This window comes from Agarivorans albus (assembly GCF_019670105.1).
Lineage (GTDB): Bacteria > Pseudomonadota > Gammaproteobacteria > Enterobacterales > Celerinatantimonadaceae > Agarivorans > Agarivorans albus.
The window spans coordinates 898,874-956,544 of sequence record NZ_AP023032.1 but is presented as its reverse complement, the minus strand read 5'-3'; the positions used below and the strand labels follow the sequence as shown (position 1 = coordinate 956,544).

The window sequence follows — 57,671 nt, the reverse complement described above, 5'->3', positions numbered from 1 at the left end:
AAAATTACCTAACAACAAAAATGCTATCCGTTCTCGGTAAAAAATGGGTAATACTTCATCCCATGCGTAATCATGATGATCAGCATTAAAGAAGCCGAGTTTGATTAACGAGGCCCATTGTTCATAGACTGGTGTTAATCGAGGATCATAAAAAGAGACTTCCCCTCGAAGTAATTGCTGGTGAAAGCTAAGGTCGTTTATTCTCAGGTTTAAATGATCAAACCAAGCTGCGGCTGGCCAATAGTTTTTGGTACCAATACCAATGGGGGTAATACCAGCTTGTTTAAGCTGTTCGCATTGACGAACAAAATCTTCCCAAAAACGTTGCGGGCCACCATGTTTATCGATAAGTGATTTTCGATAAAAAATACCCCAGTGATAATAAGCAAAAGGCAAGGCATATACCTGCCCTTCTTCACTCACTCCACTTTGTAAATGGGCAAAACTATCAGCAAGTTTTAACTCTTGCCAAAGATGATTAATTGGCCTTATCAGGCCCTTACGAGAAAACTGAAACAAGCGTTCAGAAGCTTGCCAGTGCAGCACATCGGGTGAGTTTTCTCCCCCTTTAAGCCACTTATCGATCTCGCTTTTATAGTCTTCATCACTGCGAATAATCGTTTGAATATGAATGCCAGTTTCTTGAGTAAAGGCCTCAAATACAAAATGAAAACTATCGCGTTGCTTGGGTGTTAACAGTAAAGACACTCTAAGCGGCTGGGCAACACAACTTAAACTTAAAGAGACAATTAGCAAGACTAGCCATTTGAGCGACATAAGGTTCCTTCACTATTCGTTTGCTAACCCTCTGGCTAGGTGTAGTTATAGTGTAGTCTCAAATAGAAAATCTCGCGTTAGCGAGTCCCAGCCAATAAGTGACAAAAAAGCCAATAAAAACAAAAGCCAGTAGCTTTGTGAGCGATTAGGTATACTTAACTCAGCCTCAATCAGCGTGTTTTAAGAACCAATGACATTTAACCAACTGCCTCTCAACCCTAACTTACTTAAAAACCTTAGCGCTTTGGGCTATCAACAAGCTAGCGAGATTCAACAGCAAGCCATCCCTCTAGCGTTGGCTGGCCATGATTTAATGGCCTGTGCCCAAACCGGCACCGGCAAAACCGCAGCGTTTTGCTTGCCTATTTTGCAAGCCCTTAGCCAGCAAAAGCGTACTCACCATATCCAAGCCTTAATCATCACACCTACTCGTGAGTTGGCTCAGCAAGTGCACCAAAACCTAGAAAATTACGCTAAAGGCTGCGAGTTTAATTGTGCATTGGTGTATGGAGGTGTGAGTATAGAAAAGCAGCAATTAGCTCTTAAGCAAGCCTGCAACATAGTGGTGGCGACTCCTGGCCGAATTTTAGATCACCTAAAGCGTGGCTCCTGTGACTTAAAGCACTTACAACATTTGGTATTAGACGAAGCCGATCGCATGCTCGACCTTGGCTTTAAAGATGAATTAAGAGCCCTATTCAAGTACTTACCACAGCTGCGCCAAACCATGCTGTTCTCAGCTACGTTAGATGAGAGTATTTACCGCTTTGCTAAACCTTGGTTAAACCAAGCCAAACAACTAGATATTGCCAAAGCTCATAGCAAGGCAGTAAAAATAGAAGAACGCGTTTACAACGTGGACCAAGATAAAAAAGCCGCATTGCTTTGCCAATTAGCTAAAAAAGCCAGTTGGCAGCAAGCCTTGGTATTTTGCCGCACCAAACAAGGCGTGGATAAACTGGTTAAACAGCTAATTCAACAAGGTATAAGTGCCGCAGCTTTACATGGAGACTTAAGCCAAGCCGCCCGCGAACAAAATTTAGTTAAATTTAAGGCTTCCGAAATACGCCTCTTAGTCGCAACTGATGTAGCGGCTCGGGGGATAGATATCGAAAATATGCCCTGTGTTATCAACCTAGAGCTACCTTACAAAAACGAAGACTATACCCACCGCATTGGCCGTACTGGTCGCGCTGGGCAAAGCGGCATTGCCATCACATTGTTGAGTGTTGACGACGAACACTTACTGCATGACTTAGAAGCCCAACTCGACCGCCGATTACCTCAGCAATGGTATCCTGGCTTTGAGCCCGATTTAAGCCAGCCCGCACCCTCTAACAAACGTAATTCGCGCTCAGTGCAAAAACGTAAAGCCCGACAACGCGCTTTAGGCAATAACAAGCGACACAAATAATTCATCGATAAACATTGCCTAATTGCCAACAATGGGCAAGGATCCAGTATTACTTAAATCGGAGCAAAACATGTCTACTTCAGAAACAAATCTATCAGCCTTTAGCCAAGCAGTAATTGCTGCAGGGGAGCTTTGGGTGCTTAGCGCCGATGATGAATTTGTAGTGGTGGATTCCATCGAATTTGAAGCCACCGACGTAATGCCGCTATTTTCTAAACAAGCAAATGCGCAAGCTTTATGTATTGAAGATTGGGCGAGCTATCAGCCAGTAGCCGTTAAACTTGAAGAGTTTTTTGAAGAATGGTTACCAAGCCTTGATGAAGACAAAGTATTGGTGGCCATAGACTTAGATGAAAACTTAGTAGGCGAAGAAATCGAAGCATTTACTTTGGCCAAACAACTGGCCGCAGACGACGCCTAAGCACAAACAAAAACGCCGCTCTGCAGTGGCGTTTTCTTTTTATTGCTAGGCACTTAGCTGAGCTAGCTTAGCTGTCTCACCATTAATCGTATTTAAGAAAATGAGCTGAAATCCGTTAAATACGAAGCCAACTGTTTTTGCTCATGATACTCGTCTATTCTGCGCCGAGTACGCGAACTATTTTTGGCTTTTTTAGCGTGTTTAATCTGAGCGGCTTTGTCTTCGTCTTCCCACTCATCAATATCATCAAATCTTGAAAATCTCATCGCTGGCAACCTAATTTAACTAAAAATATAACAGGCTATATTGCGCGACAAAAAGTTAGCTAAGCTGAGCTTTTTTCGCCATTTAAATGTGCTAAAAAAACCTACTTTCGTCAATCTATTTCACAGCTAGTAAAAACCATACAAAAAAATAACCATTAACAAACAATAGCTTAAAGTAAAAATGCGTTATTCCCCTACCGAGTAAAACTTTCTTATCGTTACCATAAATATTCTTTGTTTCAACGTAAGCGAACTTACTGACATTATCGCGCGGCTTTGGATAAAGCACTGTCTATTAATCGTGTTTGTAGGTACGCCATGTTAAACAATTCTGCACACCAGCCCAGCTCAGGGATCCTTAGCCCATTGTTAGGCTTGGGCTTATTTGCGGTAGCCTCAGGCTACCTCATGAGCCTATTACCACTGGCATTAACAGCCTTAGCGCTTCCACTGTCGTTAAGTGCATGGTTGGCCAGTGCGTATTACACAGGTTTGTTACTCGGCGCCTTACAAGCGCAACGCTTAATCGCAGCTATTGGCCATCGGATGGCCTTCATCCTTTGTTTGTTAGCATTGCTCACCACAGTTTTATTGATGTTCTTGCTTCGCTATGCGAGCGCTTGGCTAGCCCTGCGCCTAGTGGCTGGTGTGGCAACCGCAGGTATTTTTGTGGTGGTTGAATCTTGGCTTTTACTCGTGGATGACGACAAACAACGAGCCGCTCGCTTAGGTATTTACATGCTGACTCTTTATGCTGGCAGCGCCGTTGGTCAGTTGTTAATTGAGCCAATCGGAACCGCGGGCTTAGTGCCCTTTTTAAGCATTGCGACTCTGCTGGCTTTAGCTATTTTGGCGCCTCTGTTTGCGCGCACTGCCAAACCCCATCCGGTTTTACATAGCGCTGTGTCTATCAAGGAGCTTTCAAGCTTAAGTAAGCCAGCTTTTATCGGCTGCATTGTATCCGGTTTGGTGCTGGGCCCAATCTACGGGCTAATGCCCAGCTATTTAAGTAGCTCAACTCAGTGGAGCAACAAGGTAGGAGTGTTAATGGCAAGCTTAGTGCTTGGTGGAATGTTGGTACAGCCCTTAAGTAGCTATTTATCGGCACGATTAAACAAAACCTTGCTACAAGCTTTCGCAGCAGCCATAGGTGTACTAGCAGCTTTGGCAATAGCCATGGCTAACTCCTGGTTAGCCTTGTCAGTAAGCTTATTTGTATTAGGAGCGGCGGCATTTTCTATTTACCCAATCGCGATATCTCAAGCTTGTGTAAATGTGCCAGCGGAGAAAATTGTCGCCATCACCGAATTAATGCTAATTAGCTATAGCATCGGCTCGATAAGCGGCCCATTGCTGGCAGAATCCGCTCAAAGCTTGGCGCTTAAACTGCCCTTATATATCGCGTTAGTCTTGGCTAGTACCAGCATGTATATGTTGATTGTGGCCAGCAAAGAAAAAACTGGCCGAGGCCACCTTCCACCTACACTTGGGGTTTGAATTTAACGGTAGTCCTGAGCGCAGTAGAGCTGGCCACTACCTGCCTCTTCATCAAGTAAAACCGGGACCAAAGCGCCCGGTAATACTGAATCTGGATGATTTGGCGCTTGCTCTCCGCCTAAGTCGGTCTGCAACCAACCAGGATCCATTAAGTTCATTAATACACCGCTGCCAGCTAAGCTGGGCAGCATGTCGCGCACATAACGATCTAAGGCAGCTTTAGAACAGCTATAAGCCATAAGCTGAGGTTGGTCGGCAATGCCAGAGGTAACATTAACTATACGTCCCTCACCTTGCTGCTTCATTTGCGGTAAAAAGGCGTCACATAAACTTGCTGGTGCAATGCAATTTACTTGAAAACTTAAGGCATAATCTGAGGCAGGAACCACGGCGTCATCTCGCCAAGGCGTCATAATTGCGGCATTGTTATATAACACCGTCAAAGATTGATGAGTTAATTGATTAACTTGACTCACTAAACTGGCTACAGCTTGGTTATCAGACAGCTCGGCTTCTACCGCAACCGCGAAGCCTTGCAGGCGGGTAATCTCATCTACCACTTTTTGCGATGCGCTCAAACTTCGACTGTGCACAATCACTTTGGCACCTTTAGCGGCTAATGCTTTGGCAATGCGTAAACCCACACCTCGACTTGCCCCAGTCACTAAGGCCCATTTACCTGCTACTTGCATACTTTGCCCACCCTTAAATACTTTGAAATCAATTCACTCTAACAATGCTTAATCTTACCCTTAGTGAAGAGCAATCCAGTTTTCAGTCTGAGTTAAATTGGCAAAAATTGAAGTACTTCAAAAGAGAGTGAAACCGAATGAAACAATGAGATAGTAACTCGCAAAATAAACCAACAAGTACCGCGTTAACTCACAGAAAAAATCAGCCAAATAAGGCCCTAATGCTGATAAACAAAACCACCATAAAGGTATTTTGTCGCTTCTGCGCCTAACACCAATACTTGGTCTCCAGGCTCTAAGGGGCAATTCTCAAGTAAACGAGCAAAGCTTAACCAAATAGCTGCTGACCCAAGATTACCGAATAGTTTTGCATCATTAATGATTTGTTCTTTTGGATAGTTAAGTGCTTTGCTCAGTAGTTTATCGATATGACCATTGGCTTGATGCGGCAAAATGTAACGAAAGTCACTAAGTTGATAACCCCGTGACAGCACTGCCTCTAAGCCTAACTCAAATAACTGTGAGCCAGTTTCCTTCACCTGAGTAATATTATGATGAAAGCGCGCCATATTGCCCTCACCAACAGTATTAGCCCCAGCATCTAAGTAAAAGCCAGGGGCTTTGTTATGCCCAATTTGCCCTAGGTAAATATCTTTAATTAATCGCTCTGGCTGGCTAGCAGGGCCAACAATAACCCCACCACAACCATCTCCCATTTGCACAAAATTCACTAACTGTTGCTGATCGACAAATTGCTTATCTAAATCGAAATACACCGAGCCCGTTTCACTGCCCACAATAGCTACTGGCGCTTGGTCTGCGGCGCATAACGCGCTAGCTAGCTGCAAACCATTGGCAAAACCGGTACAAGCTTGGCGAAGCTCGGCATAAGCGCCGTGGTATGCCAACTCATCGGCCAACCATGCTGCATTGGGCGGAACTTGGGTGTGCGGCGTACAGGTATGGCTTAACAAATACCCTAGTTGCTCAACCTGCAAATCCGCCTGCTGCAAGCACTGTTGTAGCACCTGCTTTGCCATATCCACGCCAGTTGGTAAAGCTTGACTGCGTGGCTGGGCAAAACTGCGGCTTAAAAAGCGCCGCTCCACCCCTAAACGTTTGGCAATAATTTTGGCTTTACGTGCCATGCGCCAACCACATTGCTCCGCCATGTAGCCTAACAACTGTTCATTAGCGACTGGCTGATGTGGCACAAACCAGTTAGCAGCCAATAAGTTTAATGAATGGCTTGCAAATTTTACTGCCATTTTAGCTCCAATCTTTTTTCTAGCTTATCCAAATCAACGCCTATAATTTCAAACTGATCGGCTTGCTGTTTGAGCAGCTGCATTAACGCACCAAGCACCCTCAAACGCTCTTCTGCCATGTCACTCACACTTGCCCCAAGATGCTGAGCAAAGTGCTTGCTCACATACACATGCTTGGCTTCGTCTTTTTTAATTAAGCCGCACAGCAGCGAAAAAGGATGACGACTGCCGATGCTGCCACGCTCAATCAACTGCATGAGCTGGGTTACACAGGCATCTAAACTGGCAATTCGCACAAACTGCTGCTGTAAGCTTAAACTGCGGCCTAAGCCAGCATAAAATCGCTGGGCGGTACGGCGAACCTTATGCTGTTCTGCAAGCTCCGGCAGTTGAGAAAATACCATTTGTAGCGCTTCGTCATGCCACGCTTCATCGGCTTCTACTTCATTTAAGGCTAATACTGAATCGGCGCATTGTTGCTGGCTAAATTGCAATGCTTGCTGCTGAAACACCAGCTGGGCTGATTGTTCGCCACACAACAATAGCGGCATAAGTATCGCGAGCGCCTCGGTATGTGCTGAAGAAAACTCTAATGGTAAGCCTGCATATTGCTTGCTCCAACTGGCAATAGGGTGTTGCAAGTTTAAGCTCGGAGTCGCTAGCTTGGCGGCAAAACAATTGCCCATAGCATGTCGTTTCATGGCTGCCCTCCTAGCTCTGCTGACAAACGGCTTTTAGCATGAGGTAAACACAAAGGCAGTATCAATAAGTCCACCAACAAGGCTAATAACAGGGTAAGCGCTGAGAGCAAACCCATTTGCTGAATAGGCAAAAAATCAGATAGATAAGCTAGGGCGAAACCAACTGTTAGCGCCCCAGAAGTGAGCAATAAAGCGGGAGTAATGCTAGCCATACCTTGCTGCAGCTGGGCGCCACCACGCACCGGATCAACCTTAAGTAATATGTGCAAACTATCATCAACAATAATGCCTAGCATCATGCCCATTACCACCGCACTGCCTAAGCTTAAGTGTTGGCCAAATAGTTGCCATAGAGCAAATACCCATAATAGCGGAATGGCGTTAGCCAGCAATGCTAGCAGCATTAGATACCCACTGCGTTTTAACACTAGCACCACCAAGGCCACTAACAAGAAAGCAAGGCTAAAAGACAGCAACATCGCTTGGCCATTAGCTTGGTTAAACTTAGCAAAAATGAGGTTGCTGCTATAAGCGGGTGATAATTGGATTTGCTCGGCAGCCGCCCACTGTGCCACTCGTTGCTCAAACTCAATAAGCTGGCGATTGCTTAATGGCTGTAACCATACCGTGAGTAACTCTGCCTGTTTAGCTAAATCAAGCCCACTTTGCTGCACCGTAGACATACTCATAATTGCTGTTGGGTCTTGTGCAAACCAATCTAACCAATCATGTTTGCTGTTTACTTGGCGAACTTCGGCTTGCTGATTTAAGTAGCCTAGCAATCGGCTTAATGGCTCTGAACGAGCCAAGGGATCATCGCTTTGTTCGTTAAGCTGATAACGCACACTATGTAAACCTAAAAACTGTTGCTGCAGTTTATCTCTGCTCAAAGAAAAAGCATTATCGGCTTTAAAGTAGTTCAAAGGATCATCATCAAAGCGCAGCTGACTTACCGCCCACCCCGCCACTAAGCTCACAACAAGTGCGGCCAGCAAAATAACGCGTCGATACTTAAGCAAAAGAGAAAAGTTAACTAATTTAGCGGGTTGTTTTGTGTTTATATTTTTTGAACATGTAATGCCTTTTAGCCACCAAGGCAGCAGGGAGCAACAGGCCAAGCCATTAACTAACACTGAAAATGCCACCATTAAGCCAAAATCTGCAATTGGTGGTGAAGGGCTTAGATTCAATAATAAGAAACCTGCAGCGGTGGTTAACGCCCCCCAAAGCAAAGGTGAGAACTTGTGCTCTAAAGCGCCCAATATAGCCTGATAGCTATCATTGCTCACTACTAGCTGCTCTCGCCATGCAAAATATAAATGGCTGCAATAGGCCATGATGAGACTAATGATAACCAAGGGAATAAAAGCACTAATTGCCGCCAATTTTAAACCCAACCAACCACTTAGCCCCAAAGTAAGCAGCAAGCTAAAAAAGGCGCAGCTGGCCATGGCAGCTAACCACCGCAGATTGCGAATAACCAAAGTAAATAGCAAGGCAAAACTGATGATCAGCGCTGGAGCAAACCAACTCAAATCATGCTTCAATACCTTAAGATATTGCTGACTTAGCGCTAGTTCTCCAGCATATTGATAAGAGACGCCTTCAGCTGCAAACTCTTGCAGCACAGTATCAAGCTGCGAGAAAAGCTCTGGTACAAGCTTCGCCTGTTCAGCAATATTCGGCGCTACATTTAGGCTAAGCAATACACTTAAACCATCTTCACTAACTAGCTGTTTTGCTAGTGTGGGAGGTAAGGCCGATTGCAAGGCTAAATCGGTAGTTGGGCTAACAGTTTCGACTCCCTCAAGCAGCAATAACTGCTGACTAATACTCTGGAGCAAAGCGAGTTGATTTGGGCTGGTCCAGCTTTGAGAGCCGATGAACAAAACCTGAAGATTAGCATCAGCACCAAACTGCTGTTCAAATATACTTAGAGCAACAAGCTCTGGATCATTCTTAGAGAAATAGGCTTGAATGCTGGGTTGCAAGTTGAGTTTGGGTAAGCCCATTAAGGCAACAATTAGCAGCAACAGCCAGCCAAATTTCACCCAAGCATGTTGCATGCTTAGGATAAACATTGAGGCCTTGGTTTGTTGCATAGTCCGCCTTTATATTAACTAAAAAATACTGCCTTTTTAACTAGACCAAGCAACACGCAATTTATTTTCAATAAAAATGAATCAGTTACAAAAAAATCTATTCCCAGCGCGCGTCTTGCTCAGACATTTCAAACGCTATCGCCTCTCCTTTGGCCGTTAATTGCAGCACCGCCTTGGGAGAGCCATCGCTATTTAGTTCAAGCAAACCAATGCCGGAGGCATTAAGTAAGCGCTCACCACGTGCAGCATTTTCTGGTCGATGAGGCACAATGCGCATTCGTCTGCGACGAGTAAACCAATTAAGTGGTGAGCGAGGTGAATATAGCCAGCGATTAATCCGATCTAGGGTATTAAGCAAGCCTTCAGGAAATTGGTTTTTTATGCCACTGCTAGTGATTTGCCAAATATCGGGACCACCTTCTCTGCCACGCAGTTGAATTTGATAAGCAAAAGAGTAATGCACATCACCAGACAAAATCACAAAGTGCTGTGGCGTTTTAGGGTGGCGAAATAAATTTAATAACGCGTTTGCCGAACCTGGATGCGCCATCCAGTTTTCTGCATCCACCAGCAGTGGTTTTCCTGCCAAGGTAAAAAGACGCTGAATCACTTCAATAAGCTTTACCCCAAACATCGGTGCAGGGGAAACTAATATAACGGCATCTAGCCCAATCAATTGCTGCTGTAAATCGGTAAGGGCTTCCCAATCCATCAAACCCGACGGTGAATTAAGGTTACGCTCCGAGCGCCAGCGGTGAGTTCTAGTATCCAACACTAGTAACTTAGGTTCAGTATCCCAATGGTAATGCCACTGTGGGTAGCTAAGTAGCGTATCGATCAGCGCTATATGTTGCTGACCACCGGGAGTCAACAAGCTCGCTTGTAGTTCGCCTAGCAACTTCGCTGAAAAGTTGTCTGGTGCATTGCCCCAGCCTTGGCATAGAAAGTAGGCCACTAAAGCATTGCCAATAATACGTTTAGAAAATGGATGACCGTAGGCACTTTGCTCCCAAGCTGCGGTTAAATTCCAATCGTCGGTGACATCATGGTCATCAAACATCATTGCGCAAGGCAAATGCGCCATTAAGCGCTGCACTTTAGCTAAACCCGCAACAAAGCCATCAAGGGTTTCGCGCTGCTTAACAAACTCGTCCAGTTGCTCAAAACTTAATGAGTCTGGCGGGCTCATATCCAGTTTCGACCAAGCGCTGGGTGACCACACTAACAAGTACATGGCAAGCATTTCGGCTAAAGAGATTAAATGATTGTTAGCATGATCAGAGGTGAAAATAGGTTTCTTTACCGCGCTAAATAAGGCTTTATTGGCTGCCAGTTCTACTCCCTCTTTAGGCAATAGCTCTTGGCGAGACAAATAATGCCCTTGAGCATGAAGCTGTTCACTAGCGGCTAGTTTACTGTCTTGAAAAGGCTCATTCGCCAAACCTAAACGGGCAACTAACTGGTGAATAGCGACTAGCATGGGAGTAGCAACGTCGTCGGCATATACTTGATCGCCACTTAGCATTAGCAAACTTGGCCAGTTATCTAACTCTTGTTCCGCTAGCCAAGCATCTGCTCTTACCAAACCATCGCCACTAGCAAAGTGCGGTTTACGGCATGAGCCATGTAGCATTTGCTTTACCTTATTAGGAACCACAAAGCCTGGTAAATTGTGCGGTGGATACACCAATTCAGGTGCCCAATCTCGCCACGTTAAAGGCTCCGATTCACCAGCTTTAATAAGACCTAAATCGTAGCTAACCCAAGTATCGACGGGCAAAGCCGATTTAAGCTCTAGATCTATTAAGTAATAATAAAGATGCTCACCAGCACAAATGCATTGGCTAGTTTGCATGATTTGCTGATGATCAAACAACTGTGGCGGCTTGCCCTTCGCTTGCAAGGTAAGTTGTAGTTCTACAGCTTGCGAGGTGGCAATCCACATGCTCAGCTTAGTAGTGCTGATTTGTCTTAAGATTGGGCCGACTAATACCAGTGCTAAATTTTCTTCACTCATATCAAAAGTATACAAGCGCTTAGAGAAAAGACCATTACGCTTTATTTAGATATTTTATTGGTTTCCAAGTGAGCATATTAAGGCTAGCTTTAAAACCAACAAGGAAAACAAGTTTTGAGGCATTATGGCAGCGTATTTGTTGGGACAAGTTAACATTAAAGACCCTACTCTTTGGCAACAATATGTTAAGGCTGTGGGCGAGTCGTTAACTCCTTATAAAGCCAAGGTATTGCTACGCGGTCAATGGCATAAGCAACTGGTGGGTTCTAGCCAATTTGAGCAAAGCGTGGTGATCGAATTTGGTAGTGGTGAACAACTAGAGAGTTGGTTCCACTCGCCGACTTATCAATCGCTTGTACCTCTGCGCGATAAGGCCGCAGAGGTACATATTAGTAGTTACAGTAACTAAGGTTTAGGCAAACATATCCGACAGTGAAGCTATGTCATTAGACTTTTTAGCCAGCTCACTACTACTGGTTTTAAGTTCACTCGCATGATGTTTTGTTTCTTGACTGAGTTGGCTAATCTTAGCCACATTTTCCGAAATATTGGCACTCACCACAGACTGTTGCTCGGCAGCCACTGATATGGTGGTAGATACGTCATGCACTTCATTCATCATGTTAGAAATGTCAGCTACTAATTCTGAACTACGACTTGCGGTTAGTAAGCACTGCTCAGCTTGGCCACTACTCTGCGTCATTCTGTCTTCCCAAGATGCTAAGCTATTTTGCATTTTATCCACCGATTGCTCGATTAAACTTGTGGCTTGATGGGTGCGATTAGAGAGCGCTCTCACTTCATCGGCAACCACCGAAAAACCTCTGCCCTTCTCCCCCGCTCGTGCCGCTTCAATGGCTGCATTTAAAGCTAGCAGGTTAGTTTGATAAGCAATGCCTTGGATTTCTTCCATCACCTTAGCAATACCATCAGCATCATCGGTTAGCTCTTTGGCTAAGTTTGCCGCTTGTTTTACATCCTCAGACAGGGTTTCTACTTGCTGACGCGTTTCACTCATATTGATTTGAGTTTGCTCGCAGTGTTTCTGAGTTTCACCCACTTTATCGGTAGCGGTTACCGTGGAGTTACTGATCTCTGACGCGGTCATCGACATTTGATGAATGGCCGCAGATAACTGCTCTAATTCTACAGTTTCAATATCGACAGCTTTACTGGTGGTGATAGAAATGGTGGCGAGTTCTTTGGAAAGGATCTGTAAACGCTTGGTTGAATCTGCCGTGCGACCAAGTATGGTTTTAATTCTCGCTTCCAATAAACCTATATGAAAACGAGCGACATCAAACAGTTCGGTGCCTTCGTAGATATAACGGCTAGGGCTGTCAAACGACTGCTTAAGCTTATTGAGCTTCCATGGCGTTGTGACTAACTCATTAAAATTAAGAAAAAATAAACTGGCCACAAACAGCAACTCTAGCAAAGCATAACGACTGTCTATATTCATCGACACCCAAAGTAAGCCCATCAGCAAAATAATGGCAGACGTCCATACCCTTGCTACCCTGCCACTCCATAGTGGTTCGATATGTTTACCATTGTTTAGCTTATGGTAAATCATCTCTGCTCGCTGTTTGTGTTCCGATTTTGGCGACACTCTCACCGATTGGTAACCAATGTGCTGGCCTTCCTCATAGAGCGGCGTAACGTAAGCATCTACCCAATAATAGCGACCGTCTTTGCAGCGGTTCTTTACCATGCCTCGCCACGCTTCACCCGCTTTAAGCTTCTTCCATAAATCGGCAAAAGCGGCCTTGGGCATATCTGGGTGGCGAACAATATTGTGGTGTTGCCCCAACAATTCTTCATATGAGTAACCCGCCACCTCACAAAAGGCCTCATTTGCGTAAGTGATATCACCTTGAAGGTCAGTTGTTGAGACCAGTTGCAGCGATTTATCAAAAGTAACTTCTTGATTAAGTGTTGCCATAGCACTATTACCAAAATCAACTATAGATAATATAAATAATAGCCGTATTGCTTGATCCTAGCGCTAAAAAGCCAGCATTAACTCACCTTTAAGTAACATATAAGTCAATTAGACATTTGCATTCAATAACTTAAAAACCACAAAAATCTTTAGAAAAATTGCCGAACAAGCCGCTAAAACCAAACAAGACTGCTGTCTTCGAACAAAGCGGTCAATAATCAAACAAAGTTAAAAAATATTGTATAACTACCACTTTATGGTTGCTTATCTGGTTTAAGTAAAAACTCTGATTAATCAGCGGAATATAAGCGATCGATTGAAGAAACAGCCAAAATGAAATCCTTTTCAATCACAAAACCAAGATATTTACTTGATGAATACCTCAATTTGTTCACTTTAAAGACTATTTTTTATTCGAGCGGCGTTATGGTCGCGCAACAAATGACCAATAAGAGTCATTTAACATTGGCTAACAGCTTGATATGCCTACGGCTATCACAATATAAACTCGAATAAGGAAATGACATGAACAAGGTAGTACTCCTTGGTTTGTTAACGGCCTCCCTTTCTGCTCAAGCAGAATGGGAGTTCCGTGGCACGCCAAATGGCTGGCAAACCACCGCCATGGATCAGGTATCTAGTACAGAATTTCAAACCTGCCAAACCTTTGGCAATAACGACCCACGTTTTAAAATTGACCGTTGGGGCAATTGGCAAGAAGCCTACCCTAACCAAGACTACCGCGTATCGGCCGGTAGCCATCAGATTACTTTTTACAGCGACAGCAAAAATATCGACGTAGTATCGGTAGCAAACTGTGATAGTAACCAAGCGCCAACTGCTGTTATCTCACCAGCAAATGCGCAAACTGTAGATGCTGGCACTAGCATCACCTTCTCGGCCAGTGGCTCTAGCGACAGCGATGGAAACATTGCTAGCTACTCGTGGAGCACTGGTGAAACCACTGAAACGATTAGTGTTACATTTACTCAAAGCGACACCGTTACCTTACAAGTAACCGACAACCAAGGTGCAGTGAGCAATACCGCCAGTGTAGACATTACCGTTGCGGGCGAAGAACCGCCGGTATGGTGTTTCCGCGGCACACCAAATGGTTGGGGCCAAACAGCAATGGTACGCGACGCGGCCAGCGGCTTATACACACTAACTCAAGCCTTTGCTGGAGAAGAAAGCCCAGCACGCTTTAAAGTTGCCGCTTGTTCAGATAACGGTAGCTGGGGTGAGAACTACCCTAACCAAGATTTCCAAGTAGAAGACAATACTAACTACAACATCAGTTTTGATGCTTCAAGCAAAGCCATTACCGCTGACATAGTGATTAATGAAACGAAGCCTGAGTTAACAGTAAGCCCTAACAGCAGCGATTTTAGCACCGACACACTAGCGGTAACGTTAAGCTATAAAGGTGAAAACGTTACTGATAGCACCTACCAACTAAGCACTACTGGTGGTACCCAAGGTGTAAGCTTTAACAATGGCGACATCATCAATATTGGTGGCGAGCTGGCTGTAGGTGAATCCGTTGAGTTACAAGTATTTGTAGCCAATGCTCAAGGTTCGGTTATTCAAACTTATACCTACAACAAGATTGCAGCGCCTGAAACTGGCTTTACCGTTTATCTAAATGCGCCAGGAGATTGGACGCCGTCTATTCACCACTGGGATGCACTTCCAGCTGGTTCTGAGCCCGATACTGCGTGGCCTGGTGATGCCATGGTGAAACGCGGTGATATCTGGCATGAGTTTAAGTTTGAGAACAGCGATTCAAGTAAACTAATCTTTAGCAATCAAGGCAATAGCCAAACGGAAGATCTATTCCGCGATAAAGATGGCTGTTACACCATTGAAACTCAGAGTTGGACAGATACTTGTGATGTAAATGATGATGCTAATGTGAGCATAGATCCTGCAGTAAGCACTTTCTGGACTAACGAAGTAAGCATTACCTTAGGTGCTACTGGTGATGACGTTACCGGTGGTTTGTACACTACCGACGGTAGCGATCCGGTAAACGGTATTGCGTATAGTAATGGCGAAACTATTTCGGTTGGCAGCAACTTGGCCATTGGTGAGTCTCTACAACTCTGTTTATATGCAGAGAACGCTAACAGCAGCGCTAACAAATGTTTCACCATTACCAAAGTTGAGCAGCCTACAGCATCTGATTTCACATGGGACAACGCCAACGTTTACTTCGTTATTACCGACCGTTTTAACGATGGTAACTCAAGCAATAACAACTCTTATGGTCGCCCAAGTGTTGATGCCACAGGCAAAAACATTGGTACTTTCCATGGTGGTGATATTGCCGGCTTAACCGCTAAATTGGATGAAGGCTACTTCACCGATCTTGGTATTAACGCTATTTGGTTAACGGCACCTTACGAACAAGCTCATGGCTTTGTAGGCGGCGGCAGCGACGGTGACTTTGCTCACTACGCTTACCACGGTTACTACGTGCAAGATTACACCAACCTTGATGCCAACATGGGCACACCTGCAGAGTTTAAAGCCTTTGTAGACAAAGCGCATAGCCAAGGCATTCGTGTTGTTATGGATGTGGTAATGAACCACGCAGGTTACAACACCCTAAAAGACATGGATGAGTTTAACTACGGCTCTGATACTGCCGGTCCAAATTGGACACCAAGCAATGGTCAAAACTGGTTCGGCTACCATGATTTCATCAACTACAATGGCGATGAGAACCTATGGTTGAACTGGTGGGGTAAAGATTGGATACGTGTAGGTTTACCTGGCTACGACGGTTGTGGCGGTGACGACTTAACTAAGTGTTTAGCCTTCTTGCCAGACTTTAAAACCGAGTCAACTCAACAAGTAGGTATTCCTCCGTTCTTAGCCAACAAATCTACCTTTGGTCAAGGCTACCTAAGTAACTACCAAGCCCAAGGTACTAAGCGTGTTCGCGATTGGATTACTGAGTGGTTAGTGCAATATGTGCGTGACTACGGTATTGATGGTTTCCGTGTTGATACTGCAAAACACGTAACTAACGACCACTGGGCTTACTTAATCAGCGAGTCAAAAGCTGCATTAAGCGAGTGGCGTGCTAACAACCCAGATGCACCGGGTGCAAATTGGAACGATGAGTTTTGGGCAACAGCCGAAGTATTTGGCCATGGCTTTAACCAGTCTAACTACCATACCGATGGTGGCTTTGATTCTGTAATTAACTTTAGTTTCAAAAACACTGTTAATGGCATGATTTCTAGCACCGACACCATGCTAAATGAGTTTGCTAACTACGCTAGTCAAGTTAACAGCTCTAGCGATTGGAACTCACTAAGCTACATCTCTAGCCACGATACTGGCGCGGTGTTCTACAACGGTGACGACAATCGTCAGAAACGTGCGGGTACCGCCTTGTTGCTACTACCAGGTGGTGTGCAAGTGTTCTACGGTGATGAACTTGGCCGCGTAAATGGCGATGGTGGCTCAGATGCCGACCAAGGTAGCCGTTCAAGTATTGATTGGAACAAAGCGGGTAACAGCGTTCACCAACACTGGCAAAAAGTGGGTCAATTCCGTCGTGACAATCCAGCAGTAGGTGCCGGCCAACACGTTGCTGTTAGCCAGTCTAATGGTAAAGCTTTTGCACGTACTTGGACTAACCCAGTATCGGGTGAAAGCAACAATGTTGTTGTAGTGGTAGATGGCTCAGGCACAGTATCTGTGAATGTTGCTGGCTACTTCGACAACGGCAGCAGCGTGCGCAACGCTTACACTGGCTCTATTGCCACTGTAAGCAATGGCACTGTTAGCTTTGATGCGGGCAGCGAAGGGCTGATCTTAATCGAAGCAATGTAATCCAATAGCCTTTTATATCCTTTGCCGCTCAAGCAATTGAGCGGCCTTTTTGTTTCTGCGGCTAGATTTTCGATGCTCATCAATCAAAGCTAGCCTCTTAAAAGCATTCAATATGCTTCCATAAAAAACTTAACTGCTTTATCAACTCAACATTATTATGGATAAAAATGACCATAATAATTGGAGAGTTCGCCACTGTTTCTTCAAAACAGATCCTCGTAAGATGCGCCTACCTAAACAAGCTTAGCGAGGACTTACTCCATGTCTCACCCAATTATTAACGATCTAAATAGCCGCTACACCGCTAAAAAATATGATGCATCAAAGCGCATTTCAGCAGAAGACATGACGGTGATAAAAGAAGCTATTCGTTTATCGGCTTCTTCAATTAACTCGCAGCCTTGGAAGTTTATTGTTATTGAAAGCGACACTGCTAAGCAGCGCTTCCACGATAGTTTTGCCAACATGCATCAGTTTAATCAACCACATGCAAAAGAAGCGTCTCATATCATTTTGTTTGCTCACAATCCCAACTTCACCAAAGATGATTACCGTAAAGTTGTAGATGTTGAAGTAAGCTCTGGTCACTTACCCGCCGACATGTACGACGCCATGCTTAATGGCGGATTCAGCTTTGCCGAAGCTAATACTGACGAAACCGGCTTTAACGGCAATTGGACCAAGGCGCAAACCTATATTGCATTAGGCAACACCTTGCACGTATTGGCGCGTTTAGGCATAGCCTCTACCCCAATGGAAGGCGTGGACTCGGCGCTAATTGGCGAGATATTCGAGCAAGAACTTGATGGCCATGTTTGCCACTTTGCCTTAGCTCTGGGCTACCACCTAGACGGCGAAGACTACAACTACGGCTTACCAAAGGCACGCCTGCCGGAACAAGATGTAATTACCGTTTTATAAGGTTTGGCTGGGGAAGCACAAAGCGTGCTTCCCCAATTTGACAGACACTAAGCTTTACCACTACATTTGCCCTCTCAAGCTAAGCATTCAGCAAGTTAGCAAGGCTTAGCCATTAACAGCGACATATACAGAGGACATCTCATGCCAAGAGCAAGCGCACGCCACATTCTGGTAGATACCGAGCAACAATGTTTAGACCTAAAAGCACAAATTGAAGGCGGAGCCGCATTTACCGATATCGCCAAGCAGCATTCTAACTGCCCATCTGGCGCAAATGGCGGCGAATTAGGTGAGTTTAATAAAGGCGATATGGTGCCAGAGTTTGATACAGTGGTATTTAATGAAGCGCTAAATACTGTGCATGGCCCTGTGAAAACTCAGTTTGGCTATCACTTGCTAGAAGTCACTAGCCGTAGCTAATAAACGTTAGTTAGGCACTGTAAGTTAGTGCCTAACTTTATTACTTCCAACCTTGCTGCCAATGGCTGCGATCTTTTAACTCTCGCCAATCAATCTCAAAGTCTTGCTGGTTATAAACCGCTTGAATCACGCAGCGCTGCACCGCTTGTAAGTCATCAATCTCTAGCTCAGTCACAATAAAGTGTTTTTGCTTGTTCACTACCGCTTGTTTAGTCCATTTACTATTCAGTAAGCGTTTCGGATTTATTTGATTTTTCATGCTCAGGCCTACCGTTCCTTACATCTCCGGCTCCAATCCAATATTAATGCTTACTAGGCAGGTGATGATTTAGATCATCAAGGGGTGACTTTTCAGTTTTCAAGCACTGCAACTAAAGGCCCATTTGCTGATATACTTAGTCCAACTAAGTTTTATCGTGAGAGCCACCATGTTAGATAATTTAAACATTCCAGAAGGCATCGAAAAAGAGCCCGAGCTTCCAGTTCCATCAATGGAAGAGCAAAAGCTTATTGTTGCGGAGCTAAAGCGCCTAGAAGAAGCCGGTGAATTGACTCCAGAAATTCTAGAAGAATTTATGACAGGTAAGCGCAAGCCTGAATAAAACACATCTAAGGTAGAGCAGTGCTCTACCTTTTTTGTTTACTTACCAATGGCGTAATTTACCAAGCGGGACTCTAAAACCCAATGATGCTATCCAATCATCCGGGGTTACCACAGCTTCAGCGGTGAGCGCGAATCCGATATATCTACCGTTAAAGTATTTAGAAACTCGAATAGGAATACCATAGCTATCACTTGTTAAGGTTTTCCAATTTGCTCCGTCGTAATGATCGGTAGACACAGAGAGTTTAGCGATCCCCGTTTCAGCTAAAAACTCATACTTACCAGGATAAAAATACTTACCAACCATCAACCTAGTAGAACTATAATTGTCTTTTCCTTCCTCATATTCACAAAATAACTGACAACCATCATCATTACCGCCCAACACTCCTAAAGAAATAGTGTAATTAGAATAGCTATAGTAAAAATCTGCGGCCAAACTAGTACCTGGCCGGCCGAATGAAAAACCGGGCTCTAACCAAAGGTAATGCTGTTGCTCTACTGCGCTTTGTTCTTCTGCTTGTAGAGGATTTATTGCTGCGCAAAACAATAAAACCAATAAACTTACTTTTTTCATCTCTTCCCTTAGCTGTACAACTAATCCTTTATTGGATTTTTAATAGCAAACTTGCAGGCGCATTAAATCATATAAAAAACATATATATACAAAATAGTATTGAGTTTGTGAACCAGCTATTGATAAATCAAACCATATGATAAAACTAAAAAATCCAGCAACATGGGCGTTGCTGGATTTTTGTTAATAACATTAATTATACCTTTGCTTGGACCTATGAGGAACTAAGGACTTAGCTCACCTTGTTATAGCTTAATTGCACTCTAAGCTTACACCCGGTTGCTTATAACTTAAGGCAAAACCTAACTTACCTAAGCGGCCTTTTTTCGAACCGCAAACCAGCTGCTGTAGAGTTTTATCACTGTTATTGTCCCAGGCCGCCTTTTGCCCTAGCTGCTTAGCGCTTCTGCCGCTGCTGGCAATAGCTTGCTCGGGAGCATACGCTAGCATTTGCTTAGCAACTTCTTCTATTTTGCTTAAATAGTAAGCCTGCTCAACTAAGCGCTGTTCATCTACAGAGATGCTTTTAGCCAACTCATAACCCCAATGAAACTCTAAAAAGTTAATCGCTTCGGCCTGCTTTTTCACCCAGCTAATATCACGCGCGAAATAAACTAGTGCTCTAAAAGCTTGGTTGGCTAAAGAATCCTGCCCAAGTGTAGTCGGCATGTTTACATAAGAAATGGCTTCGCCACTGGCGGTAAATTGCCAGCTATTATTAGTTTGTGCCAAGCGCTGCCAAAACTGCGACATTGCTTGCTCGATGGTATCACTCTCGCTCGCTGACCAATTATCTTGAATTTTAATCAGCACCGGCATTTGTGCCCCACCATTCTCCATATCGATAAAAGTCGAGAAGGTATGGTGGCCGTCGGTTAGATATAAGTGACCATCGGGTCCTACAATGGCGGTTTTCATCTCTGCAGCTTCGCTACCAATTGCCAAGGGGCAGTTAAAGCTTCCCGGCTTTAATGGAGAAGACTGCTCGCTCCACTTAACCTTTTTTTCACCAGCACCGTAGGACTCACAAATTTCTTCATACATCTTTTTGGGCTCGGCTTGGTAGCGGCCAAGTTTATAATTTACTTGGTCATAACCAATCAAAGCTTGGGTTGGGCGTAAATCTCCAACCTTTGCCCAACGAAGCTCACCTTTGCTAAAGGTTAAAGGGCTGGCATTAAGGTCACTGTTTATTGCACTTAAGTAATCAATATTTTCTGCTTGGGCAGAAAACCCTATTAGGCCAGCGGAAATACACAGCCCCAGAACCGCTGTTTTGACCGTTTTTAAAGCTTTAAAAATCACTACACTTCCTCATTAAAACTGTTGAATTAAGCCACGGAGCCACGCCATTGGCGCCCCGTGGCTAATGCTTATTTATTGATTAAGGCTAGCTCTACATCTTGCTGCGCAATCATCCACCAGCGTCCACCATATTGGCTGTCGTAGCCAACTAGGGGTTGGTCACTACAGCTGGTAATACGTGCAGGCGGGTTAGTTAAGTAGTCTTCATCCCATGGCAAATCAAGCACACACTCAGATGCCGCTACCGCTTGCCATTCACCGTCGGCTTTCCAAGCAAGGTTTAAGTTCTCTGCCTGTGCCAAATTCTCGGTTGTAAACTCAATGCCATATGGATCAGCAATGATCTGTTCTACATCCCAAGCTTGAGTTGCATAACTTGGTAAATCGACCACCGGTTGCTTAGCCGTTCCATCGGGTTGCGAGCCAGGCTGGCCAGCTATGGTGCGAATATCAACTTCACCGCCGTAGGCATTTTGATAAACCCCACCATGCACTTGGGTACCACTCACTAGCAACACGTCAGAAACCGTAGCGGCCTCTTTCGGCATCCAACTCAAAGTGAGGTGCTTTTTCATGTCGATGGTGGTGGCAGGTAGCACTACATGGCCAGTTTCTGCGCCAGACTCATCAGGTTGAATTGAATCGTAATTAGGCACTACTCGGTTATTACCATTTAAATTTACATCCCAAGAAGAATGCTTAGTAAATAAGAACTGGTAGCTTAAACGCATCATGTCGTTCATGCTTTCGGCGCGGTTAAAGCCTGCCGTATACCCCATGGTTCGTTCGGTGGTGTCTACCCGATTAAAGGTATTGTTTGTGCCGCCTAACAGCTTGGCCGTACTTTGGTCATCGGCCACACAGGAAGCAGTTTTGTATTCAACAATATGGTTAAGAATTGGGCGTTGATCATCGGGTATCGAGTTTGGATAGATCAATGATTCACAACGGTTGGAGCTGCGGCTAAAGCTGTCCATTAAGGTCCAATTAGGCTCAAGCAATTCTTTAGGGCCATCACTGTTGGCCTTAATGGTATGAGGCGCCGAATAAGCGCGGTAATCGACTCTAGAACCATCAAAATGTAACATTGCGGCGTTGGCATCGTAATGCTCCGAGCCATTGCTCATGCTATCCATTTTATGTTGAATCACATCTTGAATCAGCTCGCGTTCGCCATAACGGTATTCATAACCCTTGTAAGAAGCATTGCCACTAACAATTTGGGTATAAGATGGCATACGGTAATTACCACCACTAGGGGTAGATGCCAACGGTTCGGCATTGCGCCCACCAGGATCATTAGAACCTAATACCCGTGCATGCACTTGCGAGCGCTGATACATGTGCTCGTGTCCTTGCACCCAAATTACATCTTTTTCGGCAAATAACTCTCGGATCTCTTTATGAATATCAAACAGGCGATTGTCATCTTTAGTGCCCTGTACAATTTGCTCACGGGTTTGCCCATACTTAGCGCCAATCAAACCATCGTGGCTGGCAATTACCACATGTTCAAACTTACCTTCATGTTCTGCAACTACATCTTTAATCCAACCAAAGGCAATCGGTAGGTTGTAATAAGCAAGGCCAATCACCAATACGTTTTCACGAATAATGTAATAGTTAAGCCACTCGGCACTAGGCATGTGAACTGCGTCTTCAGGAATGTAGTGACGCATGTTTTCAATCCATTCTACCGTGTAAGCCCAGCTGGTTTCGTGGTTGCCCATTACTGGCAAAAACTCCATGCCCGCTTCACGGTACTTCTCAGCAACCTCTCGCCACTCTGCCCATTCTTTGGTTGAACCGTGATTGGTTAAATCACCTACCGGAATAACCAAATCAACGCCATGTGCTTGGTGCTTAGCCAACACTGCTTCCATGGGGTGTTGCGCTACTTCCCAACCATTTCCTTGGGTATCAGGTAACAGACCAATAGACAGCGATGCCGGTACAATTGGGCTTGAAGTATCTTGGTCATTATTGCTATCACTGTTACAAGCACTAAGTAGTGCGCTCACTGTCGCAGCGCACAAAGTAGCGCGAAACACTGATTTAGTTGAAGTCGGCATTAGGTAATATCTCCATTTCGCCAGTTATCTAGTTGATTTGGCTGAGGATGCTGAATTCAAAATATGACACTAAGATTTCATTTTTATTAATTAAAGCAATTACTAAAATTAAGTACTAACCGTAATATTTATTTAATAATTGACCTCTATAACGCTGCCTTATTCTTATTAAAACCTCTTGTTCAAGGCTAATTACATGACCTTTCGCCAATTACTTTTAGTCGCTTTTAGCGCGGGCCTAGCACTTACCGTCCAAGCCAAAGAGCTACCACCTCAAGCTGCAGAAATGATGTTTGAACTTAACGAAGCGGCAGCATGCATGGCAGCCGCAAAACACTTAAAAAACCATGCGCGGGTAGCGGTACACCAACAAGATTACCAAGCACTCATCGCTGAATATCAGGTACCTAGCGAGCTAGCTAACTCTGTAAGGCAGTTAAACCATCGCCAATACTTAAACTTTAGTGAGCGTTACGACCAACGTTATCCAGACCTAGATAAGCATAAAGCCCTAACCTCTGCTTATACCCACCGCTGCTACTTTATGAATGAACATGAAACTCGCCGGGCCGCAGCCTTACATGCATTAAGCAACAACGATTAAGCTAACAGCCTGCCTAAGGTACTCATTTGCTTTAGGCTTTTTCTATCTATGCCGCATTTAGCGCAATTTCTGCTCCTCAATTAACTACCAAGTGCTTACACTTAAAAAACTCAGTTATACCCAAGCCAAATAGGCTGTAATATTTGACTAAGTGCTAAGGTCTAAATACTAGAACCAAACCACCAACAGATTTCATCAGCCACCAGTAATGTGGCGAAAGGATGCCGATGAGAAACATAGTCACCAGCCTAACTCTAATAATTCTCAGCTTTTCGAGCCTTGCCAATTCAAGTTTTAGCTATCAGCTAAGTCTCAGCCAACCCGATGGCAGCCCCGCCGCCAATGTGGTGGTTTACCTCGAGCCACAAGGCCATCAACTCAAGCAGATAAACCAGCAAACGGTGGTTATTGGCCAACGAGATAAAGCCTTTGTTCCCTATATCAGCGTTGCGCAACGTGGCAACCAAGTCGATTTTAATAATGACGACAACATTACTCACCACATATATTCGGCTGCCGGTGATAATAAGTTTTCATTTCAAATCAAGTCGGGAGAGACCCACAGCAAACATGACTTCGACCACAGCGGCGTGGTACCCATGGGCTGTAATATTCATGATTGGATGGGCGCATATTTATTATTGGTTGATACCCCTTTGTTTAACAAAACCGATGCCCAAGGAATGGTTAAATTTACTGCTGTGCCAGCGGGAGACTACCAACTGGTGGTTTGGCATCCAGAGCTTAAAACAGCTAACCAGCAACTTAGCCAAAAGCTAAACGTTAATAACGATGGTAAACTAGCACTTAGCTTGCCCAACGCTTTAGAAGATGAAGAACTAGAACAGCAAAATCCGGATGATTTTGATTTTCTCTCAGAGTACTAATTGGCAGGAGCGCCGATGAAAAGCATAAAGACCAAAATACTACTGCTGATAGTATCGCTATTGTTACTGCTTCAAGCGATCTCATTTTGGTCTACCTACGACTCCTTAAGGCTGAAAGAAAAATTAGCCATCGACTCGCAGCTAAGCAAAGCTAACGCTCTATTTCAAAGTGAGTTTAATCGCCGAGGATTTTACTTAAGCAGCTTTGCCGAAACCGTCACCAACGATTACGGATTAAAAAGTGTATTTGGTGAAGACAAACGCAGTGTTGCGATTGCCCTGCACAATCATGGTAAGCGCATAAATGCAGACCTCTCCATGGTAGTTACGCCTTCAGGCATGATTGAGCTGCAATTAGTAAATAGCCAACAAGGAAATCAAAACCCCAAAGTAGTAAGAGGTGAACAACAAGGCCAAACTTTTGCCTTTATGCCAGCCTTACAACAAAACCAACTACCTCCCTACTACGCTATTGGCAACCAACTTTACCAACTGCACCTTTCAGCGATAAAAAGTGGTCCAGCGATTATTGGTTGGGTCGGTTTTGGTTACGAAATTGGCCCCTCCTTGGCAGAAAGCTTTTTAAGCCAAACCGGCTTGCAAACAGACTTTATCCTAGAGCAACAGCAAACATGGTCTTTGTTGGGCTCAAGTAATCCCGATGCCAATGTTGCTAGCGCTAAAGCCTTACTAAGCCAAACCAACAGTGATGTAATTGCTCTGCACCAACAATTTAGCGTAGCGGGTGAAGGCGCTTTTTATGTCGTGCTGCATAGCTCTAGAGACAACCTAGTGGCAGTGATTCAGCAAAGTTGGGTGCAAATTTTACTGCTCACGGCACTCACACTGTTCTGTTCGATGATAGCGGCTTACCTAATTGCTGATGACATTACCCGGCCAATTAAGCTGCTGGTGAAACAAGCTAAGCGGCTAGCCGCTGGTGACTATCAAACGCCGGTATCGATTAACGACAGAACCGAGCTTGGCCAACTAGCCAGCGAATTTAACAACATGCAAGAACAGGTGCTCAGTCGTGAACAAGCCATTAACCACCGTTTAAACCACGATCCTCTTACCGAGTTACCCAATCGCAACTGGCTGGCCAATAAACTTACTCAACTTACAGCAGACAGCAAACAGCCCTTTGCGATGTTCCACTTAAACATTTGTCGTCTAAAACAAGTAAACGATACCTTAGGCCACCAAGCTGGCGACCAGCTAATTAAAGAAGCCGGCAAACGCCTAAGCACACTAAAAAGCGAACACTACCTGTGTCACATTGGTGCCGATGAATTTATTGTATTGCTGCCAAATGTAACCCGAGACAACGTACAACAACATTTGCAGCTTATTAGTATGCAAATGCACGAAGGCTGTAATTTTCAAGATATGCATCTACAGCTGCAAACGCATGTAGGTGTAGCCTTATTTCCAGAGCATGGTCAAAATCCGCAAGAGTTACTGCAAAAAGCAGATGCGGCCTTAAATCACTGTCGAGAAGCACGCAGCCATTGTTACATCTACGACCCAAGTGCCGATACCAATACTGTTGAACGTTTAAGCCTAATTAACGATCTTAAAAAGGCCATTCAAAATAACCAGCTCACCCTGCACTACCAGCCAAAGTTTAGCTTTGCCGCTAACAGAATCACCCATGTAGAAGCTTTAGTACGTTGGCAACACCCAGAGTTAGGCATGGTTCCACCCGATGCATTTATCGAAATTGCCGAACATACTGGTCAAATTAACCCGCTCACTCGCTGGGTATTTTTAGAAGCCTTATCACAAAGCCTGGCTTGGAAAGTTAAAGGCGTCGACGTCAACATCGCGATCAATATCTCTGGCGAAAACCTAAAAGACGATAGCTTTTATAGCTTCATTTGCCAGAATATCGAAAACAAGCAACTAGCAGCAGAATCCTTCACTTTAGAAGTCACAGAAAGCGCGTTAGTTGACGACCCTGAAACGGCGATAGCCTTGCTGGCTCGCTTTAAAAAACGTGGCTTTAAATTGTCTATTGATGACTACGGCACTGGTTACTCGTCCCTTGCTCAGTTAAAACGCCTACCGGTGCATGAGCTCAAAATTGATAAGTCTTTTGTACAAAAGCTCGCCATTGATGCCGACGATGCCATTATTGTGAAGTCGACCATTGAGCTGGCGCACAACATGGGCTTAAGTGTAGTAGCAGAGGGTATTGAAGATATCGAGAGCTTGCGTTGGCTGGAAAAAGCCAAGTGCAATTTGGCTCAAGGCTACTTTATTAGTCGCCCAAAACCCGCTAAAGAATTGTATGAATTACTCGCTCAGGAGAGCATCGAGTTTGCCGAATAAGGGAATTATTTTCAGCATCTGTTTGATGCTAACAGCTACGCTAAACCCCACCAAGGCTGCGGAATATAGCGCAAGAGGGGTCCTCGATTTACGCGCTAGCCATGTAGATAGCAGCGACAGCTATGTAAAAGGTGGCTACGGCAAATTTGGCTACTCTGATGGAAGCCAACTTTCTATTGCTCAAGCAGGCTTAGATTTAAGCGCTCACTGGGATAACGGCTTCTCTGGCAAACTGGTTTTAAATAGCTGGCTCGATCAAGAAGATAGTGCGCTAGGTTTTACTGAGGCTTTTTTTAGTTATAAAGGTCTCCCCTCAGAGAGTGGCCTTCGCTGGTCGGGCCGAGCGGGCATTATGTATCCGAGTATTTCCTTAGAAAACACCGCCACCGCCTGGGCCACGCCTTATACGTTAAACGCCTCCACACTTAACACTTGGGTTGGAGAAGAAATTCGCACCACCGGCATCGAGGCCAAACTAGAGCGCTTAGGTAAATTCTCTAACTCCCAACACAACTTGTCACTAAGCGGCACGCTGTTTGTGGCCAACGACCCAGCAGGGGCCTTATTAGCTTGGCACGGCTGGACCAGTAGCTCGAGACAAACTTTATGGGGGGAAACTCGCCCGTTCCCCGAACCGTTGCAACCCGCATTAGCCGATCAAACCCGCCGTTCAAACCCATTTAAAGAAATAGATCATCGCCCCGGCTTTCATACTAACTTGGACTGGAGCATAAGACGCCATGGCCTGTTTAGAGTGGGATACTACGATAACCTGGCTAAACCTTACTTAATTGATGGTGGCGACTACGCGTGGCGAACCCGCTTTGCTCACTTAGGTGGAAAATGGCGGATAAACAAGCAGTGGCAACTATTGTGGCAATACATGAACGGCTCAACCTTGATGCAATCGCTCGATCGCCAAGATGCTGTAAAGATGGACTTTGCCAATGGTTTTGCCATGCTCACCCACAACTTTAAAAAGAAGCACCGAGTGAGCCTGCGGGTAGAAGCCTTTGAAAACATCGACCGCGACAACACTCCCTTGGATGACAATAACGAGCGCGGTAAAGGCCTTACCTTCGCCTACCAATATAGGTTAAACAAAAACTGGTTTATAGGTGGCGAATACCAATGGCTAAACAGCCAACGGCCACAGCGCGCCTTGCACGGGCTAGAAGCAGACACCAACGAACAACTATTCCAGTTAGCTGCCCGTTATTTCTTTAGTGCTATTTAGCCAGAGCAACTACGCACTTCTCACTGATTATCAAAAATAAATTGAAAGTGATTTAATCGCAGCTGTGTTTTTCCTATAGCTAAACTCTACTACACTGAGTTATCTGGATTTTCGCCCTAATGGAGCCACCAATGAAAGCTGTAGCCTACCAACAAGCACTAGCAATTAGTGAAGACTTATCACTGCAAGATATTGAGCTGCCAAAGCCTAACGCCAGTGCTAAAGACTTATTAATAAAAGTTGAAGCCATCTCTGTAAACCCTGTTGATACTAAAATTCGCGCCAATGTCTCCGCCGAACAAGGCCAATGGAAAGTAATCGGTTGGGATGCAGTAGGCACTGTGGAGCAAGTTGGCGACCAAGCCCAGCTTTTCAAGGTAGGTGACAAAGTCTGGTATGCCGGTGACTTAACTCGCGCTGGCAGCAATGCAGAATACCAACTGGTAGATGAGCGCATAGTTAGCTTAGCGCCAACTAGCATTCCAGCAGCAAATGCGGCCGCCTTGCCTCTCACTGCACTAACCGCGTGGGAAATGCTATTCGACCGCTTGCAAGTGAGCAAAACTGAGCCAAAGTCTATTTTAATCATTGGTGCCGCTGGCGGCGTAGGCTCGATAATGGTTCAGCTGGTTAAACAGCTCACCAATCTTAAGGTTATTGCCACTGCCTCTCGCCCTGAAACCCAGGCTTGGTTAAAAGAATTGGGGGCCGACCAAATTATTAATCACCGCACTCCTTTAAGTGAAGAGTTAGCCGAGCAAAACAACATCGACTACGTAGTGAGCTTAAACAATACCGACGAACATATGGCCGAGATTGTTAAGGTTATTAAGCCACAAGGAAAGTTTGGGTTAATTGATGACCCAGCTGAGTTAGATGTAAAACTACTGAAGCTAAAAAGTATCTCGTTACACTGGGAGTTTATGTACACCCGCTCAATGTTCCAAACCGAGGACATGATTAAACAGCATGAGTTACTCAGCGAAGTGGCCACTCTCATTGATAAAGGGAAGATAAAAAGTACCTTAGGTGAACACTTTGGCCAAATAAATGCCGACAACCTCAAACAAGCTCACGCCTTTATCGAGTCGCAAAAAGCTAAAGGAAAAATTGTGTTGGAAGGGTTTTAAATCCACAAAAGAAGGGGGGAAGCTCTTAAGGCTTCCCGTGCACAATTAGAACTTTTCAAAAATTAAATTAAACTTGTTGTCTCTTGAATCGACGTAATAACAAAACAATCATACTTAACACAAAAATCACAAGCGTAGAAGGCTCTGGAACTTCATGCTTGGCTTGGCTGAATTGAAAGTTATCCCATGTTAATTGGTGGTCAGTATGGATAAATCGTAGTTTGTGTATGTTCATAAAATTAGGCGTAAGAAAAGAGGCCGTGCTTTGACTAACGCTGTATACCTCCGATTGAATAACATTTCCGCTCACATCTAAACCTTGCATAGTAACGGTTTTGGCACTCTCCCAAGCAGCGGCAAAAAATGCACTATCAAAACTCCAAAGACTGTTATCTGTCATCCATATATCAGTGGCGGTATTCGCTTGCCCAAATGCTACATAATCACCCGATTGGAGAACTGTGTTATATCCCGCATTGGACGTAGGATATGGGTTAGCAAATAAGTCAATTACATTGATAGTGCTAAATCCAAAATCAGAAAACCTCTCATTATCTTCAAACGTTATCAACCCAGCATTAGCAAAACCGCTAAAAAATATGATTAAAACAACTGAAGCAGCATTCATTAAATTCATTTTTCTTTCTGTTCCTTTCTATAAGTTTTGATCAGTAATGGTTATAAGATCTACATATTGACATTAATGACAATATGCAGGATATGCACCAGAACAAAAATGACAATTAAATCAGTAGAGTAGTGAAACACAGCTATATGAGTTGATTGAAAATGTAAACTAACTTGACGCGAGAATGTAAAACAAGCTATTGGTTTATAAACATAATTATCCATAAAGTTATTTGTATAATATTGACTGTGAAAGCGGCATTCAGCACTTGAAACAAGCTTTAGTCACTACACACTCTTTACTTTACACTTCTTTACCCTAGCTTTACCTAACTAAAGACTGGCCTTTTTATACTTGTTACCAAAGGATGAGTAAGGCCGAATCATGCGTAAAACAACTGCAACTATAATGCTGCTCTTAGCCGCCATTACTGGATTATGGCTACAAGCAGAACCCAACCTGTTTTCTTCAGATAACTTTTTTCAATGGCGTTCGGCGCTAATTCAGTACAGCGGCATGTTAGCCGTGGGCTTAATGAGTATTGCTATGCTTTTGGCCTTACGCTTACCCTTTATCGAATGGCTGACCAAGGGCTTAGACAAATCCTATCGTTTGCACAAACACCTCGGCATCGCCTCGGTATTAGTAGCAGCGGTGCATTGGCTACTGGCGATTATTCCTAAGCAACTAGTAAGAGCGGGGATACTAGACAAACCGGTTAGAGGCACTGGTCCCAATAATTCCGATTCGCTATATGCGCTGGTGCGTCCTTTACGCGGACTGGCTGAACAAGTAGGCGAAGTAGCCTTTTACAGCTTTGTAGTGCTAGCAATTGTCGCCTTAGTGGGGGTGATTAGGTACAAAGGGTTTCGTTACTCGCACAAACTCATGTCGCTAGCATTTTTAGCCATTGCCTTTCACTCAGTGATTTTAATTAAACATAGCTATTGGCCTTACCCCATAACATATGCCTGTTTAGCGTTAATTTGGGTGGGCAGTGTTGCTGCGGTATATAGTTTGTTTGGCCGTATTGGTAAAACTAAGCAGCACACCGCCACAGTGGCTAACTTTAGATTTCTACCCCAAGATAAAGTCGTTGATTTACGCCTAAGCGTGCCCAACTGGCATGGTCACAATAGTGGGCAATTTGCGTTTATTGGTTTTCCGGGTGAAGAACCACACCCCTTTACCATTGCATCAACTAATACCGGCACTGGTCACGTGCGCTTCCTGATAAAAGAGCTAGGTGATTTTACCGCCAACCTAAAAAGCCGCCTTAACATCGGCCAAGAGCTAAAAGTAGAAGGCCCCTACGGTAACTTTGATTTTAATGATTCGGCACCGCAATTATGGATTGCCGGAGGCATCGGTATAGCGGCTTTCACGGCCATTTTACAACAACGTCAAACCATGAATAATCCACCTAAGGCGACCCTGTATTACTGCAGTGAAACCTTAGAACCCAAGTTAATTGAAGAGCTACAGCAGCTCTCTTCGAGCAGTCAGGTGGAGTTAAGAATTATCGACAACAGCCGCCAAGCTTTATTAAGCGCTGAGCAATTGGTAAACGAAGTTGAAGATTTAATGCAACGTAAGATTTGGTTTTGTGGACCCGTTGCATTCTCTAGTAACTTACAACAACAACTGGCTCACTTCGGCTACCCACTTAAGCATTTTCACAGCGAACTGTTTGAACTACGCTAAGGCAACAATTTACAGCGTGATTACAGACAGCTCGCTAAGCATTACCGAAGTAGCCCATCAACTGAGTTATAAACACTAAGCCAACTTTAGCCGAGCGATTAAAGACAGGCTAGGAGTAAGCCCTAAGGCACTTAGGGTTTTGGCCAAAAAGCCCAAACCCTAGCTTTGCTAATTTGCTTTAAAACCAAAAGCTGTATAAATAACCTGCGCCAATGGCCATCCCAATAATTACCAGTAAAAACGCTGCAATCATCTGATTTTTAAAGATGGATTTAAGCAATATCACTTCGGTCAAACTTGCCCCAGCGCTGCCTATAATCAGTGCCATTACCGCCCCTAAACTCATACCTTTTGCCGCCAAAGCGGCACTTAAAGGAATTACCGCTTCAGCACGAATGTACAAAGGAATACCAATAACAGCCGCTACAGGCACCGCTAATGGGTTATCTTTGCTCGCAAATTGGGCAATCAACTCACTTGGCATAAAGCCGTAAATCAACGAGCCAACTGCAATACCGCCAATTAAGTAAGGCAATACCTTTTTAAAATCCAGCCAAGTACTGTCCCAAATTTTCAACCACTTGCTGCGCTCTACTGCGGGCTTGCCTGAACAAGAAGAACCACATTTTTTGGCTTCTGGCTCAAGATAAGATTCTGCTTTTACGTACTTTTCAAACCCTAATTTCTCTAACAAATATCCAGCGACTACCGATACACCCATGGCAATAGCAAAGTAAAACACACTCACTTTCCAGCCAAAAGTTACCGCAAACAAACCAATAATTATCGGGTTAAGCAATGGGCTGGCAAACAGGAATACCATCATGGTGCCAAATCCCGCTCTAGCGCGTAATAAGCCCTTTAAAAAAGGAATGGTTGAACAAGAGCAAAATGGTGTTATTGCCCCCAAAAAGCCCGCCACGATATAACCCGAACCATTTTTAGCACTCAAGATACGTTGGATTTTTTGTGGCGGTATATACAGCTGCAATACCCCAACCAAGTAGCTTATAACTAAAAACAACAAGGTTAACTCTACCGCTAGAAAGCCAAACATATTTAAGGCCTGCCAGGCCATTTCATTATTTATGTTAAACATCAAATTAATTCCAAATTTCTAGATTATTCGAAATATATACTTGAGCATTGGAAAAAACAAGATATTTCCAGTAATATCGAAATATACTTTTACAGAGAGCCCCCTATGAATACTGAAAGCATCGCTAAAGCCCTAAAAGAACTGGGCCACCCTACTCGCCTAAGCATTTACCGTAGTGTTGTAAGGGCGGGCTACAGCGGTATCGCAGTAGGCGGATTACAAGAAAAGTTGGCCATTCCTGGCTCAACCTTGTCGCATCACATATCCAGCTTGGTATCTGCAGGCTTGCTTAGCCAGCGCAGGGAAGGACGAACACTTTATTGCGTGGCAGAGTTTGAATGCCTGCAAACGGTAATTAGTTTTTTACAAGACGAATGTTGTGCCGACGAACAAACTGCCAATAACTGATTTAGAAACTTTAACACCAAGAGTTTGAACTACACTTATTCCATTCAAGCACTCTGTTCACTCTAAGTTAAAACCGCTGGTATTTGCGCTAATTGTTGTTCACTTTACCCTTAGTCAGGCGGTAGCTTCGAGCTCGCCGATTAAGTTTATTACCGTAAATGAACCACCTGCCAGCTACTTAGATGAAGATGGCCAGATTCAAGGCTATGTGGTTGATATTGTTTATTCTCTAGCGAAACGTTTAAACATTAACGCCAAGCTAGAAATCGTACCTGAAGCACGAGCATTAAAAACCGCTTACCATAACCACAACACCATGGTGTTTTCCTTTAGCCGTAACGCTGAGCGCGATCAAAAGCTCAATTGGATTGGACCGGTTCTAATTAAAACATGGGGCTTGTATGGCTTAAAAAGCAACCCAAACACCTATGAAAAGCTAGCCGATTACCCAACTATTGGCGTGGCTAACGGTGATATTCGCCACGAATGGCTTGCCCAGCAAGGCTTAAACAACTTATCGGTAAACAGTAGCCATAAGCTCAACATCCAATTGTTAGCGAGAAAACGAATTAAAACTATTGCTTATGAGAGTGCCGGTTTACAGATTGTTGCCAGTGAACTTGGCATAGACCCCAGTAGCTTTATTTTACTTAGAGAGCTCAAACAGCAAGCAGTGTATATTGCGATGTCTAATCAGTTTAACGACACAGAGCAATGGCAACAGGCATTTAAGGACATGCAAGCGGAAGGAGAACTGCAGCAAATAGCCACAAAGTGGCGCCAAAAAATCAAACAAGAACACAATATAAATGCCCAACTCAACAACGGTATTCTAATGCTTAAATAATAATGAGTACCCAATACGGTATAAGCTGTAGCCTTTTATACCTGCTTAAATATCATTCAAAATTTATTTGCTAAATGTGATTTATCCCAGCACTCAAGCCAGTATCAACAGCAAACATTCCACTCTTACCCCTCTTTTATTGATTCTTTTGCCAACAAAATGTGATTAGTGACAACATAATCAATTACCAATGAAACTCACTAAAGTTTTGCTTCAGCAGATTTCTGGAATCGCGCAATAAGCTCAACTACGTTCCTTAATTAACTCAACAATCATTACGGAAGTGAGTAGTCGTAGTTATTTGAGCTTTACCAAGGTTGAAAACTATAACAAACAGCCTTGATAACAGTAGGTTGCGCGCTGGCTTCAAGCTGGTGTTCATTCCACTCACAACAAAAGGGAATAACATGACTAACAAGCTAATATTTTCATTATGTCTACTAGGAACCAGCCAAGCATTTGCGCATGGTTTAATCGTAGATCCACCATCACGAAATGCGCTGTGTGGCTTAACAGAAAAACCTGATCAAGCTAGCAGTGCGCATTGTATTGACGCTTTTGAAAATGACCCACAAGGTGGCTACAAGTTTATGAGTGTGCTCACTCATACCGAAGGCCGCGCAGTGGTTTCACCACTGCCCAACAATGTATGTGGTTTCGACAGCGAAACATGGCAGGGTGGAGCAACACCATGGGATGTAGCCACAAGCTGGCCAGGGCAAGCTGCTCAAGCAGGTCCTTTAGACATAACGTGGAACATTCAATGGGGAAACCACTTCTCTGATACCCGTGAATTTCATTACTGGATAACTAAACCAGGCTTTGTATTTGACCCAAGCAAAGCTTTAACATGGGATGATTTTGAGGCAGAGCCCTTCTGTGTTTTGCCCTACGATGATAGCCAACCTAATGCTAATCCTGCGGTAGTGGCGAATAAAGAGGCGGTGACCTTTACCACCACCTGTACCCTGCCTGAACGCAGTGGTCACCAAGTGATCTATGGCGAATGGGGCCGCAACTCTTGGACCTATGAGCGCTTCCATGGCTGTATTGATTTAGCTTACTCCGAAGATACGTTGGGTACGCCAATAGCCACTCCGCAACAAATTTCCACTCCCCAGGATACGCCCGTTAGCATAACCTTAAGTGGCAGCGATACCGGTGGAGAAATTACTAGCTATCAAATACTTAGTCAGCCAATCAATGGTACTTTAAGCGGTACGCCCCCCGTTTTAAGCTACACCCCAACAGCGGATTTTGTTGGCACCGACAACTTTAGCTTTAGCGTAACCGACAACGAAGCACTAGAATCCGCCCCAGCGCTAGTGAGTATTGACGTTAAGTCCACCGCCAACACCGCGCCTATAGCCAGCTTTGATGCAAGCAGCCAAGGTTTAACCGCCAGCTTCGACGCTAGCAGCTCTAGCGATGCAGAAAACGATACTCTTAGTTATCAATGGGACTTTGGTGATGGTTATACAGCCACTGGCGTTACTGCTAATCACGACTATGAAGCGGCCGGTAGCTACGCGGTTGTGCTCACTGTGTCTGATGGCTTGTTAGAAACCAGCAGTAACCAAGAACTGGTAATTACTGCACTACCGCCAAGCCAAGCAGGTTGTGAGTACGTAATTGTTGACCAATGGGGATCGGGCTTTAACGCCGAAGTTCGCATCATCAACACTGGTGAGCAAGCGATTAACGGTTGGCAAGTAACTTGGGCCTATAGCGATGGCAGTAGCATTACCCAACTATGGAATGGAGTGCTTTCTGGCGACGGCCCTTACACAGTAAGCAATGCAGCTTGGAATGCCAAAGTAGAACCTGGCCAGACAGTGAGCTTTGGTTTCCAAGGCAGTAGCAATGGAAGCTCAGAGGTACCTGTATTAACAGGAGATATCTGCCAATAATATTAGGCATTAGGCACTAATCAGCAGTAGCCATAAGGCTACTGCTGATTAACATGGACCAGTAACTCAACTTAGCGACTTTACTTCGCAACTATAGAAACCCAGCAAACCATGGCATTCTGGCAAATTTAGCCGTTGAACAACTTGCGGCCTGCATCCAAGCCTTAAAGAACCAAGATCGGGGCACCAAGTAAGAAAGGGTTATTATTCACCTTCAAAAGCTAAGTTTTTGTAATAAAACTGCTTATCGCGCTCACTAATTTCACGTAATACTTTACAAGGGTTACCCACTGCCACCACGTTAGCGGGAATGTCTTTGGTCACCACACTGCCCGCCCCTATAACGCTATTTTCTCCAATCGAAATCCCCGGCAATACCACCGAATTAGCACCAATCCATACATTACACCCAATAGTAATAGGCACATTAAACTGAGCCGCTTGCTGGCGAGGTTTAGGGTTTATTGGGTGACCGGCTGTTGCCAAGGTGACATTCGGGCCAATCATGGTGCAGTCACCAATGTAGATGTGGGTATCGTCCACGAGGGTGAGATTAAAGTTAGCATAAACCTTATTACCTAAGTGAGTATGCTTTCCCCAGTTGGCCTTTAATGGCGGCTCTATCATGCAATCTTCGCCCACTTCAGCAAAAATCTGTTTAAGCAACTTAGCACGTCGTTCTATTTCGGAAGGCCGACTATGGTTGTAATCGTAAATCACTTCTTGGCATTGGGTTTGCTCTGCAAAAGTAGCGTCATCGAAATAGTAAATTTGTTGCGAATGTTTTTTATCTACTTGCGCCATATTACAACTACCTTTCAGCTTGAAATGAATACCTGTCTACGTGCAGCACTGTAGCAATATGAAACGCCGTAAACTTAGTGCGAGTTCAAAATAAAGCAGCCAGCTTAACCCGGCAAGACCTCCGCTAAGTCTAATAAGGAGGTGATAGTAACGGTGGGTGCTAGCTCCCAGGGGTCAAACAACGCAGTTGGCGACCGTTGTACCCATGCAGCCTGCCAACCTGCAGATACCGCACCAGTAACATCAAAGGGATTAGAAGAAACCAACCAAGTATCCTTGGCTTGGCTTTGAGTTTTATTAAGAAAATGCTGGTAAACCGCTGGATCAGGTTTGAAACTTTTTACCTCATCAACACTAACCACTGCACTAAAAAATGGCCGGATCTCAGCAGTTTCTAATAACAGTTCAACTGCAGCTTGCTCACCGTTAGAAAAAGCATAAAGCCTAAAGCCCGCTTGTTGTAAGCCTGCTAAAGCTTGTTTTGCTTCAGGATGAGCGGGCAATACTTTGTAAATAGCCAACAAGCTCTGCTTTTGTTGCTCAGTGAGTGGCACCCGAAACACTTGGCAGCAATAGTCCAAAGCTTGCGCGGTACACAAGGCGAAGTTTTGGTAGTTTTGCATTAAGCCTCGGCGAAACGAATATTCTAATTGCTTATCTCGCCAAGCTTGTGAAAAAGGCGCGGCCTGCTCGCCCATATATTCGCGCAGTTTATTTAGAACACCTTGGGTGTCGATAAGGGTGCCATAAACATCAAAAGCCAGTGTTGTTGCCATCATACTTACTCCCCTCAAAATTGCAGAATAACAAAACAAGGCCGTAGTGTTTTGACCCCATCAACAAAAATAGTCAATTACTTTGCGCTTAACTAGGCTTTCGAATGAACCTGCTTAATTGTCTCGGCAACAGCGGACTTAACATCAATATCCCAGCTCCAAGCACAGCCAATTGATTAGGAACTTCGCCAAAACAAAAATATCCTAGGCAAATAGCATAAATCATTTTTACATACTCGATATTGGATACCACATTGGCTTCTCCATACTTATATGCGGTTACGCCAAACCACTGTGCAATTGATGACAAAATACCTACCGCCAATAACAGCATTAACTCGTACAAAGAAGGAGTAAGCCAATTAAACCAAGCACCAATGGCAGCCAATACGCCAACAAATACCGCTTGATAGGCCAATATATTAGTGGTGGAATCTTTCCCCGTTAACTTCTTAACACAAATTACTGCGATAGCAGCTCCCAATGCTGAGAGCAAACCAAGCACAATGTAGTTTAAAGAGCTGCTTGCAAAGCTAGGTTGAATAACCAGCAGTACGCCTACAAAGCCCACGGCGATAACCACAACCCGCTGCCAGTTAACCTGCTCGCCCAGCAGCAATCTAGAAATTAGCGCCACAAATATTACCTGTGTAAAACCCAAGGCAGTGGCGTCGGCTAAGGGGATATTAGCCACCACCAGAAAGCTCAAACTTAAAGCAACAAATGCCCCGACAATTCGGGCCGAATGCCACGCTAAGTATTGCGGCCTAATAAGGCTTTGCCAGTGAGTAAAAATGGCTGGACTAAGTATCACCAGAAATACTAGCTGTCTAAACAACAAAATTTCGAACACATGAATACGTTCACTCAATACCCGCACTAACGCGCCCACTACAACAAATAGCGCCGTAGAAACTAGCGCTAAAGCAATGCCTTTATGCTTGTTACTTGGAATGTGAAAGCCTTGACCAAACAGAATATTTTCTAACATGCTAACTCGCTTATCGATGTAAGGTGCGCATTGTAAAGGCTATACTTATAGACGGGTCAAGCTATTGAGAAAAAACATGCTAAACATTAGTGCGCTAGCCAAAAAGTACGGCTTATCAAGAACTACCCTTCTTTATTACGAGCGGCAGCAGCTGCTAAACCCCGCTTACCGTTCCAGCAATGGCTATCGTTGGTATGGTCAACCAGAGCAAGCTCGGCTGGAAAAAATTATCGCACTACGAGCCTTTGGCATGCCGATAAAACAAATAGCTCAGCAGTTAGATAACGAAGAGAGTCTCGTTGAACATCAAATTCTAAATGGCTTATTAGGTGAGCACTTCCAACAATTAGAATTGCAGGTTCAAAAGTTACGCGTACAACAAAAAGCAGTTCTGTTGCTATTGGATAAAGCCAAGCGTTTAAAGCAGAATGAGGTGAGTAAAGATGATTGGGTGGCAGTGATGCAAGCCGCCGGCTTAAGTGAACAAGATATGACCGATTGGCATACTCAGTTTGAACGCCTGCGGCCCGAACAACACCAACAATTTTTAGAGCTACTGGGGTTAACTCGACAAGAGATCAACAACATTCGTAGAACAGAATAAAGCTAAATAAACATTAAAAAGACAAACTAACACTGCTTTAGCTTAGAACCACTAGCTGTACATATTATCTTCTATCGAGGAAACTTTGCAGCTAACGTCAGCGATTATTCAACTTTACGTTGTTAAGTTGCGCCACCACACATAATTGGATTAGACACTAAACGAACAAAAAACAACCGTGTTAGCCTTTTGCTGGGATTAAAAAGATCCATAGAGATCTCAATAAAAACAAAAGGAAGGTTAATGAATATACCACAACAGCAAATTGCTAAAACTTGGCGCTTAGCGTTTGGATTAGCAACGTTATTAAGCATCTCAGCAGCCAGCGCCCATACTTGGCAATTTAGAGGTACACCAAACAATTGGCAAAACACTGCGCTTACTCAAATAACCAGTCAGCAATACCAAACTTGCCAGACTTTTTCGACAACCAATCCGCGGTTCAAAATAGATCGCTACGGCGATTGGAGTGAAAGCTATCCAGCGCAAGACTATCTAATTTCGCAAACAGGTAGTTACCAAATCAGCTTTAACAGCCAAAGCCATGCTATTTCGCTACAAGCTGTTAGCCATTGTGACCACTCAGAAACCACCTCAAACAGTGAATTTCGGCTCTACTTTGATGCCCAAGACTTCAGTAATCCACCTAGTATTTGGGCATGGATTTCCAACGGTAGTGCTATCTCAGAACTGCAAGGACACACTTGGAATAACCAACCCAACCTAGCCATTGATCCCAACAGTGGTTACTACTACTGGGATCTACCTAGCCAATATCAAAGTGAACTAGCTAGCGGCTTAAAACTGAATTTCATCCTCAATAAAAATGATGAATTTAGTCGCAATGAACCTGGTTGTTATAGCGGTCATCAGTGGTACCCAAATCTCGAAGACTGTATAAATAAACCATTTAAGCCCTATATTGGGCCTTACCTTAGTTTACTCACACCAAGTAAGAGCGGTGATTACAATACCGCTACTGTGCTAGACCCAGCCACTAATATGGTGGTCAATTACGAGCTAGCCCAAGCTAACAGCAACTTCACCGCCGTGGTGTACTATCGATCGGCGGGCACTAACCAATGGCTTGAACAAACAGAAGACCAAGTAGCGCCTCTAGCTGATGACCTGGGAAAAGTTCACCATATTACCCTTACTCAACTCACTCCCAATACCGAGTATCAGTACAAGGTGCTAGGGCCAAATGCACAATTATCACAGCAGTACAGTTTTACAACGGCTAAAACAACGATGAATTACAGTCGTTTTTTGGTAATTGGAGATATGCAAGATGAGCAAGGAGAACAGCGTTGGCACGACATTGCACAAGCTATTGCCGCCGATCACATGGATGACTTCGACTTTATTATTACTGTAGGCGACATGGTAAAAGACGATGTTAGCCATAGTGATGAGCGCTTTTATTGGTGGAAGGTATTTTTTGATAAAGGCCAACAATTATTTTCCTCTAAACCGATACTACCAGCCATGGGGAATCACGATACGCCAGGTAACCACAATGTGAGTGATTCAGAACAGTATTGGAGCAACCCAGAAGATACTCGTTCGTTTAGAAAATACTTCTACTTATCACCAGATATGAGTGACCCTGACTATTACAGCTTCCAATATGGTAGCGCCTGTTTCATTAGTGTTAACTCAGAGATCCCAGTGTTTTATGGGCGCCATCCCGAGCGCGACAACGCCAACAACGCTGCTACTCAAGCTAGTTGGTTGGAGCAAGAAGTAAATAAAGCACAAGCCTGTCCGTGGAGTTTCGCATATTGGCATGTTCCTGCTATCAACCCTGCTGGAGGAAAAAGCGAAGTTGAATTTGTGCGCCCCTATACCGATTACTTTAACCAAAAATTGGACTGGTCAATTACTGGGCACGTACATGAATACCAGCGCTTAAAGCCTGTTTACGCCACTCAGCAAAGCCTAGACTTTAACAAAACTGGGTACGGCCGGGCAGCCAACCAAGGTGTAGGTTATATGATTGCGGCACCAGCTGGACAATGGCCACGTAATACTACTAGCAACAATATGAACCAATTGGCTTTTTACCCTCACAATAGTAACGGAACAGCCTACGAAATAGGTTTTACCATCATAAATGTTTCAGCCAACAACTTTGAGCTAAAAACTTACGGCATGGGCAGTGTGGGTAATAAAGTTCAACCCGCTGGTTACCGCCCTGGAGATGACCGCAGCAAACAATTACTCGACGCGCATAGCTATAGCAAACCGGCCTTAACTGCCGATGCTGGCGCTGACATTCAGCTTAAACTAGGTGACAGTGTTACTTTTAACGCAAGTGGCTCTCAAGCTTTTGCCGGTGAAATAGTTAGTTATCAGTGGTCGAATGGTTTATCGGGTCAATCGGCCACCACAATGTATACCGAGCCAGGTAGCTTTGCCATTACCTTAACTATTACCGATTCTTTAGGTAATCAAGCCAACGATACACTAATTGTAACGGTGCATGATCCGCAAACCAGCTTTGGTAAAGACTTCAATGGGGTAGATTTTCGCGGCACAGCAAATGGCTGGGGAAATAGTGCCATGAGCTTAATTGCCGACAACACTTGGCAGATTTTGGTAAATATTGAAGACACAAACAATAATCCGCGTTTCAAGTTCTACGCAAACGACAAGTGGTATGGCGACAGCAATAATGACGGTGAAACCCACAGCAACGAGAGTAGCAGTATCAAGCTCACTCAAGGTGCTGGGCTTTACCAAATCACGCTAACTGACAATACCCGCAAATATCAAATCAACAAGCTATAAACCCACCATAAAAAACCCAGAGCACTGCTCTGGGTTTGATTAAATCAATTGGTAAGTTCGCTCAATAAACTAACGCTGCGCGCCAAAAACTTGAGTCCAATAAATGCCATAACTGCTGCTGGCATTTTCGGCCTTTGCGGCGCCTAACTCAGTGTAGTTAGCATTCATGATGTTGGCGCAATGGCCACTGCTTTGAAGCCAACCATTCATTGCAGCCTCTACCGAGCGCTGCCCAGCGGCGATGTTTTCTCCCACATAAGACCAACTGTAACCCTGAGCACTAGCTCGAGTAGCGGAGCTTGAGCCATCTAAGCCTGTGTGAGAAAAGAAGTCATAGTTAGCCATGTTGTTAGAGTGTTCTTCAGCAGCCAATTGCAAAGACAGGTTCGAGCTTAAAGGCGCAACGGCTGGGTAAAATGTACTACCACAATTACGGCCTTCACCACGAGCTTCATTAACTAAGCGCAGCATACTGGCTTGTAATGAATTATTTACCGGTTCTCTCGGGTCTGGATCAACCGGCTCATTGGGCTCCGGTTCTGTTGGCTCAACAGGGTTGACCGGAGTCACCTCATCATCCGACTGAGGTTCTGGCGAATCGCTTGAGCCTCCGCAGCCACTAAGTGCGAGTAACAACAACCAAGACAAAGGTAATACTTTAGAGAAATACATCTACAAACCTATAAGATGAGGAAGCGAACATCGCTAAAAAACTGAACAGCTCAATTCGCTAAAGCTTAATTAAAACCATGCTTTACGCTCATTTGAACGGAAAACCACTAAATTTGTAGTATCTTCATAACAAGTTACAAGTGCGCTAAATGCATGCCAAATAGATAGTACAAATTCATAAATAACATACGCTTAGACTAACATCTGCAGAGATAATCAATCAAAAAATTATCATTAACAGCACTTGCCGCACCTGACTCATTCGCTAACTAAGTGGGCTTATATCTACCTCAAACAAAGGGTGGGGTTTGTTTAAAACAAAATTCTGCCAAACCTGTTGATACACTTCTCGCTGATTAGGAAAAGGCACTAAGTCACAGGCTTCTTGCAAACTACACCAGCGAAATTCACTATGCTCATGGTTCAACACTACCGCCTGCTCAGCCGGGCAAAACACCACAAATACCGGAATAATTTGCATCACGTTTACATTAGCTTCAAAAAACTGCTCAAGAATTTGGCCGTTATATAGCTGTTTCACCTCAATTTGGGTTTCTTCGTTAAACTCTCGAATTATCGCCTGCCAAGCTTTTTCATCCCCTTCAATATGCCCCGCTACATGGCACCAATAATTGCCCTTGGTTCGCTTCATAAGCAACATTTTGGTTTCACCGTCGATTTGCGACAAAGCCACGCCAGCCACTATCGAAGTATTCAAAGGGATCATGATCATTTCCTGTAGTAAAAGAAAAACTAAGCAGCCAAACACTCGCCAGATTAAACTGAATAACAAGCAGATACGTAAACTAGTTTATTCGCCACTAATTTTGGGAAGCAAGAATGCGACTAGGGCTGTTTATTTTCGATAACGATTGTAGAGTGCAAGACAACCCTGCACTTAAGCAACTCGCGCGGCAAGTTGACCAGCTCATTTGCGTTTACATAAACCAAGCCACTAGCCCCTTTGTGCAGCACTTCAGCCAAACCAAGGTAAGCTTGGCCAAACAGACCTACTTAAACCAGACCTTAAGTGAACTCAATTTTAGCTTAAATCAACTTGGCCAACAGCTGTTTATCGAACATGGTCATTTTGAGCAGCAAGTCGCCCTTTACATTCAACACTATCGCATCACCGATATTGGCAGAAGTGTGCACCCAGGCAGTGACGAAGCCAAACAATGGCTCGCCCTGCAGCTTGCCTATCCGCAGATCCGCTTTCACTCTGCCAGCAGCAACAGCTTATTCGAGCAACAGCAATTACCTTTTGATGTAAGCAACTTACCTACAAGCTTCACACCCTTTCGTAAGCAAGTAGAAGAGCTTGCGATAGCAGAGCCCTTAGCCATCTTACATCAGCTACCTAAAGCGCCAAGTAACTTAAGCCCTGCACCGCTAATTAAACTGCCAGAACATCATTCAAGCGATTTTCAAGCAGGTGAGCAAGCAGCTTGTAATCATCTTGAGCATTACTTTTCAACCACTGCTGCAAGCCACTACAAACAAACCCGTAACGCCCTAAGCGGCGAGCTGTTCTCAACTGGCTTATCGCCGTTTCTCGCCCATGGTGCTGTTAGCCCTAGGCAGGTTTTACAGGCTTTAGGTAATTACGAAGCAAAGCACGGCGCTAATGAATCCAGCTATTGGATTTACTTTGAACTGCTTTGGCGCGAGTACTTTTATTGGTATGCCCGTGCGCATGGCAGCAAGCTGTTTAGTTTTTCTGGGGTTAACGGTAAAACCTTACATACCAGTTTTTACGCCCAGCGCTTTAAGCAATGGTGCGAGGGCAATACGGCCTACCCTTTGGTGAATGCGCTAATGCATCAACTAAACAGCAGTGGATGGATGTCGAACCGAGGCCGGCAAATTGTCGCTAGCTGCCTAGTAAACGAACTGCAAGTAGACTGGCGCTACGGCGCGGCCTACTTTGAACAAGGCTTGATTGATTACGATGTAGCTAGCAACTGGGGGAATTGGCAATACATTGCAGGAGTAGGTGCAGACCCACGTGGTGGTCGCCACTTCGACATCGATAAACAAAGCAAAATGTTTGACCCAAATAAACAATTTATTAAACGTTGGCAGGGCGAGCTAGGCAGCTTACCAAGCGACCATACCAACATGGTTGACTGGCCAGTTTAGCCACCGACATAAAACTAACAAAAATAGTTCATCTATGGTTCATCTAAACTCTCTAGTGTTTAGAGTTTTCTATCTAAACGGAGTTAGTAAAGATGAATTTTCGCAAGGAATGGTTAGCCCTTCTTCCCCTTAGTGTTGCTTTAGTTGCCTGTAATGACGACGACAGTACTCCAAGCCCTCAGCCACTTAGCATTAACGTACTGCATATCAACGATCACCACTCTCATTTACAAGCTGATAGCGGTATAGACTTAAACTTAGCGGGCGAAGCAACTCGAGTTTCGGTAGGCGGTTTTCCAAAAGTTGTAGCGAAAATCAATGATCTAGCCGCAAGTAAAGACAATGTATTAAAGCTGCACGCGGGTGACGCAATTACTGGCGATCTTTACTACACCCTATTTAAAGGCGAAGCCGATGCAGCCTTAATGAACGAAGTGTGTTTTGACGCTTTCGCTTTAGGTAATCACGAATTTGATGGCGGCGATGCTGGCCTAAAAACTTTCTTAGAGTTTTTATATAGCCCAACTTGCCAAACCCAAGTATTGGCTGCCAACGTGGAACCTGAAGTTGGCGTATCGCCGCTTGCGCCTACTACCCGTTGGGATTACTTCCAGCCATACATGATTAAGTCATTTGGCGATGCCAAGGTGGGTATTATCGGCATCGACATTGCCACTAAAACTAAAAACTCTTCAAGCCCTGATGCCACCACTCAGTTTCATGATGAAACCAGCACGGCGCAAATGTACATCGATGAGCTAAAAGAAAAAGGCGTTAACAACATCATTTTGTTAACTCACTATCAGTACAAAAACGACCTAGAGCTAGCCGCAAAACTTACCGATGTAGATGTGATCATTGGTGGCGACTCACACACCCTATTAGGTGACTTTGAAGAGCTAGGCCTAAACAGTGCAGGTGATTACCCAACCATGGTAAGCAACTTAGACGGCGACCCAGTATGTGTTGCCCAAGCTTGGCAATACTCAGCGGTAGTGGGTGATTTAGCTGTTACCTTCGATGGCAACGGCAAGCTAGAAAGCTGTGCAGGTACCCCTCACCTATTGCTAGCAGACAGCTTTATGCGCAAAGACACTAACGGTGACCGCGTTGAGCTTACCGGTGCAACTCGCACTGCAGTTACCGACGCAGTAGCCGCCAACCCTAACTTATCGATTGTTACAGCCGACGCTAATGCTGCAGATTTACTAGCGGTTTATGCCGAAGAAGTTGACGTGCTAAAACAATCAGTAGTAGGCGACGTGGCACAAAACCTATGCTTTGAGCGCATCCCAGGCCAAGGCCGTAGCACCTTGTGTGATGTATCGGCCACCAGCGCTAATGGTTCAGATATTTCAAACCTTGTAGCTCAAGCCTTTTTGGAGCAAGCCATACGTGGTGACGTAGCCATTCAAAATGCCGGCGGCGTACGTAACGACGTACCACAAGGCGATTACACCATTGGCGATGCCTACACCTTACTGCCTTTCGCGAATACCTTGGTTTACTTGGAAATGACTGGCGCAGAAATCAAAACGGTACTTAACGAAGCTGTAGATTACTCGCTAGATCCAGAAGGCTCTACTGGCGCTTACCCTTACGCTGCTGGTTTACGTTACAAGGTGGATATGTCGCAAGCTGCTGGCTCTCGTTTATACGACGTAGAAGTAAAAGCCAAAGGCACCACCGATTGGATAGCCTTGGCCGATAGTGACAGCTTCACAGTGGTAACCAACAACTACATTGCTGGCGGCCGCGATGGATACTTTAGCTTTGCCGACATCTCTGCCGATGAGAGTAAGTTTGAAGATAGCTTCTTAGACTACGCGCAATCATTTGTTGATTACGTAGAACGTAATGGCACCATCGACAAACTGCCGCTAGAAAGCTACAGCACCCAAATGTTCTACGATACCGATGGCAACCTGCAAAACTAAGCTAAGCGCCTTCTAGTTAAATAAAGCCCGCTACTTAGCGGGCTTTTTGTTACCTTAGCTGCTTAACACTACAATAAACCAACGCTGGCTCTAGCCCTTAACAACAATCGCTAGCAACAAGCCACTAAGTACTCAGCTAAATAATCCATCAATACACGGATTTTTTTGTTGTGCTGAACATCCCGATGACACACCAAATACACCGGTAAAGCAGGTAGTTCGAAGCCCAATTCAATCTCGATTAAACCGGCAGCTTCTGCCAAGCATTTGTGGGTAACCGTTATGCCTGCATGTTGCTTGGCCAGCTCAAGCTGCAGAGGCAAAAAGTCGGTTCGCAACAAAAATTGTTCGTTTTTGATGTTCATGCCTAACTGGCGCGCCCCCACTTCAAACTGCGGGTCGCGGTCATAACCCAGTACCCTATGGCTAAACAAACTAGTTTGATCCTTTGGCATACCGTGTTTTGCCAAATACTCTGAGCTGGCGTAAAAGCCTAGAGGGATATCAGACACTTTGCGGCATAACAAATCTAACTGCGTCGGCGGAAACATTCTAATCGCCACATCGGCATCACGTTTATCTAGGTTACTGGCGCTGTTGCTCACTTCAATTTCTAAGGAAACCTCTGAGTAGGTTTCCATAAAACGAGGCATTATTTGAGGCAGGTAATACAAAGCCACTAGTTCGTTAGCAGCTAGGCGCACTCTGCCAGTTAAAGTTTGGGTTTGACCCGCAGCTAAGCGCTGCAGCCGCTCGGCACTACTTTGCATGTTCTGACACTCTTCCAACATGCTTTGACCAAACAAAGTAAGGCTTAAGCCCTGAGTACTACGGTCGAATAAGGGCTGGCCAAGTTGCTGCTCCATTGCCTGTAACTGCCGGCTTAAAGTGGGCTGCGATACCCCGAGGTGTTGCGCAGCCTTACTCAAGCTTCCCTGCTGAGCAATACCAAGAAAATACTGCCACCATTGCCAGTTATCGCTATTCATATATGCATACCCATTAGCAGATTTATGCCATTCCCTATCTGATTATGAATTATACAATTTAGTTATCAAGACAAACAAAGGAAACAGGCATCATGAAAACAGCACTAATACTGGGTATAAATGGCAACTTTGGCTTAGAGATGGCTTTAGCTTTAAGCAAGGCTGGCTGGTCGATTAAAGCGCTAGTTAGAGATCCGAATAAAGTCCCCTCATTCGTAGAGGCGAAACTGATTGTGGGCGATGCACTTAAGCAACAACAAGTAATGGTCGCTGCTCAGGGCGTAGATTTGATCGTTTACGCTTTAAATCCGCCTTACCACCGCTGGCAACAACAAGCCTTGCCACTGTTAGAGCCTTGCTTACAAGTGGCGGAGCAACTTGGCTTACGCGTTTTGTTTCCCGGTAACGTGTACAACTTTAACCCACAAGCCAGTTTGATTGACGAAAATCAAGCAATGCACCCGCCCAGTGAGAAAGGACAAGTACGGGTAAAAATGGAGCAACGTTTAAAACAAGCCAGTGAGAATGGCGCAAAAGTTACCATTGTTCGAGCCGGCGATTTTATTGGCCCACACACCCATCTAAGCTGGGTAAGCACCATGGTTAAACATAGAAAATCTCGCTACCAAGTTGCCTTTCCTCACAACCAAGAACATGTACACTTTTGGTCTTACTTGCCCGACTTATGCGCCAATACCGTCCAGCTGCTAGAACAAAGCCAAGCAGACTTTGAAGTTTGGCACGACCCAGGCCTAGCACTCAGCCGAAAAGACTGGCAACAGGCCTTTGCTAGTAATGGCACCAATATAAAAAGTACAAACCTCGCCTGGTGGGGGTTTTCGATAATTGCACCTTTTGTGCCGATGCTAAAAGAAGTATTGAAGATGCGTTATCTCTGGCAGCAACCGGTTATTTTAGATGGCAGTAAAATGCGCCAAGCCTTGCAAAAAAGCTATCAAAGCACCCCGCTTAGCCAGGTTTTACAACAACTTAAACTTAACTAGGCTCGATAAGCTTGAGCGCTAACTTAGCTGCTCAAGCTTATTAGGCATTAATCACAGCTCTCTTGTTGTTGCACCAGATATTGACGATTTTTCGGGTTAAAACTAAATAAGTAACAGCCACCACTAGCCGCCCTTAAACGGATATTTTCGCCATCAATATCGCCAATACCGTTACGACTATTATCTCCCCAGTTGCGCCCCCACAATGGCTGACCATTCACTTCAAACTTATATTGATAACGGCCTTTTTGCAGCTTTAGCTTAACTTGCCAAAGGCCGTTTTCACCTAAAGCCATTGGTAAACTGCCATCCCAGCCATTCATATCACCACGCAAATACAAACTATTTAAGGCAATGGCGCTTGGCACTAACGCCGTGGTAGGTGCAACGACCTTATCTGGATAGCTTGCCACCAAGCTTGCTTGCTGCTCTCCTAAATAGAGCACCGTTACACTCTCTGCTGGTAGTTGTTCCAGTTGATAGCTAGCAGCACCAGCCAAAGCCTCTCGGCGTTTTTGCACAGGCTCTCCTAAAACAGGCGATAAGCGATAATCTTGATGAGTACTTAAAGCGCTTACTTGCGCCATATTAAGCTGCGCTCGACTGGGGGCTTTATTGGTATTAATAAGCACCACCAGCGCCTGCTGCTGGGTGGCTAAGGCATAGGCAAACACCTTGTCGCTATGGGTATCTAAAAATTGCAACGAAGCCTCACTAATAAAGGAGTGCTCGCGGCGTATCTTAAGTAGGTGTCGATATTGGTTTAACAAGGAGTTTGGCAAGGCTAACTGCCGTTCTACATCTTGCCAATTAAACAAACCACGCAGCTGCGCATCGGGTTGATGTTCTCCCAACATACCTAGCTCATTACCATAAAAAATGAACGGCGTAGCGCTACTCAGTAACTGTAAAGCCGCGGCTTGCAACGCTTGATTAGCATTGCCCTTATATACTGTCATTGGTCTAGAAATGTAACTGTCGTGGTTACTTAAAAATGCTGCCGTTTGATAACCAGACGGATAATCTTGGGTTTGCTGCTCATGCAAGTTGCGCAAACCTTGATCATTACCGCGTTTAATCGCACCGGGAATTTGCCAAGCAAAGTCAAAATCAAAGCCCATATGAATTTGATCGTGGCCATTACCAAAGTACTTCGACACAAGTTCAGAAGGTCGCCAAGTTTCGGCGATTAGCACTTTGCCTTGCTCATAGCTGTCGGCAATGGCTCGATACTCGCGCAATATTTGGAAGGTTTCAGGCCGGTCAGCCTGTTTGCCTGGGCCGTCTTCAATTAAATAGGGAGCGCCGTCAATTCTGGCACCATCAAAACCGAAATCGAACCAATATTTTAATACTTCCTCCAGAGCTTGGCGCACTTGAGGGTTATGCAAGTTTAAATCGGCAATCTCGCTGCTTTGAAAATAACTATAAAAATAGCTATTGCCATGGGCTTTCCAAACATCTTGCCAACTGCCTCCCCCCCATGCGGCTTGCCACTGAGAAGAGGGCTGCTTGTCCCACACATACCAATCGCGCTTGTCGCCGCCATTAGCAGAGTTAATAAACCAAGGATGTTTTATCGAGGTGTAAGCCGGGACAAAATCAAACAGCACTTTTACCCCGCGGCTATGGGCCAAGTCTATCAATTGCTTAAGATCAGCCTTATCACCAAACACTGGATTAACTTGGTAATAGTCCACCACGTCATAACCATGAATATTATCTAAGGGGTCTTCGGAGCTACGTGCACTAAGGTAAAAAGGCGAAAGCAAAATGGCATCTACTTCCAGATCCTTCCCCGCATTGGCCTGGCCATCATTTAAGTAATCGAAGCGCTGAATAATGCCCTGAATGTCACCAACCTCATGCTGTTGATGAGAGGCGGCAAAAGACTTAAGCCAGATATGATAAAAACTGGCCGAGCGATACCAGTTTTGCACTTCAGCAGAATATAAGCCCTGATTCCACAGCAAACCGAGCAAGATAAAAAACAAACGTAACACCAGCCATTCCCCCACTGTAAAAACAATTAGCATAGCTTCATCTTCGGATAGTTTGGGTGAGCAAACGCTTTATTTTGAGCAAAGCCAGCAGCAATACATAAGCAAGGTTCAAGGATGGTGAAGCAGAAACTCCACCTGCCAGTACCGATAAAATGAGGCTCTTATTGAATTACCAGCTTAGGCCCAGACACCTAAAGGTTCTGCGGCTTAGCTCCTTACTGAGTCCTAACAAACTTTTGGACACAAATGAGTTAGGAATTCAGCCTTAAACATTCATACCTTCGACACCATGTATGAATCAATTGTCGCTAGATAAGTGCTAGGGTTTCAGTTTCAAGCCGGTCTTCAATCTCGATGTGCCTGCGCGTTGTAAACGCGTTCTGTATAGTGCTTGAGCCCCTTTTTGAAGCGACACCTAGTTAGTGGTACACAGGCGATATAGCCTTGGCAAGACAGCCATCATCAAGTTTATTGCTATGTTTAATGAGGACTTTACGTGCTACCAGTCGTCGCTTTAGCCGAGGGTTTTCTGAAAAAGCAGAGGCAGCGACTACGGGCCGGTTCCCTTAGTTACCCACTAAGCTGGGTAACTAAGGGATAGGGCCAACACCAAGAGTGAAGCAGCCGCGATCCAAGATCCCATGACTCTCACCGCAATTTTTTGCCATGTTAAGCTGTTGAAGTATTCAGAAATCAAAGTGGCAATGCAAAACGCAATAAATATACCAAGCCCAGTACCAATCATCGCTACCAATTTAGCGATACCAACCAAGCTTTCCTGTGGTGAGTCATATGCTACAAGAAAACCCGCGACTGCAGCCGTAGTTACGCTCAAATATCGTATAGCAGTTAGCTTACTGGCAACGAAGAGTCCCACAATCGCGCCCGCAGCTAAAAGCGTAGGCTCGAGCCCTGGTTGCACAAAAAAGCTGGCACCAACTAAGCCCGATATCAAAGCAAGCACAAAAGCTAAGACGCTCGCTTTGCTTTTTTCGATTCCTGATTGACCTGCATACAAGCCAAGCGCAATGATAAGTAGCAAATGCGCTGGTACACCAAGGGGATGCAATAACCCACCATAAAAAACGCCTGCGCCCTCAAATGGACTATGCGCTAAGGCTGGCCTTGGCAAGGAAAGTAAAAGTAATACAACCCTTCCCATTGTGGTTAAGCTCACCAAACAAGGATCCAAACACCAGCCGTAGCAATCACGCCGCCCGTCGCCTGAATGAGCACCCTTCCGGCTGGTGCACGTACAAGCTGGCCAAACACAATACCGCACAGGTGCAACAACCCCGTGGATATTACAAACCCTATGCTATACGCCAAGGGAGTCGCTGATTGTGGCAACTCTGTACCATGAGCATGCCCATGAAAAATAGCAAATATGGCAACGACGATGGCCGCAACCAGCAAGTGAGGCTTCAAGGCAAAAGCAATCATCCCCCCCAACACAACTGCTGAAGTTGCGATGCCAGTCTCCACGGCGGGGATGGGGAGGCCGATGATCCCTAAAACACCACCAAAAGCCATCACTAACGGAAATACCACAGGCAATACCCAAAGAGCTGGGGCACCGAGCAATGCTCCCCAAAGCCCAACGGCAATCATAGCCACGACATGGTCTACACCAAGAACGGGGTGCACAAAACCACTTACGAATCCGCCCCCAAAGCCGGTTACTTCATGTGCACTGGCATTAAATGACAGCAGCAACATAGCCGCGAGTATGGATAGTAATTGATTCGTTTTCATGAAATTCCTTTTATTCTTTGAAACGGATATTGATTAGACTGTGTTTTTTTAGCTCGGTTACAACAATTCTGTTTGGCAAAGCTAAGAAAGTTAAACTGGTGAACCAAGCATTGCTACCCGCGTCAAGAGCCAATAGGCTGAGAGCCCTCCAAGGCAATATACGGGTAACACTCGAATATGGTTTGGTATGGCTAGGTTTAGCTTTCGACCGAATAACGCCACCAACAATACGGTAAAGACAAAGATTAACTGGCCAAGCTCGACACCCACATTGAAAAATAATAATGCCAGTGGGATCTCACTCTGGGCTAGTCCAATCTCTGATAAAGCCCCCGCAAAGCCCAGACCATGCAGCAGACCAAAAGCAAATGCGACGACCCATGGATATCGATGAGTCAAGCCTGTTTGCCCCTCACGCGCCCGCATGATCTCGACCGCGAGAAATACGATACTTAGTGCGATACAGGTTTCAACGGGTGCCGAACGAAGGGTTAAATAATCAAAGGTAGCTAGTCCAAGGGTAATACTATGAGCCAGAGTAAAAGCTGTAATGGTTTTAACCAGGGCTGCAGATCCTCGAACGATCCAGAGCAAACCCAGTACAAACAACAGATGATCTACTCCTAGTAGGATGTGCTCAACTCCCAAAAACAAATAGCGCTGTGCTGCATCTTGCCAACTACCAGAGGTGGCCTTTAATTGCGCCATAGACAAGGTGATCGCACCGGCTTGATTTTTAAACAATCGACTGACTTGGCTACCATCTCCCCAGTAAGTGGTCACCATCAGACCATCTCGTTCCCAAGCAAGCCTAATCTCATCCCCTGCTCTCAGTGCACGCTCCGCTGAAAACTCAAAGACCTTCCACTGCCCCTGCTGACTGCCTCGTGGGTTTGCAGTAAATTCAAAGCCTTCCGGCAGCTGCGGTGACGAAAAGCGGGCCGCCATCATTGCTGGAGCATGAACTCGAAGCTGGTACTGGTTGTTAGAACCCTCGACGAGTTCAGCCTTGGACACACCAATATCGTGTGCAAATACACTTGCGGTAACAAAAAAAAGCGCAATAGCTAGCATCCATGACTGAACCGCCTGTGTCATTGAGTGCGCTCCACCACGATGCTGTAGTTCTCACGCACACTATCAAGCTCAGCATCAATTAACTTGCGGGCCTCAGCCGCTTGCCAGTCCATTGGCAGATAAGGTGCTACCTGTTCAAAAGCCGCAACTTTTGGCGGGGTTATTCCGGATCGTTTAACAAAGTGGATCCCTTGAGCTGATGAGAATGGTCCCATCCAATGGTCAGAGTCAGTCTCTACGATGTAACGAGAAGCTTGTTCGCCGAACAAAGACGCTAGTTCACTGCGGGGACTATTAATTGAAGACTGGCCATAGGTCTGAAAATAAGACTCAGACAAGGATCGAAAATCTGCCCCTTGATTGAGCTCATCGAGCAGACCAGTTGAGACACTGCTTTCATCTTTAAAATAAACATGATCGACCTGAAACTGCTCAGGGCCAGTGTAGCGTTCGAGGTTATTTTGGTAGAAATCTTTTAGTTGAGCTTCGGAGGGCTCCTTCACCTTAGCGATCATCAATCCCCTGAGTTTGAGGATCATATTGCGGCGCATGCGTGTGTCTCCTTGGTTCAATCCACGCTTGTACGCCTCTCTATAAAGGATTTCGTCTTCAATGTAGGCCGCAATTAACTGTTCAATGTCTTCATCGCTGTAAGTACGCAGCGATAGCCTTTCCTGCTGCTTGACCAAATAGTCGATACTGCTTTGGTCAACGAAGATTTGTTCCTTGCGATCACTTGCCAACAATGCATCGGCGAGAAAAATCAACCCTCCCAAAAACAGGAAATGTAACAATGGTTCTTTCAGGAAAGCGTGCTTCATGTCCATATATTGCCCTGAATCCATTCAGCGTATACAAGGCCGGATACCCGGCCTCTTGTTCGGAGAGATGTTATTGATCAGCGTGGTTGATACGTTCAGGGTCGTAATACATTGGGTCTGTTATTCCTTCTCTACGCCCCTGAATTCCGCCGAGTAGCGAACGGATTAGGCGATCCATCAGAATGCCTGTTGTTTGATGAGCATCGTCCAAAAGTGGGTTGTACTCATTAAATTCAGCAGCGACGATTTCGTTTTGAATGCCCAAAGCCCGCACCAGTTGGATCGCCTGGCCTGCCGTTAGGCCGTCAGGATCTTGCGTACCCACACCAGGTGCATATGCTGGGTCAACTCCATCCATATCAAAGGTTATGTATACCTTGCGGCCTTTGACCTCTGAAAGCAGCTTAGCTAGCACCGCATCCCACCCATTTTTCTCGATTTCAGCCTGGAAGTGAAAATTCAACTTGTTTTCACGCATCCAGTTTAGATCGTAAGCCCCCGGCGTTTGGCCGCGCAAGCCAACTTGATGGATGTCACTGCCCTTTACGACTCCCTTCTCGACAGCCAGTTTGAAAAAAGACCCATTGTGAACGAAACGACCTGCACCCGCTTTATAGGCGTCGTAGTGCGCATCTACGTGAACGATAGCCACTTCACCGGGACCATACTTCTCAGCTAGCGCTGTCATAAATCCGTAACTTTGAATATGGGTGCCAGCAATACCAACAGGAATCGCATCGGCACTTAAGATTTCACTGACAATTTTATGCACCTCATCAAGGTTGACCTGATTATCCGCCATCCAGTTAGCGGCAGCGTTACCGTAATCAACCATGACCAGCTTGCCGATATCAACACCAATAAACTGATCTGTCCCCTGAGCAGGGTACGACATGTAGTCAATCAGTGACCGCATCTGCTGGGCACCAAATCTACCGCCTGGCAACATCTGATCACCAATCGTCATACCGAACATGGCGATGTCAACTTTAGCCGCTTTTAGGTCTTCTGGTGTCTGGGCAATCGGCGCACCCAAAAAGGTCGGTATTGCCGACCAGTTCGGGCCGAAGGTATAGCGATTTGGATAGAATAATCCGGGCTCACGCTTGGCACCCATTGACTGATCCCGGCGTTCAAACAAGACATCTTTCTCGTCAGTCATCTTGAGTACCATTGGATTCTCAGGATCTTTCCATGGAGCCCACTTGTAGGGAATTCCGCCATCGCTTTCTGAAGCGGAAGTATTAAACGTAACTGCGATACCAACGGTTAATAATACGCGGGTAAGGAAAGTATTCATTCTCCATGCTCCATGCTGTTGCTGTTGCTGTTGCTGTTGCTGTTGAATAATTCTTCATAAACAAAAGCCTAGCACACGCAGGTATGGGTCGCCATCAACACATTTCCTATTATCGCTCACAATGTCCTCTTTGAGCATCTTTAACGTTCAATCAGTTACGCTAGCTCACTTTGGGGCATAAACGATTTACAACAGCCCAACACCTAAAACACAAATAACAACTTACAAGCTAATTAAAAAGCCCGCTACTTATCGGGCTTTTTTTTGATTATAGCTTAGGGCATCGGCTAGCCGTTTAAAGTAACGGTATCAGGGAACCAGTGCGACCACACCATCCAGAATAAGCCGTTATGAGTAGGTAACTGTTCTCCTTCTCCATCGACTAAGTAGGCAAAGTCATGTTCGCTATTGTATTTAATGCTTAAGGTTTGGCCGTTCACTTCAAAGGTTTCATCAGCAAAAGTTCGCGCGTCATCAATGCTAAAAGCAAACTGGAAGTCTCCACCATCGTAACCATAAATCAGCTCTTTTTGGTTGTAGCGTTTATCGTCTAGGCGCAGTGTAGGAAACGCAGCTTCATCTTCTCTCGTTTTATCAAATTGAACATCTAAAGCATCTTGAAAAGCGGTATTGATCATCTTGTCTAGTAAACGGTCATAGTGGTAAATAAACACCTGGCCATTAGGGTATAACTCACGCGCTGCAGCCCACGACATTAAAGTATTTGGAACTTGTTTTGGTTTGTGGTCGGTAAACTCCGATTCCATAGTAATTTGCTGAAGAAAAACATCGTTTTTGGTGTCTTTAAAAATCAGATTGTTATGTGTTTGAATCGATACGTTTAAGTCAGACTCGCCTAAACCGTAGTCGGCTTCAATCACTACCGGCAAATTAGACAAGCCACAAAAGGTCATGGTGTAGTCGGTGCCATCTACGTTCCAACCTGCAATATGGGGAATTTGTAAATGCTCACGCGGGAACATGCGTACGTCGTCACCAACTTGCACTACATACATTACTTGGTCATCTGGTAACACGGTATCGGCGTAACTTACGTCGTAATATTCAGCGTTATGCTGCTTTGAAGGAAACACCGTTTGAGTAGCGTAGTTACTGCACCAAATACCCAGCGCAACTAGGCCTGAACACACCGCCATTATTGAACGTGGCCAAATTTGGGCTCTTCGATTAAGCACAACTAAACCGATCATCATGAGTATATTGATTACTGCAACTAATACTCGATGCTCTAGCAGCCAAATTACTACAGCCCTGTCGGTGCCAAACTTTTGCCCCGGTTCGGTTACCCCTACTGCCGAGCCGACGCTGACAATAACAATCAATAAAGCCAAGCTATAAAAAAGTGCTTTTAAGGTTGTTCTATTCATGTGTATTACCTTTAGTTAGGAATCAAATGCCAATATCACAAGCCCACTAATTTGCTTTGCTACCGCCCCACCACGTTTACTTATCGCCGAAGGCTTAACTTGCTTGAGATTGGCTAAATTCTGGACTCCCTACTAATCTGAGAGTCCGCGCAATTAGCACCCTGCTAATTCATGCAACAAAGCTTATCGAGAGAGTTAAACAAGAGTAAGTGGCAGCAGCGGGAAGCATTATTTCGAAGAATGGAACAATAAACCCAGTAACTTACTCCGCTACTGAGTAACAACGAGTAAGACACTGTGCCAAAGCTGTCGAAATTTTTACTCTGAGTTAAATCCGACTATTCGCCCTACTTTTTCACTCTTGAGCACCTTCAAGGGTTGAACGCACAGGCGATAGTTTTTGAATAACTCTGGAGGTACAAATGAAAGAATTTAAACCCTGGTATATTGCGCAAATGTCCAATGGGGTTGTGCAATGGGTAGGCTTAGCGCTATTAGTTACACCATTGATTATTGAGCGGACAGGCAGCGGCACGTTAATGGGCTCGGTCATGTCGCTCATTGGCATTTTTGGCATTAGCGCGCCACTTATTGGCTGGCTGGCCGACAAATATTCTATTCATCGACAGCTACAAAAAGTGGCGCTGTTTTCTCATCTACTGTCGCTAATACTGCTCTACTTTGCGACAACCCAAAGCTACATGTATTTACTGGTTGGATTAAGTATTGGCATAGGCACCGTGTCTCAGCTGGTGTTAAACCCCACTTTTGTGATCAATTCTCTGCCTGCTAATCAGCATAGTAGGGGCTTAAGTCGCTTATTTCAGTTTCAGTTTTTGGGCATTGTTATCGCAGGTACATTACTAGGTTTAGTGAGCCTCTTGAATTGGACCAGCGAACAACAACTCATCTTGATGATGGCTTTAGTTAGCATTTCTATAGTCACTGTATTTATAGCTCCACCACCTAAGGTGATTTT

At 44.8% G+C, this 57,671-nt stretch carries 50 protein-coding genes (2 of these 50 running past the window's edge); 23 read left to right on the top strand and 27 right to left on the bottom strand.

Annotated features, from left to right (window positions below; translation table 11 throughout):
* Positions 1-777 carry the 5' portion of an ABC transporter substrate-binding protein gene (locus K5620_RS04485; RefSeq protein WP_016400436.1) on the bottom strand. The gene continues 459 nt to the left of window position 1, outside the view, so 777 of the gene's 1,236 nt are visible here — the first part of the coding sequence; the start codon lies at positions 775-777; its stop codon lies off the left edge, out of view.
* Positions 778-967: 190 nt separating this feature from the next.
* Between K5620_RS04485 and K5620_RS04480 the strand changes: the two genes are divergently transcribed.
* Both K5620_RS04480 and K5620_RS04475 read left to right on the top strand, forming a co-directional pair.
* Complete coding sequence (locus tag K5620_RS04480) at positions 968-2,191, top strand: DEAD/DEAH box helicase (RefSeq protein ID WP_016400437.1); 1,224 nt, start codon at positions 968-970, stop codon at positions 2,189-2,191.
* Positions 2,192-2,261: 70 nt separating this feature from the next.
* Positions 2,262-2,612: a DUF2750 domain-containing protein gene (locus K5620_RS04475; RefSeq protein ID WP_016400438.1), complete on the top strand. Its 351-nt coding sequence runs from the start codon at positions 2,262-2,264 to the stop codon at positions 2,610-2,612.
* A gap of 92 nt (positions 2,613-2,704) precedes the next feature.
* Here K5620_RS04475 and K5620_RS04470 read toward each other — a convergent pair whose 3' ends face one another.
* Positions 2,705-2,878, bottom strand: a complete 174-nt coding sequence (locus tag K5620_RS04470; RefSeq protein WP_016400439.1) for a PA3496 family putative envelope integrity protein — start codon at positions 2,876-2,878, stop codon at positions 2,705-2,707.
* Positions 2,879-3,196: 318 nt separating this feature from the next.
* Between K5620_RS04470 and K5620_RS04465 the strand changes: the two genes are divergently transcribed.
* Entirely contained in the window at positions 3,197-4,375 is a 1,179-nt protein-coding gene (locus K5620_RS04465) for an MFS transporter (RefSeq protein ID WP_016400440.1), read from the top strand.
* A 2-nt stretch (positions 4,376-4,377) separates the two neighbouring features.
* Here K5620_RS04465 and K5620_RS04460 read toward each other — a convergent pair whose 3' ends face one another.
* The 5 genes from K5620_RS04460 to K5620_RS04440 all read right to left on the bottom strand — a co-directional run bounded on the left by K5620_RS04460 (position 4,378) and on the right by K5620_RS04440 (position 11,155).
* Positions 4,378-5,067 (bottom strand): SDR family NAD(P)-dependent oxidoreductase, encoded by a 690-nt coding sequence (locus tag K5620_RS04460; protein WP_016400441.1) that lies wholly within the window; start codon positions 5,065-5,067, stop codon positions 4,378-4,380.
* A 218-nt stretch (positions 5,068-5,285) separates the two neighbouring features.
* Positions 5,286-6,335 (bottom strand): 3-oxoacyl-ACP synthase III family protein, encoded by a 1,050-nt coding sequence (locus K5620_RS04455; protein ID WP_016400442.1) that lies wholly within the window; start codon positions 6,333-6,335, stop codon positions 5,286-5,288.
* Complete coding sequence (locus tag K5620_RS04450) at positions 6,326-7,036, bottom strand: hypothetical protein (RefSeq protein WP_016400443.1); 711 nt, start codon at positions 7,034-7,036, stop codon at positions 6,326-6,328. Before K5620_RS04450 ends, K5620_RS04455 begins: the two co-directional genes overlap by 10 nt.
* Positions 7,033-9,138, bottom strand: a complete 2,106-nt coding sequence (locus tag K5620_RS04445; RefSeq protein ID WP_016400444.1) for an efflux RND transporter permease subunit — start codon at positions 9,136-9,138, stop codon at positions 7,033-7,035. Before K5620_RS04445 ends, K5620_RS04450 begins: the two co-directional genes overlap by 4 nt.
* 97 nt (positions 9,139-9,235) lie before the next feature.
* A complete protein-coding gene (locus tag K5620_RS04440; RefSeq protein ID WP_016400445.1) occupies positions 9,236-11,155 on the bottom strand; it encodes an alkaline phosphatase D family protein in 1,920 nt (639 codons plus the stop codon).
* Between the two features lie 124 nt (positions 11,156-11,279).
* Here K5620_RS04440 and K5620_RS04435 point away from each other — a divergent pair, with 124 nt between their 5' ends.
* Positions 11,280-11,564 carry a DUF1330 domain-containing protein gene (locus K5620_RS04435; protein WP_016400446.1) on the top strand — a complete coding sequence of 95 codons (285 nt, stop codon included), beginning with the start codon at positions 11,280-11,282 and terminating at the stop codon, positions 11,562-11,564.
* Positions 11,565-11,567: 3 nt separating this feature from the next.
* Here K5620_RS04435 and K5620_RS04430 read toward each other — a convergent pair whose 3' ends face one another.
* Complete coding sequence (locus K5620_RS04430; protein WP_016400447.1) at positions 11,568-13,100, bottom strand: methyl-accepting chemotaxis protein; 1,533 nt, start codon at positions 13,098-13,100, stop codon at positions 11,568-11,570.
* A gap of 525 nt (positions 13,101-13,625) precedes the next feature.
* On the opposite strand from K5620_RS04430, the gene K5620_RS04425 reads away from it, so the two are divergent.
* The 3 genes from K5620_RS04425 to K5620_RS04415 all read left to right on the top strand — a co-directional run bounded on the left by K5620_RS04425 (position 13,626) and on the right by K5620_RS04415 (position 18,290).
* Positions 13,626-16,949: an alpha-amylase family glycosyl hydrolase gene (locus K5620_RS04425; RefSeq protein ID WP_016400448.1), complete on the top strand. Its 3,324-nt coding sequence runs from the start codon at positions 13,626-13,628 to the stop codon at positions 16,947-16,949.
* Positions 16,950-17,210: 261 nt separating this feature from the next.
* On the top strand, positions 17,211-17,870 hold the full coding sequence (locus tag K5620_RS04420; RefSeq protein ID WP_016400449.1) for an NAD(P)H-dependent oxidoreductase: 660 nt from the start codon (positions 17,211-17,213) through the stop codon (positions 17,868-17,870).
* 141 nt (positions 17,871-18,011) lie between these two features.
* The gene (locus tag K5620_RS04415; RefSeq protein WP_016400450.1) at positions 18,012-18,290 is read left to right on the top strand and encodes a peptidylprolyl isomerase; all 279 of its coding nucleotides are present in this window, start codon (positions 18,012-18,014) and stop codon (positions 18,288-18,290) included.
* A gap of 40 nt (positions 18,291-18,330) precedes the next feature.
* Here K5620_RS04415 and K5620_RS04410 read toward each other — a convergent pair whose 3' ends face one another.
* Positions 18,331-18,549: a TIGR02450 family Trp-rich protein gene (locus tag K5620_RS04410; protein ID WP_016400451.1), complete on the bottom strand. Its 219-nt coding sequence runs from the start codon at positions 18,547-18,549 to the stop codon at positions 18,331-18,333.
* A gap of 169 nt (positions 18,550-18,718) precedes the next feature.
* Here K5620_RS04410 and K5620_RS04405 point away from each other — a divergent pair, with 169 nt between their 5' ends.
* Positions 18,719-18,892, top strand: coding sequence for a restriction endonuclease subunit S domain-containing protein (locus K5620_RS04405; protein ID WP_016400452.1), 174 nt, complete (start codon positions 18,719-18,721; stop codon positions 18,890-18,892).
* A 42-nt stretch (positions 18,893-18,934) separates the two neighbouring features.
* Here K5620_RS04405 and K5620_RS04400 read toward each other — a convergent pair whose 3' ends face one another.
* From K5620_RS04400 to K5620_RS04390, 3 genes are all read right to left on the bottom strand, one after another.
* Positions 18,935-19,471, bottom strand: coding sequence for a hypothetical protein (locus K5620_RS04400; RefSeq protein ID WP_016400453.1), 537 nt, complete (start codon positions 19,469-19,471; stop codon positions 18,935-18,937).
* Between the two features lie 252 nt (positions 19,472-19,723).
* A complete protein-coding gene (locus K5620_RS04395; RefSeq protein ID WP_016400454.1) occupies positions 19,724-20,776 on the bottom strand; it encodes a ParB/Srx family N-terminal domain-containing protein in 1,053 nt (350 codons plus the stop codon).
* 68 nt (positions 20,777-20,844) lie between these two features.
* Positions 20,845-22,848, bottom strand: a complete 2,004-nt coding sequence (locus K5620_RS04390; RefSeq protein WP_016400455.1) for a metallophosphoesterase family protein — start codon at positions 22,846-22,848, stop codon at positions 20,845-20,847.
* Between the two features lie 196 nt (positions 22,849-23,044).
* Here K5620_RS04390 and K5620_RS04385 point away from each other — a divergent pair, with 196 nt between their 5' ends.
* From K5620_RS04385 to K5620_RS04365, 5 genes are all read left to right on the top strand, one after another.
* Positions 23,045-23,452, top strand: coding sequence for a hypothetical protein (locus K5620_RS04385; RefSeq protein WP_016400456.1), 408 nt, complete (start codon positions 23,045-23,047; stop codon positions 23,450-23,452).
* A 227-nt stretch (positions 23,453-23,679) separates the two neighbouring features.
* Positions 23,680-24,339: a protein containing plastocyanin gene (locus K5620_RS04380; RefSeq protein ID WP_016400457.1), complete on the top strand. Its 660-nt coding sequence runs from the start codon at positions 23,680-23,682 to the stop codon at positions 24,337-24,339.
* A 15-nt stretch (positions 24,340-24,354) separates the two neighbouring features.
* A complete protein-coding gene (locus tag K5620_RS04375; protein ID WP_016400458.1) occupies positions 24,355-26,673 on the top strand; it encodes a bifunctional diguanylate cyclase/phosphodiesterase in 2,319 nt (772 codons plus the stop codon).
* Positions 26,674-26,698: 25 nt separating this feature from the next.
* Positions 26,699-27,910 carry a hypothetical protein gene (locus tag K5620_RS04370; RefSeq protein ID WP_221077449.1) on the top strand — a complete coding sequence of 404 codons (1,212 nt, stop codon included), beginning with the start codon at positions 26,699-26,701 and terminating at the stop codon, positions 27,908-27,910.
* 131 nt (positions 27,911-28,041) lie between these two features.
* The gene (locus tag K5620_RS04365; protein ID WP_016400461.1) at positions 28,042-29,040 is read left to right on the top strand and encodes a zinc-binding alcohol dehydrogenase family protein; all 999 of its coding nucleotides are present in this window, start codon (positions 28,042-28,044) and stop codon (positions 29,038-29,040) included.
* 67 nt (positions 29,041-29,107) lie between these two features.
* Here the strand turns inward: K5620_RS04365 and K5620_RS04360 are convergent, their stop codons facing one another.
* Positions 29,108-29,677, bottom strand: coding sequence for a PEP-CTERM sorting domain-containing protein (locus K5620_RS04360; RefSeq protein WP_040306838.1), 570 nt, complete (start codon positions 29,675-29,677; stop codon positions 29,108-29,110).
* 375 nt (positions 29,678-30,052) lie between these two features.
* Between K5620_RS04360 and K5620_RS04355 the strand changes: the two genes are divergently transcribed.
* Entirely contained in the window at positions 30,053-31,372 is a 1,320-nt protein-coding gene (locus tag K5620_RS04355) for a ferredoxin reductase family protein (protein ID WP_016400463.1), read from the top strand.
* A 178-nt stretch (positions 31,373-31,550) separates the two neighbouring features.
* On the opposite strand, the gene K5620_RS04350 is transcribed toward K5620_RS04355, so the two are convergent.
* Positions 31,551-32,471 (bottom strand): permease, encoded by a 921-nt coding sequence (locus tag K5620_RS04350; protein WP_016400464.1) that lies wholly within the window; start codon positions 32,469-32,471, stop codon positions 31,551-31,553.
* A gap of 105 nt (positions 32,472-32,576) precedes the next feature.
* Here K5620_RS04350 and K5620_RS04345 point away from each other — a divergent pair, with 105 nt between their 5' ends.
* The 3 genes from K5620_RS04345 to K5620_RS04335 all read left to right on the top strand — a co-directional run bounded on the left by K5620_RS04345 (position 32,577) and on the right by K5620_RS04335 (position 35,636).
* Positions 32,577-32,879 (top strand): ArsR/SmtB family transcription factor, encoded by a 303-nt coding sequence (locus K5620_RS04345; RefSeq protein ID WP_016400465.1) that lies wholly within the window; start codon positions 32,577-32,579, stop codon positions 32,877-32,879.
* A 37-nt stretch (positions 32,880-32,916) separates the two neighbouring features.
* Positions 32,917-33,726: a transporter substrate-binding domain-containing protein gene (locus tag K5620_RS04340; protein WP_084681712.1), complete on the top strand. Its 810-nt coding sequence runs from the start codon at positions 32,917-32,919 to the stop codon at positions 33,724-33,726.
* 407 nt (positions 33,727-34,133) lie between these two features.
* Positions 34,134-35,636, top strand: a complete 1,503-nt coding sequence (locus tag K5620_RS04335) for a lytic polysaccharide monooxygenase (protein ID WP_016400467.1) — start codon at positions 34,134-34,136, stop codon at positions 35,634-35,636.
* Between the two features lie 204 nt (positions 35,637-35,840).
* Here K5620_RS04335 and K5620_RS04330 read toward each other — a convergent pair whose 3' ends face one another.
* The 3 genes from K5620_RS04330 to K5620_RS04320 form a co-directional block, all read right to left on the bottom strand.
* Positions 35,841-36,440 carry a sugar O-acetyltransferase gene (locus K5620_RS04330; RefSeq protein WP_016400468.1) on the bottom strand — a complete coding sequence of 200 codons (600 nt, stop codon included), beginning with the start codon at positions 36,438-36,440 and terminating at the stop codon, positions 35,841-35,843.
* Positions 36,441-36,544: 104 nt separating this feature from the next.
* Positions 36,545-37,216 (bottom strand): haloacid dehalogenase type II, encoded by a 672-nt coding sequence (locus K5620_RS04325; RefSeq protein WP_040306870.1) that lies wholly within the window; start codon positions 37,214-37,216, stop codon positions 36,545-36,547.
* An 88-nt stretch (positions 37,217-37,304) separates the two neighbouring features.
* The gene (locus tag K5620_RS04320; RefSeq protein ID WP_016400470.1) at positions 37,305-38,207 is read right to left on the bottom strand and encodes a DMT family transporter; all 903 of its coding nucleotides are present in this window, start codon (positions 38,205-38,207) and stop codon (positions 37,305-37,307) included.
* Positions 38,208-38,283: 76 nt separating this feature from the next.
* Here K5620_RS04320 and K5620_RS04315 point away from each other — a divergent pair, with 76 nt between their 5' ends.
* Both K5620_RS04315 and K5620_RS04310 read left to right on the top strand, forming a co-directional pair.
* The gene (locus K5620_RS04315) at positions 38,284-38,811 is read left to right on the top strand and encodes a MerR family transcriptional regulator (RefSeq protein WP_016400471.1); all 528 of its coding nucleotides are present in this window, start codon (positions 38,284-38,286) and stop codon (positions 38,809-38,811) included.
* A 243-nt stretch (positions 38,812-39,054) separates the two neighbouring features.
* Entirely contained in the window at positions 39,055-41,604 is a 2,550-nt protein-coding gene (locus tag K5620_RS04310; protein WP_016400472.1) for a metallophosphoesterase, read from the top strand.
* A 69-nt stretch (positions 41,605-41,673) separates the two neighbouring features.
* Here the strand turns inward: K5620_RS04310 and K5620_RS04305 are convergent, their stop codons facing one another.
* Both K5620_RS04305 and K5620_RS04300 read right to left on the bottom strand, forming a co-directional pair.
* Entirely contained in the window at positions 41,674-42,276 is a 603-nt protein-coding gene (locus K5620_RS04305) for a CAP domain-containing protein (RefSeq protein WP_016400473.1), read from the bottom strand.
* A gap of 265 nt (positions 42,277-42,541) precedes the next feature.
* Positions 42,542-43,003, bottom strand: coding sequence for an NUDIX hydrolase (locus K5620_RS04300; protein WP_016400474.1), 462 nt, complete (start codon positions 43,001-43,003; stop codon positions 42,542-42,544).
* A 113-nt stretch (positions 43,004-43,116) separates the two neighbouring features.
* On the opposite strand from K5620_RS04300, the gene K5620_RS04295 reads away from it, so the two are divergent.
* Positions 43,117-44,418: a DASH family cryptochrome gene (locus K5620_RS04295; RefSeq protein WP_221077448.1), complete on the top strand. Its 1,302-nt coding sequence runs from the start codon at positions 43,117-43,119 to the stop codon at positions 44,416-44,418.
* Positions 44,419-44,510: 92 nt separating this feature from the next.
* Entirely contained in the window at positions 44,511-46,355 is a 1,845-nt protein-coding gene (gene nadN, locus K5620_RS04290; protein WP_016400477.1) for an NAD nucleotidase, read from the top strand.
* A gap of 110 nt (positions 46,356-46,465) precedes the next feature.
* On the opposite strand, the gene K5620_RS04285 is transcribed toward nadN, so the two are convergent.
* Positions 46,466-47,344 (bottom strand): LysR family transcriptional regulator, encoded by an 879-nt coding sequence (locus K5620_RS04285; RefSeq protein WP_016400478.1) that lies wholly within the window; start codon positions 47,342-47,344, stop codon positions 46,466-46,468.
* A gap of 92 nt (positions 47,345-47,436) precedes the next feature.
* Between K5620_RS04285 and K5620_RS04280 the strand changes: the two genes are divergently transcribed.
* A complete protein-coding gene (locus tag K5620_RS04280) occupies positions 47,437-48,348 on the top strand; it encodes an NAD(P)H-binding protein (protein ID WP_016400479.1) in 912 nt (303 codons plus the stop codon).
* A gap of 47 nt (positions 48,349-48,395) precedes the next feature.
* Here the strand turns inward: K5620_RS04280 and K5620_RS04275 are convergent, their stop codons facing one another.
* From K5620_RS04275 to K5620_RS04245, 7 genes are all read right to left on the bottom strand, one after another.
* Positions 48,396-50,384 (bottom strand): alpha-amylase family glycosyl hydrolase, encoded by a 1,989-nt coding sequence (locus tag K5620_RS04275; RefSeq protein WP_040306839.1) that lies wholly within the window; start codon positions 50,382-50,384, stop codon positions 48,396-48,398.
* Positions 50,385-50,928: 544 nt separating this feature from the next.
* The gene (locus K5620_RS04270; RefSeq protein WP_246612328.1) at positions 50,929-51,528 is read right to left on the bottom strand and encodes a HupE/UreJ family protein; all 600 of its coding nucleotides are present in this window, start codon (positions 51,526-51,528) and stop codon (positions 50,929-50,931) included.
* Positions 51,525-52,106, bottom strand: a complete 582-nt coding sequence (locus tag K5620_RS04265; protein ID WP_221077447.1) for a HupE/UreJ family protein — start codon at positions 52,104-52,106, stop codon at positions 51,525-51,527. The genes K5620_RS04270 and K5620_RS04265 overlap by 4 nt, the downstream gene beginning before the upstream one ends.
* Before the next feature lie 90 nt (positions 52,107-52,196).
* Entirely contained in the window at positions 52,197-53,204 is a 1,008-nt protein-coding gene (locus K5620_RS04260; RefSeq protein WP_221077446.1) for a HupE/UreJ family protein, read from the bottom strand.
* Positions 53,201-54,010, bottom strand: a complete 810-nt coding sequence (locus K5620_RS04255; RefSeq protein ID WP_016400484.1) for a peptidyl-prolyl cis-trans isomerase — start codon at positions 54,008-54,010, stop codon at positions 53,201-53,203. Before K5620_RS04255 ends, K5620_RS04260 begins: the two co-directional genes overlap by 4 nt.
* A 64-nt stretch (positions 54,011-54,074) precedes the next feature.
* Positions 54,075-55,304 (bottom strand): arginase family protein, encoded by a 1,230-nt coding sequence (locus K5620_RS04250; RefSeq protein WP_040306840.1) that lies wholly within the window; start codon positions 55,302-55,304, stop codon positions 54,075-54,077.
* 287 nt (positions 55,305-55,591) lie between these two features.
* Positions 55,592-56,692 carry a DUF3179 domain-containing (seleno)protein gene (locus tag K5620_RS04245; protein WP_016400487.1) on the bottom strand — a complete coding sequence of 367 codons (1,101 nt, stop codon included), beginning with the start codon at positions 56,690-56,692 and terminating at the stop codon, positions 55,592-55,594.
* A gap of 422 nt (positions 56,693-57,114) precedes the next feature.
* Here K5620_RS04245 and K5620_RS04240 point away from each other — a divergent pair, with 422 nt between their 5' ends.
* On the top strand, positions 57,115-57,671 hold the start of the coding sequence (locus K5620_RS04240; RefSeq protein ID WP_016400488.1) for an MFS transporter. The gene runs 631 nt beyond the window's last position; 557 of the gene's 1,188 nt are visible here — the first part of the coding sequence; the start codon lies at positions 57,115-57,117; the stop codon falls past the right edge of the window.

Excerpts from the sequence above, each read along its gene's own strand:
- K5620_RS04480 (WP_016400437.1), top strand. The coding sequence starts at position 968 with ATGACATTTAACCAACTGCCTCTCAACCCTAACTTACTTAAAAACCTT.
- K5620_RS04475 (WP_016400438.1), top strand. The coding sequence starts at position 2,262 with ATGTCTACTTCAGAAACAAATCTATCAGCCTTTAGCCAAGCAGTAATT.
- K5620_RS04470 (WP_016400439.1), bottom strand. The coding sequence starts at position 2,878 with ATGAGATTTTCAAGATTTGATGATATTGATGAGTGGGAAGACGAAGAC.
- K5620_RS04465 (WP_016400440.1), top strand. The coding sequence starts at position 3,197 with ATGTTAAACAATTCTGCACACCAGCCCAGCTCAGGGATCCTTAGCCCA.
- K5620_RS04460 (WP_016400441.1), bottom strand. The coding sequence starts at position 5,067 with ATGCAAGTAGCAGGTAAATGGGCCTTAGTGACTGGGGCAAGTCGAGGT.
- K5620_RS04455 (WP_016400442.1), bottom strand. The coding sequence starts at position 6,335 with ATGGCAGTAAAATTTGCAAGCCATTCATTAAACTTATTGGCTGCTAAC.
- K5620_RS04450 (WP_016400443.1), bottom strand. The coding sequence starts at position 7,036 with ATGAAACGACATGCTATGGGCAATTGTTTTGCCGCCAAGCTAGCGACT.
- K5620_RS04445 (WP_016400444.1), bottom strand. The coding sequence starts at position 9,138 with ATGCAACAAACCAAGGCCTCAATGTTTATCCTAAGCATGCAACATGCT.
- K5620_RS04440 (WP_016400445.1), bottom strand. The coding sequence starts at position 11,155 with ATGAGTGAAGAAAATTTAGCACTGGTATTAGTCGGCCCAATCTTAAGA.
- K5620_RS04435 (WP_016400446.1), top strand. The coding sequence starts at position 11,280 with ATGGCAGCGTATTTGTTGGGACAAGTTAACATTAAAGACCCTACTCTT.
- K5620_RS04430 (WP_016400447.1), bottom strand. The coding sequence starts at position 13,100 with ATGGCAACACTTAATCAAGAAGTTACTTTTGATAAATCGCTGCAACTG.
- K5620_RS04425 (WP_016400448.1), top strand. The coding sequence starts at position 13,626 with ATGAACAAGGTAGTACTCCTTGGTTTGTTAACGGCCTCCCTTTCTGCT.
- K5620_RS04420 (WP_016400449.1), top strand. The coding sequence starts at position 17,211 with ATGTCTCACCCAATTATTAACGATCTAAATAGCCGCTACACCGCTAAA.
- K5620_RS04415 (WP_016400450.1), top strand. The coding sequence starts at position 18,012 with ATGCCAAGAGCAAGCGCACGCCACATTCTGGTAGATACCGAGCAACAA.
- K5620_RS04410 (WP_016400451.1), bottom strand. The coding sequence starts at position 18,549 with ATGAAAAATCAAATAAATCCGAAACGCTTACTGAATAGTAAATGGACT.
- K5620_RS04405 (WP_016400452.1), top strand. The coding sequence starts at position 18,719 with ATGTTAGATAATTTAAACATTCCAGAAGGCATCGAAAAAGAGCCCGAG.
- K5620_RS04400 (WP_016400453.1), bottom strand. The coding sequence starts at position 19,471 with ATGAAAAAAGTAAGTTTATTGGTTTTATTGTTTTGCGCAGCAATAAAT.
- K5620_RS04390 (WP_016400455.1), bottom strand. The coding sequence starts at position 22,848 with ATGCCGACTTCAACTAAATCAGTGTTTCGCGCTACTTTGTGCGCTGCG.
- K5620_RS04385 (WP_016400456.1), top strand. The coding sequence starts at position 23,045 with ATGACCTTTCGCCAATTACTTTTAGTCGCTTTTAGCGCGGGCCTAGCA.
- K5620_RS04380 (WP_016400457.1), top strand. The coding sequence starts at position 23,680 with ATGAGAAACATAGTCACCAGCCTAACTCTAATAATTCTCAGCTTTTCG.
- K5620_RS04375 (WP_016400458.1), top strand. The coding sequence starts at position 24,355 with ATGAAAAGCATAAAGACCAAAATACTACTGCTGATAGTATCGCTATTG.
- K5620_RS04370 (WP_221077449.1), top strand. The coding sequence starts at position 26,699 with ATGCTAACAGCTACGCTAAACCCCACCAAGGCTGCGGAATATAGCGCA.
- K5620_RS04365 (WP_016400461.1), top strand. The coding sequence starts at position 28,042 with ATGAAAGCTGTAGCCTACCAACAAGCACTAGCAATTAGTGAAGACTTA.
- K5620_RS04360 (WP_040306838.1), bottom strand. The coding sequence starts at position 29,677 with ATGAATTTAATGAATGCTGCTTCAGTTGTTTTAATCATATTTTTTAGC.
- K5620_RS04355 (WP_016400463.1), top strand. The coding sequence starts at position 30,053 with ATGCGTAAAACAACTGCAACTATAATGCTGCTCTTAGCCGCCATTACT.
- K5620_RS04350 (WP_016400464.1), bottom strand. The coding sequence starts at position 32,471 with ATGTTTAACATAAATAATGAAATGGCCTGGCAGGCCTTAAATATGTTT.
- K5620_RS04345 (WP_016400465.1), top strand. The coding sequence starts at position 32,577 with ATGAATACTGAAAGCATCGCTAAAGCCCTAAAAGAACTGGGCCACCCT.
- K5620_RS04335 (WP_016400467.1), top strand. The coding sequence starts at position 34,134 with ATGACTAACAAGCTAATATTTTCATTATGTCTACTAGGAACCAGCCAA.
- K5620_RS04330 (WP_016400468.1), bottom strand. The coding sequence starts at position 36,440 with ATGGCGCAAGTAGATAAAAAACATTCGCAACAAATTTACTATTTCGAT.
- K5620_RS04325 (WP_040306870.1), bottom strand. The coding sequence starts at position 37,216 with ATGGCAACAACACTGGCTTTTGATGTTTATGGCACCCTTATCGACACC.
- K5620_RS04320 (WP_016400470.1), bottom strand. The coding sequence starts at position 38,207 with ATGTTAGAAAATATTCTGTTTGGTCAAGGCTTTCACATTCCAAGTAAC.
- K5620_RS04315 (WP_016400471.1), top strand. The coding sequence starts at position 38,284 with ATGCTAAACATTAGTGCGCTAGCCAAAAAGTACGGCTTATCAAGAACT.
- K5620_RS04310 (WP_016400472.1), top strand. The coding sequence starts at position 39,055 with ATGAATATACCACAACAGCAAATTGCTAAAACTTGGCGCTTAGCGTTT.
- K5620_RS04305 (WP_016400473.1), bottom strand. The coding sequence starts at position 42,276 with ATGTATTTCTCTAAAGTATTACCTTTGTCTTGGTTGTTGTTACTCGCA.
- K5620_RS04300 (WP_016400474.1), bottom strand. The coding sequence starts at position 43,003 with ATGATCCCTTTGAATACTTCGATAGTGGCTGGCGTGGCTTTGTCGCAA.
- K5620_RS04295 (WP_221077448.1), top strand. The coding sequence starts at position 43,117 with ATGCGACTAGGGCTGTTTATTTTCGATAACGATTGTAGAGTGCAAGAC.
- nadN (WP_016400477.1), top strand. The coding sequence starts at position 44,511 with ATGAATTTTCGCAAGGAATGGTTAGCCCTTCTTCCCCTTAGTGTTGCT.
- K5620_RS04285 (WP_016400478.1), bottom strand. The coding sequence starts at position 47,344 with ATGAATAGCGATAACTGGCAATGGTGGCAGTATTTTCTTGGTATTGCT.
- K5620_RS04280 (WP_016400479.1), top strand. The coding sequence starts at position 47,437 with ATGAAAACAGCACTAATACTGGGTATAAATGGCAACTTTGGCTTAGAG.
- K5620_RS04275 (WP_040306839.1), bottom strand. The coding sequence starts at position 50,384 with ATGCTAATTGTTTTTACAGTGGGGGAATGGCTGGTGTTACGTTTGTTT.
- K5620_RS04265 (WP_221077447.1), bottom strand. The coding sequence starts at position 52,106 with ATGAAAACGAATCAATTACTATCCATACTCGCGGCTATGTTGCTGCTG.
- K5620_RS04260 (WP_221077446.1), bottom strand. The coding sequence starts at position 53,204 with ATGACACAGGCGGTTCAGTCATGGATGCTAGCTATTGCGCTTTTTTTT.
- K5620_RS04255 (WP_016400484.1), bottom strand. The coding sequence starts at position 54,010 with ATGGACATGAAGCACGCTTTCCTGAAAGAACCATTGTTACATTTCCTG.
- K5620_RS04250 (WP_040306840.1), bottom strand. The coding sequence starts at position 55,304 with ATGAATACTTTCCTTACCCGCGTATTATTAACCGTTGGTATCGCAGTT.
- K5620_RS04245 (WP_016400487.1), bottom strand. The coding sequence starts at position 56,692 with ATGAATAGAACAACCTTAAAAGCACTTTTTTATAGCTTGGCTTTATTG.